56 protein-coding genes, 1 tRNA gene and 1 pseudogene (1 of these 58 running past the window's edge) are annotated in these 55590 nt (G+C 63.5%); 36 read left to right on the top strand and 22 right to left on the bottom strand.

What is annotated here, in order from left to right:
* A protein-coding gene (locus C4S73_RS23240) for an aspartate aminotransferase family protein (protein WP_103874972.1) crosses the window boundary here: on the top strand, positions 1 to 605 show its final stretch. Its footprint begins 850 nt before the window's first position; only the last 605 of its 1455 coding nucleotides appear in the window; its start codon lies off the left edge, out of view; it ends in the stop codon at positions 603 to 605.
* A gap of 119 nt (positions 606 to 724) precedes the next feature.
* Positions 725 to 1102 (top strand): VOC family protein, encoded by a 378-nt coding sequence (locus tag C4S73_RS23245; protein ID WP_103874973.1) that lies wholly within the window; start codon positions 725 to 727, stop codon positions 1100 to 1102.
* 90 nt (positions 1103 to 1192) lie between these two features.
* Here the strand turns inward: C4S73_RS23245 and C4S73_RS23250 are convergent, their stop codons facing one another.
* From C4S73_RS23250 to C4S73_RS23270, 5 genes are all read right to left on the bottom strand, one after another.
* Positions 1193 to 1489, bottom strand: a complete 297-nt coding sequence (locus C4S73_RS23250; RefSeq protein ID WP_103875038.1) for a hypothetical protein — start codon at positions 1487 to 1489, stop codon at positions 1193 to 1195.
* A gap of 287 nt (positions 1490 to 1776) precedes the next feature.
* The gene (locus tag C4S73_RS23255; RefSeq protein WP_160115890.1) at positions 1777 to 3087 is read right to left on the bottom strand and encodes an FAD-binding oxidoreductase; all 1311 of its coding nucleotides are present in this window, start codon (positions 3085 to 3087) and stop codon (positions 1777 to 1779) included.
* Positions 3084 to 4085 (bottom strand): UbiA family prenyltransferase, encoded by a 1002-nt coding sequence (locus C4S73_RS23260; protein WP_103874974.1) that lies wholly within the window; start codon positions 4083 to 4085, stop codon positions 3084 to 3086. Before C4S73_RS23260 ends, C4S73_RS23255 begins: the two co-directional genes overlap by 4 nt.
* Before the next feature lie 315 nt (positions 4086 to 4400).
* The gene (locus C4S73_RS23265) at positions 4401 to 5294 is read right to left on the bottom strand and encodes a tellurite resistance TerB family protein (RefSeq protein ID WP_160115892.1); all 894 of its coding nucleotides are present in this window, start codon (positions 5292 to 5294) and stop codon (positions 4401 to 4403) included.
* Between the two features lie 119 nt (positions 5295 to 5413).
* A complete protein-coding gene (locus C4S73_RS23270) occupies positions 5414 to 5884 on the bottom strand; it encodes an Lrp/AsnC family transcriptional regulator (protein WP_103874976.1) in 471 nt (156 codons plus the stop codon).
* 124 nt (positions 5885 to 6008) lie between these two features.
* Between C4S73_RS23270 and hppD the strand changes: the two genes are divergently transcribed.
* Positions 6009 to 7136 carry a 4-hydroxyphenylpyruvate dioxygenase gene (hppD, locus tag C4S73_RS23275; RefSeq protein ID WP_103874977.1) on the top strand — a complete coding sequence of 376 codons (1128 nt, stop codon included), beginning with the start codon at positions 6009 to 6011 and terminating at the stop codon, positions 7134 to 7136.
* A 103-nt stretch (positions 7137 to 7239) separates the two neighbouring features.
* On the opposite strand, the gene C4S73_RS23280 is transcribed toward hppD, so the two are convergent.
* The 3 genes from C4S73_RS23280 to C4S73_RS23290 form a co-directional block, all read right to left on the bottom strand.
* Entirely contained in the window at positions 7240 to 8052 is an 813-nt protein-coding gene (locus tag C4S73_RS23280) for an AprI/Inh family metalloprotease inhibitor (protein WP_160115893.1), read from the bottom strand.
* An 8-nt stretch (positions 8053 to 8060) separates the two neighbouring features.
* On the bottom strand, positions 8061 to 9035 hold the full coding sequence (locus C4S73_RS23285; RefSeq protein ID WP_103874979.1) for a 2-hydroxyacid dehydrogenase: 975 nt from the start codon (positions 9033 to 9035) through the stop codon (positions 8061 to 8063).
* Between the two features lie 159 nt (positions 9036 to 9194).
* On the bottom strand, positions 9195 to 9974 hold the full coding sequence (locus C4S73_RS23290; protein WP_160115894.1) for a FadR/GntR family transcriptional regulator: 780 nt from the start codon (positions 9972 to 9974) through the stop codon (positions 9195 to 9197).
* 255 nt (positions 9975 to 10229) lie between these two features.
* Here C4S73_RS23290 and C4S73_RS23295 point away from each other — a divergent pair, with 255 nt between their 5' ends.
* The 5 genes from C4S73_RS23295 to C4S73_RS23315 all read left to right on the top strand — a co-directional run bounded on the left by C4S73_RS23295 (position 10230) and on the right by C4S73_RS23315 (position 15816).
* Positions 10230 to 11285, top strand: a complete 1056-nt coding sequence (locus C4S73_RS23295; RefSeq protein ID WP_103874981.1) for an ABC transporter ATP-binding protein — start codon at positions 10230 to 10232, stop codon at positions 11283 to 11285.
* 170 nt (positions 11286 to 11455) lie between these two features.
* Positions 11456 to 12757, top strand: a complete 1302-nt coding sequence (locus tag C4S73_RS23300) for an ABC transporter substrate-binding protein (RefSeq protein ID WP_103874982.1) — start codon at positions 11456 to 11458, stop codon at positions 12755 to 12757.
* A gap of 115 nt (positions 12758 to 12872) precedes the next feature.
* A complete protein-coding gene (locus tag C4S73_RS23305) occupies positions 12873 to 13835 on the top strand; it encodes a carbohydrate ABC transporter permease (protein WP_103874983.1) in 963 nt (320 codons plus the stop codon).
* Positions 13828 to 14739 carry a carbohydrate ABC transporter permease gene (locus tag C4S73_RS23310; protein ID WP_103874984.1) on the top strand — a complete coding sequence of 304 codons (912 nt, stop codon included), beginning with the start codon at positions 13828 to 13830 and terminating at the stop codon, positions 14737 to 14739. Before C4S73_RS23305 ends, C4S73_RS23310 begins: the two co-directional genes overlap by 8 nt.
* Before the next feature lie 168 nt (positions 14740 to 14907).
* Positions 14908 to 15816, top strand: coding sequence for an NAD(P)-dependent oxidoreductase (locus C4S73_RS23315; RefSeq protein WP_103874985.1), 909 nt, complete (start codon positions 14908 to 14910; stop codon positions 15814 to 15816).
* 95 nt (positions 15817 to 15911) lie between these two features.
* On the opposite strand, the gene C4S73_RS23320 is transcribed toward C4S73_RS23315, so the two are convergent.
* Positions 15912 to 16988 (bottom strand): LacI family DNA-binding transcriptional regulator, encoded by a 1077-nt coding sequence (locus C4S73_RS23320; RefSeq protein ID WP_103875040.1) that lies wholly within the window; start codon positions 16986 to 16988, stop codon positions 15912 to 15914.
* On the opposite strand from C4S73_RS23320, the gene C4S73_RS23325 reads away from it, so the two are divergent.
* Positions 16987 to 18003 carry an NAD(P)-dependent oxidoreductase gene (locus C4S73_RS23325; RefSeq protein WP_483189220.1) on the top strand — a complete coding sequence of 339 codons (1017 nt, stop codon included), beginning with the start codon at positions 16987 to 16989 and terminating at the stop codon, positions 18001 to 18003. The two genes, C4S73_RS23320 and C4S73_RS23325, sit on opposite strands and share 2 nt — an antisense overlap.
* A 10-nt stretch (positions 18004 to 18013) precedes the next feature.
* On the opposite strand, the gene C4S73_RS23330 is transcribed toward C4S73_RS23325, so the two are convergent.
* Both C4S73_RS23330 and C4S73_RS23335 read right to left on the bottom strand, forming a co-directional pair.
* Positions 18014 to 18757 carry an aspartate/glutamate racemase family protein gene (locus tag C4S73_RS23330; RefSeq protein WP_103874987.1) on the bottom strand — a complete coding sequence of 248 codons (744 nt, stop codon included), beginning with the start codon at positions 18755 to 18757 and terminating at the stop codon, positions 18014 to 18016.
* An 84-nt stretch (positions 18758 to 18841) separates the two neighbouring features.
* Positions 18842 to 20098 carry an NAD(P)/FAD-dependent oxidoreductase gene (locus C4S73_RS23335; RefSeq protein WP_103874988.1) on the bottom strand — a complete coding sequence of 419 codons (1257 nt, stop codon included), beginning with the start codon at positions 20096 to 20098 and terminating at the stop codon, positions 18842 to 18844.
* A 152-nt stretch (positions 20099 to 20250) separates the two neighbouring features.
* Between C4S73_RS23335 and C4S73_RS23340 the strand changes: the two genes are divergently transcribed.
* Genes C4S73_RS23340 through C4S73_RS23360 form a run of 5 tightly spaced genes read left to right on the top strand, consistent with a single transcriptional unit; the run spans position 20251 to position 26082 of the window.
* Entirely contained in the window at positions 20251 to 21129 is an 879-nt protein-coding gene (locus C4S73_RS23340; RefSeq protein WP_103874989.1) for a MurR/RpiR family transcriptional regulator, read from the top strand.
* A 45-nt stretch (positions 21130 to 21174) separates the two neighbouring features.
* Positions 21175 to 22743 (top strand): ABC transporter substrate-binding protein, encoded by a 1569-nt coding sequence (locus C4S73_RS23345; protein WP_103874990.1) that lies wholly within the window; start codon positions 21175 to 21177, stop codon positions 22741 to 22743.
* Positions 22744 to 22778: 35 nt separating this feature from the next.
* Positions 22779 to 23711: an ABC transporter permease gene (locus C4S73_RS23350; protein WP_103874991.1), complete on the top strand. Its 933-nt coding sequence runs from the start codon at positions 22779 to 22781 to the stop codon at positions 23709 to 23711.
* Complete coding sequence (locus tag C4S73_RS23355; RefSeq protein ID WP_103874992.1) at positions 23708 to 24553, top strand: ABC transporter permease; 846 nt, start codon at positions 23708 to 23710, stop codon at positions 24551 to 24553. Before C4S73_RS23350 ends, C4S73_RS23355 begins: the two co-directional genes overlap by 4 nt.
* Positions 24554 to 24591: 38 nt before the next feature.
* Positions 24592 to 26082, top strand: coding sequence for a M81 family metallopeptidase (locus C4S73_RS23360; protein ID WP_103874993.1), 1491 nt, complete (start codon positions 24592 to 24594; stop codon positions 26080 to 26082).
* A 53-nt stretch (positions 26083 to 26135) separates the two neighbouring features.
* Here C4S73_RS23360 and C4S73_RS23365 read toward each other — a convergent pair whose 3' ends face one another.
* Positions 26136 to 27134, bottom strand: a complete 999-nt coding sequence (locus C4S73_RS23365; RefSeq protein ID WP_103874994.1) for a L,D-transpeptidase family protein — start codon at positions 27132 to 27134, stop codon at positions 26136 to 26138.
* A gap of 230 nt (positions 27135 to 27364) precedes the next feature.
* On the opposite strand from C4S73_RS23365, the gene C4S73_RS23370 reads away from it, so the two are divergent.
* The 3 genes from C4S73_RS23370 (at position 27365) to C4S73_RS23380 (ending at position 29037) form a co-directional block, all read left to right on the top strand.
* Entirely contained in the window at positions 27365 to 27859 is a 495-nt protein-coding gene (locus C4S73_RS23370) for a cupin domain-containing protein (RefSeq protein WP_103874995.1), read from the top strand.
* Between the two features lie 23 nt (positions 27860 to 27882).
* Positions 27883 to 28521 carry an alpha/beta hydrolase family protein gene (locus C4S73_RS23375; RefSeq protein ID WP_103875041.1) on the top strand — a complete coding sequence of 213 codons (639 nt, stop codon included), beginning with the start codon at positions 27883 to 27885 and terminating at the stop codon, positions 28519 to 28521.
* A gap of 81 nt (positions 28522 to 28602) precedes the next feature.
* On the top strand, positions 28603 to 29037 hold the full coding sequence (locus tag C4S73_RS23380; RefSeq protein ID WP_103874996.1) for a DUF1810 domain-containing protein: 435 nt from the start codon (positions 28603 to 28605) through the stop codon (positions 29035 to 29037).
* A 41-nt stretch (positions 29038 to 29078) separates the two neighbouring features.
* Here C4S73_RS23380 and C4S73_RS23385 read toward each other — a convergent pair whose 3' ends face one another.
* On the bottom strand, positions 29079 to 29354 hold the full coding sequence (locus C4S73_RS23385; protein ID WP_103874997.1) for a hypothetical protein: 276 nt from the start codon (positions 29352 to 29354) through the stop codon (positions 29079 to 29081).
* Between the two features lie 350 nt (positions 29355 to 29704).
* Between C4S73_RS23385 and C4S73_RS23390 the strand changes: the two genes are divergently transcribed.
* The 8 genes from C4S73_RS23390 to C4S73_RS23420 all read left to right on the top strand — a co-directional run bounded on the left by C4S73_RS23390 (position 29705) and on the right by C4S73_RS23420 (position 37431).
* Complete coding sequence (locus C4S73_RS23390) at positions 29705 to 31129, top strand: tyrosine-type recombinase/integrase (RefSeq protein WP_103874998.1); 1425 nt, start codon at positions 29705 to 29707, stop codon at positions 31127 to 31129.
* The gene (locus C4S73_RS23395) at positions 31122 to 31424 is read left to right on the top strand and encodes a helix-turn-helix domain-containing protein (protein ID WP_103874999.1); all 303 of its coding nucleotides are present in this window, start codon (positions 31122 to 31124) and stop codon (positions 31422 to 31424) included. Before C4S73_RS23390 ends, C4S73_RS23395 begins: the two co-directional genes overlap by 8 nt.
* A 12-nt stretch (positions 31425 to 31436) precedes the next feature.
* On the top strand, positions 31437 to 31805 hold the full coding sequence (locus C4S73_RS23400; RefSeq protein WP_103875000.1) for a type II toxin-antitoxin system RelE/ParE family toxin: 369 nt from the start codon (positions 31437 to 31439) through the stop codon (positions 31803 to 31805).
* Between the two features lies 1 nt (position 31806).
* The gene (locus tag C4S73_RS23405) at positions 31807 to 32190 is read left to right on the top strand and encodes an XRE family transcriptional regulator (RefSeq protein WP_103875001.1); all 384 of its coding nucleotides are present in this window, start codon (positions 31807 to 31809) and stop codon (positions 32188 to 32190) included.
* An 85-nt stretch (positions 32191 to 32275) separates the two neighbouring features.
* Positions 32276 to 33121 carry a restriction endonuclease gene (locus tag C4S73_RS23410; protein ID WP_244595744.1) on the top strand — a complete coding sequence of 282 codons (846 nt, stop codon included), beginning with the start codon at positions 32276 to 32278 and terminating at the stop codon, positions 33119 to 33121.
* Between the two features lie 15 nt (positions 33122 to 33136).
* Entirely contained in the window at positions 33137 to 33907 is a 771-nt protein-coding gene (locus C4S73_RS23415) for a Hachiman antiphage defense system protein HamA (protein ID WP_103875002.1), read from the top strand.
* Positions 33897 to 34520, top strand: a complete 624-nt coding sequence (locus C4S73_RS28805) for a hypothetical protein (RefSeq protein WP_244595745.1) — start codon at positions 33897 to 33899, stop codon at positions 34518 to 34520. Before C4S73_RS23415 ends, C4S73_RS28805 begins: the two co-directional genes overlap by 11 nt.
* On the top strand, positions 34438 to 37431 hold the full coding sequence (locus C4S73_RS23420; protein ID WP_244595746.1) for a DEAD/DEAH box helicase: 2994 nt from the start codon (positions 34438 to 34440) through the stop codon (positions 37429 to 37431). The genes C4S73_RS28805 and C4S73_RS23420 overlap by 83 nt, the downstream gene beginning before the upstream one ends.
* Before the next feature lie 11 nt (positions 37432 to 37442).
* On the opposite strand, the gene C4S73_RS23425 is transcribed toward C4S73_RS23420, so the two are convergent.
* Both C4S73_RS23425 and C4S73_RS23430 read right to left on the bottom strand, forming a co-directional pair.
* Positions 37443 to 37982, bottom strand: coding sequence for a hypothetical protein (locus C4S73_RS23425; RefSeq protein WP_103875003.1), 540 nt, complete (start codon positions 37980 to 37982; stop codon positions 37443 to 37445).
* Positions 37979 to 38833: a TIR domain-containing protein gene (locus C4S73_RS23430; protein WP_103875004.1), complete on the bottom strand. Its 855-nt coding sequence runs from the start codon at positions 38831 to 38833 to the stop codon at positions 37979 to 37981. The genes C4S73_RS23425 and C4S73_RS23430 overlap by 4 nt, the downstream gene beginning before the upstream one ends.
* Before the next feature lie 233 nt (positions 38834 to 39066).
* On the opposite strand from C4S73_RS23430, the gene C4S73_RS23435 reads away from it, so the two are divergent.
* From C4S73_RS23435 to C4S73_RS23465, 6 genes and pseudogenes are all read left to right on the top strand, one after another.
* The gene (locus C4S73_RS23435; protein ID WP_103875005.1) at positions 39067 to 39819 is read left to right on the top strand and encodes an ImuA family protein; all 753 of its coding nucleotides are present in this window, start codon (positions 39067 to 39069) and stop codon (positions 39817 to 39819) included.
* A 93-nt stretch (positions 39820 to 39912) separates the two neighbouring features.
* Positions 39913 to 40116, top strand: a pseudogene (locus C4S73_RS23445) (DUF2958 domain-containing protein); the annotation flags it as partial.
* A gap of 59 nt (positions 40117 to 40175) precedes the next feature.
* Positions 40176 to 40460, top strand: coding sequence for a hypothetical protein (locus C4S73_RS23450; RefSeq protein ID WP_342210590.1), 285 nt, complete (start codon positions 40176 to 40178; stop codon positions 40458 to 40460).
* A gap of 991 nt (positions 40461 to 41451) precedes the next feature.
* Positions 41452 to 41763, top strand: coding sequence for a DUF736 domain-containing protein (locus C4S73_RS23460; protein ID WP_103875043.1), 312 nt, complete (start codon positions 41452 to 41454; stop codon positions 41761 to 41763).
* A gap of 376 nt (positions 41764 to 42139) precedes the next feature.
* Positions 42140 to 42268 carry a hypothetical protein gene (locus tag C4S73_RS28965; protein ID WP_280177618.1) on the top strand — a complete coding sequence of 43 codons (129 nt, stop codon included), beginning with the start codon at positions 42140 to 42142 and terminating at the stop codon, positions 42266 to 42268.
* Between the two features lie 30 nt (positions 42269 to 42298).
* On the top strand, positions 42299 to 42844 hold the full coding sequence (locus C4S73_RS23465; protein ID WP_103875007.1) for a S26 family signal peptidase: 546 nt from the start codon (positions 42299 to 42301) through the stop codon (positions 42842 to 42844).
* 73 nt (positions 42845 to 42917) lie between these two features.
* On the opposite strand, the gene C4S73_RS23470 is transcribed toward C4S73_RS23465, so the two are convergent.
* Positions 42918 to 43892, bottom strand: coding sequence for an NtaA/DmoA family FMN-dependent monooxygenase (locus C4S73_RS23470; protein WP_103875008.1), 975 nt, complete (start codon positions 43890 to 43892; stop codon positions 42918 to 42920).
* A gap of 249 nt (positions 43893 to 44141) precedes the next feature.
* A complete protein-coding gene (locus tag C4S73_RS23475; RefSeq protein WP_103875009.1) occupies positions 44142 to 44636 on the bottom strand; it encodes a flavin reductase family protein in 495 nt (164 codons plus the stop codon).
* A 522-nt stretch (positions 44637 to 45158) separates the two neighbouring features.
* On the opposite strand from C4S73_RS23475, the gene C4S73_RS23480 reads away from it, so the two are divergent.
* Positions 45159 to 46067 carry a LysR substrate-binding domain-containing protein gene (locus C4S73_RS23480; protein WP_103875010.1) on the top strand — a complete coding sequence of 303 codons (909 nt, stop codon included), beginning with the start codon at positions 45159 to 45161 and terminating at the stop codon, positions 46065 to 46067.
* A gap of 324 nt (positions 46068 to 46391) precedes the next feature.
* Here C4S73_RS23480 and C4S73_RS23485 read toward each other — a convergent pair.
* The 3 genes from C4S73_RS23485 to C4S73_RS23495 form a co-directional block, all read right to left on the bottom strand.
* Positions 46392 to 46476: transfer RNA gene (locus C4S73_RS23485), tRNA-Leu, on the bottom strand.
* A gap of 470 nt (positions 46477 to 46946) precedes the next feature.
* Positions 46947 to 47132, bottom strand: coding sequence for a hypothetical protein (locus tag C4S73_RS23490; protein ID WP_103875011.1), 186 nt, complete (start codon positions 47130 to 47132; stop codon positions 46947 to 46949).
* 497 nt (positions 47133 to 47629) lie between these two features.
* On the bottom strand, positions 47630 to 47890 hold the full coding sequence (locus tag C4S73_RS23495; RefSeq protein WP_103875012.1) for a DUF6455 family protein: 261 nt from the start codon (positions 47888 to 47890) through the stop codon (positions 47630 to 47632).
* Between the two features lie 344 nt (positions 47891 to 48234).
* Here C4S73_RS23495 and C4S73_RS23500 point away from each other — a divergent pair, with 344 nt between their 5' ends.
* From C4S73_RS23500 to C4S73_RS23515, 4 genes are all read left to right on the top strand, one after another.
* Complete coding sequence (locus tag C4S73_RS23500) at positions 48235 to 49200, top strand: GAF domain-containing protein (protein WP_103875013.1); 966 nt, start codon at positions 48235 to 48237, stop codon at positions 49198 to 49200.
* Positions 49201 to 49351: 151 nt separating this feature from the next.
* A complete protein-coding gene (gene adh, locus C4S73_RS23505) occupies positions 49352 to 50869 on the top strand; it encodes an aldehyde dehydrogenase (RefSeq protein WP_103875014.1) in 1518 nt (505 codons plus the stop codon).
* A gap of 160 nt (positions 50870 to 51029) precedes the next feature.
* The gene (adhP, locus tag C4S73_RS23510) at positions 51030 to 52061 is read left to right on the top strand and encodes an alcohol dehydrogenase AdhP (RefSeq protein ID WP_103875015.1); all 1032 of its coding nucleotides are present in this window, start codon (positions 51030 to 51032) and stop codon (positions 52059 to 52061) included.
* Between the two features lie 2 nt (positions 52062 to 52063).
* Entirely contained in the window at positions 52064 to 52453 is a 390-nt protein-coding gene (locus C4S73_RS23515; protein WP_103875016.1) for a DUF779 domain-containing protein, read from the top strand.
* Between the two features lie 44 nt (positions 52454 to 52497).
* Here the strand turns inward: C4S73_RS23515 and C4S73_RS23520 are convergent, their stop codons facing one another.
* Together C4S73_RS23520 and C4S73_RS23525 are read right to left on the bottom strand one after the other, a co-directional pair.
* Positions 52498 to 55230, bottom strand: coding sequence for a bifunctional acetate--CoA ligase family protein/GNAT family N-acetyltransferase (locus C4S73_RS23520; protein ID WP_103875017.1), 2733 nt, complete (start codon positions 55228 to 55230; stop codon positions 52498 to 52500).
* An 86-nt stretch (positions 55231 to 55316) separates the two neighbouring features.
* Entirely contained in the window at positions 55317 to 55535 is a 219-nt protein-coding gene (locus C4S73_RS23525; protein WP_103875018.1) for a hypothetical protein, read from the bottom strand.
* Between the last annotated feature and the right edge of the window lie 55 nt (positions 55536 to 55590).

Consider the following 55590-nt stretch of genomic DNA (forward strand, 5'->3'; position numbering starts at 1 on the left):
TCACGGCGCTGGCCAAGGCGCTCGGTGGTTCAAAGGCTGCGATGGGCGCGATGATCGCCCGCCGCGAGCTCTATATGAAGGCCTATGGCAAGCCGAAGACCGCGCTGATCCACGCGCAGGCGACGTTCGGCGGCATGGGCGAGGCCTGCATCTCGGCCATCGAGGGGCTGAACGTGCTCTATGAGGAAGACCTCATGGGCAACGCCCAGCGCCAGGGCGACTACCTGATCGAGCGACTGAACGGCCTGCGTGCCAAATATCCGAGCCTGCTCAAGGAAATCCGCGGGCGCGGCCTGATGATCGGCGTCGAGTTCAACGATATCAGCGAGACCTTGCCGTTCGGGCTGAAGCACATGGTCGCGCTGCTCGACGACAAGCTGAAGGGTTCGCTCTGCGGCTTCATCGGCGCGCTCCTGCTGAAGGATTACGACGTGCTCGTCGCCTTCACCGAGTATAATCGCAACGTCATCCGCCTCGAGCCGCCGCTGATCGCGACGCGCGAGGATTGCGACACCTTCATCGATGCGCTCGACGACCTGCTTGGGCGCGGCATCACGAAGATCGTGACGGACTATCTGCGCAAGGTTGCAGTGGCCAAGGGCTGAGCCCCCGCTGCCTGTGCCGTTGTCGGGAAGGGCCGGTTCGCCGGCCCTTTTCTTTTGCGCGCGCCCTGACATCGTCTGACAAGATCACGGGAGATGATCTCCCAAACGGGAAGCGCTTCATGCTCGGTCACCTCTCTTTCGGCGTCCGCGATCTCGCTGCGGCGATCGCGTTCTACGACGCTGCGCTTGCCCCGCTCGGATTGGTCCGCGTCTGGAGCGACGCTGATGCAGCGGGCTACGGCAAGCCCGGCGGCGGTGATGTGCTCGCGTTGAAGCGCAGGCCCGACGCCGCGCCTGCTGGACCCGGTTTCCATCTCGCCTTCGACGCGCCATCGAGAGAGGCGGTCGATGCCTTTCACGCAGCCGCTCTCAATGTTGGCGGCAGCGACAACGGCGCGCCCGGGCTCAGGCTGCATTATGGGTCGAACTACTATGCCGCTTTCATCGTCGATCCCGAGGGCTGGCGGCTGGAGGCCGTGCATCAGGCGCGGGTGTGAGGCCGTCGGCCGGCCCCTGAACGCCGCCCGGCCCGTTGCTTGCGCAACGGGCCGGCTCGGAACGAGGCAGGTTCTTGCGGTGAGGGTCACTCAGTAGAGCGAGCAGACCTTGCGGTAGCCGACGACTTCGCCGAAGCGGTTGACACGCTCGACCATGTCGCAGCGGCGCACGGGCTCATCGTCATCATAGGCCGGCGCCGCATAGGCATTGCCTGCGGATGCGGCGAGCAGGCCACCGACGGCGAGGGCTCCGACGATGCCGGCGCCGACGCCCCAGCCATGACGATAACGCGGGCGGGCTTCGGCACCGCCAGCCGTCGCCAGAACGGCGGTGGCGAGGGTGAGCGCGGCGAGCGTGGCGGCGGCGGTCTTCCTGAAGCTGGTCATCGTCCTGTCTCCCGAGGTTCGTTCGGGGGCGAACCATTCGCCCTCCATGACCATTGGTCGCGGCCGGCGGCGGGTAGGTTCAAAGCGAGGCGAAGATTTTTTTGGCGCCCCATCTTTAAATACGCGTCGTCATCCCGGACGCAGCGAAGCGGAGATCCGGGATCCATCGGAGGAAACTGCGCTCTACGATCGATCCCGGATCGGCGCCGCTTACGCGGCTTGTCCGGGATGACGGTGCGGGTGATGGTACCGGCCGCGGATGAGCGGCTGCCTACCGCCAAAGGCCCTCAGCCAGCTGTCACGCGCCGCCAGAAGCCCGACGAGAATCCCGGGTCGATATGGCCAGCGAAGTCGCGCCAATGCGGAAACGAGGCCTCGAAGGTTGCCGGCGACATGCGGGCGTCCTTGTAGGGGTTCACACGTCCGCCCGCCGTGATCGCAATGCGGTCGAGTTCGTCGAGCAGGGCTGCCGTGCGCGCGCCGCGATTGGGAAAATCGAGCGTCAGGGTCGCCCCGGCAATCGGGAACGACATCATGCCGGGCGAGGGAACGTCGCCGAAGATCTTCAGGACGGTCAGGAAGGAGGCTTCGCCGGCCGCCAGCGTGCGCCTCAGCATCTCCTCCACTGCGGTGCGGGCGTGGATCATGGGGATGGCACATTGGAATTGGCGCAGGCCGCCCGGCCCGTAGGCGCGGTTCCAGTCGTTGACGCGGTCCAGCGGGTAGAAAAACGGGCGATAGGGGATGCGTCGCGGCTCCGGCGACCGTGGCTGTGCGTTCCGGTAAAGCAGGTTGAAGACGCGCAGGGTCAGCCCGTTGATCAGCGGGATCGGCGGCTTGAGCGGGAAGGGCAGGCTGCGCCTGGCGCGTGGCTGCGGCGCATCCGAAGCCGGCGCATGATTTGCCCGGAAAAACACGCCGCGGCCGAAATTCGCGCCGCTGGCGAGCGAGTCGATCCAGGCGACGGTGTAGTCATGCGTCGCATCCGATTCTTCGGCGATCGCGAAGAAGCAGTCCAGCCCGTCGAAATGCAGCGTCTCCTGCCGCATCTCGGCCGAGGCGACCGGCATCAATTGCAGCGTCACCTGCGTGATCAGCCCGGTCAGGCCAAAGCCCCCGATGGTGGCTGCGAACAGCTCGCCGTTCATGTCGGGCGCGCAGGTCAGGCGGCTGCCATCCGAGCGTACGAGCTCGAAAGCCCGGACATGGCGGCCGAAGGTGCCGGCGCGATGGTGGTTCTTGCCATGGACGTCATTGGCAAGAGCCCCGCCGATGGTCACGAAGCAGGTGCCGGGCGTCACGGGGGGAAACCAGCCGGCGGGAACGACGAGCTTCAGCAGCGTGTCGAGAAGGACGCCGGCCTCGCAAGTGATGAGCCCGCTTTCGCGGTCGAACGCCAGAATGCGGTGGAGCTCGCGCCCCATGATCAGGGTGCCGCCATCGTTCAGGCAGGAATCGCCATAGGAGCGCCCATTGCCGAAGGGCAGTGCCGGGCGGCGATGTCGGGATGGGGCCGCGATCCAGTCCTCGGGTTCGACGAACTCGCTGTCCCGCGCCGACAGCCCACCCCAGGAGCGGATATCGGGCGGGGTGCTCACGGCAGGACGGTCGCCGCGACCATGATCGCCAGCACGGTTGCGCCGGTGACCTGGCTGCGCCAGTCGCGGATCATGAAGACGAGCGGATCGTCGGGCAACTGTCCGCGCCGGGCCAGGAACCAGATTCGCGCCATCTGGTAGAGGATGATAGGGCAGACCAGCCAGATCAGCTCCGGATGTCGATAAAGCTGCTTCACTGCGGCGCTGTCGACATAGAGCGCCATGATCAGCGCGCAGGTGCAGCCGGAGGCCATGCCGAGCTGGGACAGGGCCTCGATATCTTCGGCATGGTAGCCGCGCCCGGCCTTCTTCAGGCCCGACTGGTCCTGGGTGATGCGCAATTCGGCATAACGCTTCACCAGGGCAAGGCTGAGGAACAGGAACATCGAGAAAGCGAGCAGCCAGGACGACAGGGGGATTGCGGCGGCCGCGTTGCCGGCGAGAATTCGCAGGGTATGCAGGGCGGCCAGAGCGAGCACGTCGACAAGCAGCTTGCGCTTGAGGACGAAGAGATAGGCCAGGGCCAAAGCGAGATAGGCCGTGAGCGCCAGCAGGAAGAGCCTGGGCTCGGGCACGAGGAAGGCGAGGGCGAAGGCGGTGAGCAGCAGCAGCGGCATGGCCATATAGGCCTGCCTTTCGGTGATCTCGCCCGCTGCCAGCGGCCGCTTGCATTTCGTCGGATGGCGCCTGTCCGCCTCGACATCGAGGATGTCGTTGAGGAGGTAGATGGAGGATGCGATCAGGCTGAACGAGATGAAGGCGACGATGCCGTGCTGGATCGCGGCGATATCGAAGACATCGTGGTTGAGCAGGATGGGGATGAAGACGAGGCCGTTCTTGAGCCAATGATGCGGCCGCATCGCTCTGATCATCGCGGTCAAAGACATAGCGGCTCTCGTTTTCCCTACGAAGTTCCGTTTCCCGGGCAGAGCTCGCTTCACCCATGCGCGCGGCAACAGACAGCAGATCGCTCTTGCGGCTGCGTTTCTGGCCGACAAATCCTAAGCACGGGTGGATAAGGGGCTTTTTCGGGCGCCCAATCGGCTGCCATGATTAACAGCAGCCTGCCGCAATCCTGGGCGCGGCGCGGCAAATCCGGCCGCTAGGCAGGGCATTTGGCCCGGTTTCACGCTCATCGCGATGAGGCGGGATCGTTCTGGGTGCGGCATGCGGCAGTTTGCCGGCAGGCGTGCGGAAGCGCGAGAGATCAGATCGCGATCCCATCGGCCGCGATGCTTTCGCAGAGACAGGAGCCTGGTCGTCACGGCCTGCAGCACATGGCTGCAGGCCGTCATAGAAGGCTTCAGGCCCGATCAGGCCTTGGCGGAGCTTGCGGCGGCGTCGATATTGGCGACGAGTTCGGCATCGAGGCCAAGCGCGCCTGCGAGCCCTGCAAGGAAGTCCTTCTCCGCCGGCTTGTCGGGATTGATGGCGATCCGGGCGGCCGTATAGATCTGCGCGGCCAGCTCCGGCGATTCAGCCGCTTCGACCAGCGTGTCGACCGAGGCCGGGTTGGCCATCTCGTTGGCCAGCCACTCATTCGCCTCGGGATCGAAGCCCGCTTCGCGAAGCCCGCCGAGAATCGTGTTGCGCTCGTCGGGGTCGATGGTGCCATCGGCGGCGGCCGCTGCGATCATCGCGCGAATGAAGACCAGCGCAGTGGCTTCCGTCGCGGCTGCCGGCTCGAAGCCGGTGCCGGCGGGGGCAGGCAGGATGGCCTGCTGCTGGCTGTCGAGCAGGGGCTTGCCGGCCTGATGGTTCTGGTAGGCCTTGTAGGCGAGGCCGCCGATCAGCGCGAGACCACCGAGCTTGGCCGCCGAACCGGCGACGGAGCGGCCGGCCGAGGTGCCGAAAACCAGAGCCCCGAGGCCGCCCAGCACTGCGGTGGCCATGGCGGGATTGCTGTTGAACATGCCCTTGGCCTGTTCGAGAATGTCCTGCGGCGAACGGCCACCCGCGACCTTGCCGAAGGCGTCGGTCGCCGTCTGCTGCACGCCGGTCTGGCGCGCGGCGTCGCCGACGCCCTGCGTGGCCTGACCGAAAATCTGGCCGGCCATCCCGGCCAGACCGCCTGCGCCGCCGGCCTTCTGGACCTGCTCGGCGAGCCCGCCCAGCATGCCGCCGAGACCGCCCGGCTGCCCTGCCTGCGATCCGGCCTGGCTACCTGCACTGATCAGGGCATCGAGCAGCGATTTGGCGTTGAACATAGGTTTTCCTTTCAGTCGCGGCATAGCCACCCTGCGGCGGAGTTAGGTACCGCAATGCACAATCGCCAGAGGGATCATGCAAAACAGCACGGCAGGGCTGCGGTTTTATAACACCGGACCTAGGCCATTGGCAGCGGCAGCAGGCCCGGTTCCTTCAGCGTCTCCAGCGCAATCTCCGAGCGCACGCGCGCCACGCTCTCATGCGGCATCAAGATTTCGTTGACGAGGCGAGACAGCTCCTTGAGGTCTCCGACAGCCACCTTGAGCAGGTAATCTGCCTCGCCGGTCAGCGCATGCGCCTCCAGGATCGCGGGCGTCAACCGCACGAGATCGCGAAAGCGCCGCGCATTGTCGCGGGAGTGCGTGTCGAGCGCGACATGGATGAAGACGATGACGCCGAGCCCGACGGCCGAGGGTTCGATCACGGCACGATAGCCGCGGATCGCGCCGTCCTGCTCCAGACGTTGCCGCCGCCGTGAGACCTGGCTCGCGGATAGCCCGACCTTGTCGGCGAGAGCTCCGTTCGTCAGCGAGGCGTCCTGCTGGAGAGCATCGAGCAGGCGCCAGTCGAAGGCGTCGAGATTGGTCATACCGTGCATCATTTAAGCCGAAGTGCTCAGTCTGTGCAAAATTGACCGTCATTCTCACAATTTTGCAAGCTCTTTGCCTCGTCGGCGCGCGAACATGACACGAGCGAACAAGAGGAGAGCTCTTATGGGTCCGTTTCCGCACGATGCCGCTCCGCCGGCCATTTCGGACGCCAATCCGATGGGCACCGATGGCTTCGAATTCGTCGAATACGCTCATCCGGAGCCGGAAAAGCTTGGCGCTCTGTTCGAGACGATGGGGTTCACGCCGGTCGCCCGGCACCGCTCGAAGCAGGTCACGCTATATCGACAGGGCGACATCAACTTCGTCGTGAACGCCGAGCCGAACTCTTTCGCGCAAGGTTTCGCGTCAGAGCACGGCCCCTGCGCCTGCGCCATGGCCTTTCGCGTTGTCGATGCGAAGCAGGCCTTCGCGCGCGCCGTGTCGGTCGGTGCGGAGCCTTATGAAAGCAAGGTCGGTCCCGGCGAGCTCACCATCCCCGCTGTGAAGGGCATTGGCGGTTCGATCCTTTATTTCGTCGATCGCTATGGCGAGAAGGGCTCGATCTGGGACGTCGATTTCGAGTGGATCGCCGAGGCGGACCCGCATCCCGAGCAGGCAGGACTCTACTATCTCGATCACCTCACGCATAACGTCCAGCGCGGTCGGATGAACCATTGGGCCGACTGGTATGGCAAGCTGTTCAATTTCCGCGAGATCCGCTTCTTCAATATCGAGGGCAAGCTGACCGGGCTGATCTCGCGCGCTTTGACCTCGCCCTGCGGCAAGATCCGCATTCCGATCAACGAGTCGCTCGACGACAAGAGCCAGATCGAGGAGTACCTGCGCCAGTATAAGGGCGAGGGCATCCAGCATGTCGCGATGGGCGCGCACGACATCTACGCCACTGTCGAGCAATTGCGTCGCAACCAGTTGCCCTTCATGCCGGCGCCGCCCGCGACCTATTACGAGAAGATCGATGCCCGCGTGCCAGGGCATGGCGAGCCGGTCGACCGGCTGAAGGCCAATGGCATCCTGATCGATGGCGAAGGGGCGGTGGCGCTCGGGTCCAAGGAAGGCCGGATGAGCAAGGTCCTGCTGCAGATATTCTCCGGGACCGTGGTCGGGCCGATCTTCTTCGAGTTCATCCAGCGCAAGGGCGATGATGGCTTCGGCGAAGGCAATTTCCGGGCGCTGTTCGAATCGATCGAAGAGGACCAGATCCGGCGTGGCGTGTTGACCGCGGCGGAGTAGCGCGCCACCCCGTCATTGCGAGGAGCGCAAGCGACGAAGCAATCCAGGGGACGTGGAGCGCTGCCGCCCTGGATTGCTTCGCTTGTGCTCGCAATGCCGAGTTCTACGGTGCGAGCTTGCGCAGCAATAGCGGCGCGCCGACGGCAGGGTCCCTGCGCCATTGGCTGTTCTCGAAGACGAGATCGACGCCGTGGCCCTTGCGGGCGACCAGCGTCAGCCTGCCGCCGGAATAGCGCCAGCCCACGGGATCGAAGATCGTCAGCCCGGTATCCTGGCAGGTTCCTTCGAAAGCCGCCGGTGCGCGGCCGTCGGCCGAGACCGGGGTGGCGCTGAGCGTGATGCGGCAGGCTTCGCGGTTCTGCTGCCGCATCACGGCGTAGCGGCCGGGCAGCGTGTCCGGTGCCGGAGCGCTGGCTGGATCTACGGTCGTGGGGCGCTGCGCGGCCGTGGCGGTCCGCTCGGCCGTGTTCTGGGTTGGGCGCCTGGCGCTGCGGGGGTGGTCTTTCGAGGCGAGCGCGTATTGCTTGCCATCCGTTCCCTTGCCCTGAAAGCCGGCGTCGGGCGTCCGCTCGTCGAAGGCGATCACCACCTTGCCGGCGGCATCGCGCAATTGCGGCCTGCCATTGGGGGAGATGTTCCAGGTCTGGACGTCCGACAGAACAGGCAATGCGCGCCGGCAGGTCGCGGGAAAGCGGACCTGGCGACCCTGCGGCGTTTCCTCGACGCCAAGGGTGACGGTGCAGCTGCGCGATGCACCGACCTGTTCGAGCTCCCAGGCGCCGAGCAGCGGGCGGATCGCATCGGGAGCCTTGTCGGCCCCGCGCGGTGGCGGAGCCGTCTGCGCCCCGGCGGGGGCGAACCACAATCCACAGCCTGCCGCGACCAGCGGCAGGAGGAGACCTAAGTGGCGGAGCATGCTGCGGCTCAGGCTTTCGTCCATGGTGTCTCGGGCACAGGGGTCAGCGGGCCCTTGCCATCGAACCACGAAAACAGGTTGTCGACCAGAAGCTGACCCATCTGTTCGCGGGTGTGGACCGAGGCAGAGCCGACATGGGGCAACAGCACGACATGATCCAGCGCGATCAGTTCGGCGGGCACGCGCGGTTCGTCCTCGAAGACGTCGAGACCGGCCGAGAGAATGGTCTTGCTCTTGAGCGCCTCGATCAGCGCCTGTTCGTCGATGACCGTGCCGCGGCCGACATTGACGACAATGCCGTTGGGGCCGAGCGCCTTGAACACCTCGGCATTGATCATGTGATGGGTCGAGGCGCCGCCGGGCGCGACGGAGACCAGCGTATCGACGTCGGCAGCCATCTCGACGAGCGAGGGATAGTAGCGATAGGGCACGTCCGCCTGGCGCGAGCGGCCGTGATAGGCGATCGGGACGCCGAAGGCCTCCAGCCGGTGCGCGACGGCTTTGCCGATGCGGCCCAGACCGACGATGCCGACCTTGCGCTTGCGCAGCGATGTCGTCAGCGGATAGGCGCCCTTCAGCCACTTGCCTTCGCGCAGATAGCGATCGACCTGCGGCAATTGCCTGATCGTCGCGAGCAGCAGGCCGATCGTCAGGTCGGCGACCTCGTCGGAGAGTACATCGGGGGTGTTGGACACCACGATGCCGCGCTTGCCGGCCTCCGCCGCGTCGACATTGTCGTAGCCGACACCGAAATTGGCGATCATCTCGAGCTTAGGCAGCGCGTCGAACAGCGCGCCATCGGTCCTCATGTGGCCGCCGCCGCCGGCAATGCCGCGCACGCGGTCGGCGACCTCGCGTAGCAGCGCTGCGCGGTCATCGGCCTTCCAGAGCTCGTGGACGGTGAAACGCGCCTTCAGCTGGTCGGCCGCATAGGGCATCAGCGGGCCGGTCATGATGATCTCGGTGGCGTTGGGCCGTGTCATGAAGATGCTTCCGTAAGCTGGATGTGGGCTGCTTGATTCGGTCTTTATGAATCGATTAAATAACGAGTATGAAGGCCAAGCCGAGGGTCGCACACTCCCTTGCGCAGCATGGCCGGCATCTCAACACGCTTCGCGCTGCTCGAAAAGCACCTGCGGCGTTTATTTAGTATGCTTTATTTTCGCTATTTTCAGGTTGGCCAGCGTGACCGCGTCGCCCAGGAAGGTGAGCGTGGCGTTCAGGCTGTCGATGACGAGTCCGGCCATCCGCGCTGCCGCGAGATCTCCGTCGCGCTGGATGATGGCATTCAGGATGTGTTCGTGGTCGACCAGCGACGCGACGAAGAAGTCGCGGTCGTCGACCGATTTCAGCAGCAGGGTCCACTGGATCGTCGCCGTCACCACGCTGGCGAGGCATTGCAGCGTCGAGTTCTGCGCGGCCGCGAAGATGGCCTCGTGGAAGGCGAGGTCGGCCCGGATCGTCGTGTCGGCATAGGGCGGGTTTTCGGTCATGCCGCGAAAGGCGGCCTCGATCCGGGCGATGTCGGCGGGGGTACGGCGCAGGGCCGCCAGCCGGGCTGCGCTCGGCTCGACGAAATGACGCAACTCAAAGAGATCGCGGATGAATTTCTCGTTCGGGTCGGCCTCGAAATGCCAGGAGAGCACATCGGGGTCGAGCAGGTTCCAGCTGTCGCGAGGGGCGGCGCGGGTTCCGCTCTTGGGCCGAGCCTCGACCAGGCCCTTGGCGGTCAGGATCTTTACGGCCTCGCGATAGGCTGTGCGGGAGACGGAAATCTCCGACCGCAGATCGTCCTCGTTGGGCAGAAGTTCTCCGGCCTTCACGGCGCCGGTGATGATGGCGACAGCGAGTTTCTGCGCGACCTGACCGAACAAACGGTCGGGATTCAAGGTCGTCGGCCGCGAATAGTCGCGCACCCGCATTGTTTGCCGCCCCCCTGGATTTCGCGAAGCGTGCGGCGGAAAAATGCGCCATGTTCGCCATCGCCGCGGCGCTTGACACGCCTGCTCGTATCGTATGACTTTATCGCAGATGATACCGGACGCAACAGGCCAAGCCTGATCTGCGGCCGTTTGCATCGATCGGTCACAAGAAGCCGATAATGCTGATGTGGAATCACTCCCCAAGGGAGGGCTACCGCGTCCTCGGGGAAACAGAAGTCCAAGGGAAGGCTCCAGATGGCCTCAGTCCAGATTGCCGACGTGCGCAAGGCCTATGGCTCGACGCAGGTCATCCACGGCGTCGACATCGATATCAACGACGGTGAATTCGTCATCCTGGTCGGTCCGTCCGGCTGCGGGAAGTCGACGCTTCTGCGGATGATCGCGGGGCTGGAGAACATCTCCGGTGGCGAGATCCGGATCGGCCCGCGCGTCGTCAACGACGTGCCGCCCAAAGAGCGCGACATCGCGATGGTGTTCCAGAACTATGCGCTCTATCCGCACATGACCGTGGCCGACAACATGGCCTTCTCGATGAAGCTGCGGAAGGCGCCCAAGGCCGAGATCGACGAGCGCGTCAACAAAGCGGCCGGCATCCTTGGCCTCGACAAGCTGCTCGACCGCTTTCCGCGCCAGCTTTCGGGCGGCCAGCGCCAGCGCGTCGCGATGGGCCGCGCCATCGTGCGCGATCCGCAGGTCTTCCTGTTCGACGAGCCGCTCTCCAACCTCGACGCCAAGCTGCGCGTGCAGATGCGCACCGAGATCAAGGAGCTGCACCAGCGTCTGAAGACGACGACGGTTTACGTGACCCACGACCAGATCGAGGCCATGACCATGGCCGACAAGATCGTGGTGATGCATGACGGCATCGTCGAGCAGATGGGCGCGCCGCTCGACCTCTACGATCGCCCCAACAACCTGTTCGTGGCGGCTTTCATCGGCTCGCCCTCGATGAACCTGCTCAAGGGCACGATCACGGCTGCAGGGTTCGAGACCGAAGGTGGCGTGGTCTGGCCAATCGGCCAGCATCCGGCCGATTCCAACGGCAAGGCGGCGGTGTTCGGCATCCGGCCCGAGCATATCCAGCTCAATCCCAACGGCCTGAAGGCCGAGGTCGTGGTCATCGAGCCGATGGGCTCGGAGACCCAGGTCATCGTCCGCTGCGGCGGCCAGAGCCTGACCTGCGTCTTTCGCGAGCGCATCACCGCCAAGCCCGGCGAGACGATCACCATCACGCCCGATATCCATGTGACGCATCTCTTCGACGCGGCCACGGGCAAGCGGATCGACTGAGCGGTCCGCAGGCCTGCGCAACGCGCCGAAGCCTGATCGGGAGAGACGAGACACGAGATCAAGCCGGCTCCCATCCATGTCCGATGGGGGCGGGTCCACACCAAAACCGGACAATCCGGTTCAAGGCTGCCGAAAAGAGCGGCCGAACCAACATCCCAGGGAGGACACACATGAACTTCGATCGCAGATCGCTGATCAAGGGCGGCGCGGCGCTGGGCCTCGGCGCCGGCACGAACCTGCTCGACTACGCCAAGGCCTGGGCGCAGGCCTCGCCTTTCAAGGTGGAGCCGAATGCCAAGCTCAACCTGATGCGCTGGAAGCGCTTCGTCGAGGCCGAGGACGTCGAGTTCATGAAGCTCGTCGCCGCTTTCGAGGCTGCGACCGGCGCCAAGATCACCGTCACCAACGAATCCTACGATGATCTGCAGCCCAAGGCTTCGGTGGTCGCCAATACCGGGCAGGGACTCGATCTGGTCTGGGGCCTCTACTCGCTGCCGCATCTGTTTCCGCAGAAGTGCCTCGACCTCTCCGATGTCTCGAAATATCTCGGCGAGAAGCATGGCGGCTGGTTCCCGTCAGCGGACGCTTACGGCAAGCTCGGCAACAAGTGGATCGGCATCCCGATCGCCGCGAGCGGCGGCCTCGTGAACTATCGGATATCCTCGATCAACAAGGCCGGCTTCAAGGAATTCCCGAAGGACACTGCCGGTTTCCTCGAGCTCTGCAAGGCGCTGAAGGCGAACAATACCCCGGCGGGCATGGCCTTCGGCCACGCCTCTGGCGACGCCAACACCTGGCTGCACTGGCTGCTCTGGAGCCATGGCGGCAACCTCGTCGACAAGAACGACAAGGTCATCATCAACTCGCCCGAGACCGCCAAGGCGCTGGAATACGGCAAGGCGCTCTACGAGACCTTCATTCCCGGCACGGCCTCGTGGAACGATTCCTCGAACAACAAGGCCTTCCTCGCCGGCGAGCTGCATACGACCGTCAACGGCATCTCAGTCTATGTCGCGGCCAAGAAGGAAAAGCCCGATATGGCGGCCGATATGGACCACGCCTACATGCCGATCGGGCCGGCGGGCAAGCCGACCGAACTGCATCTGCCCTTCACGATGCTGGCCTTCCAGTTCACCAAGGTGCCCAACACCTGCAAGGCGTTCATCGCCTTCATGCTGGACGCTCCGCAGTTCAACCCATGGATCGGCGCGGCGCAGGGCTACCTGTCGCACTTCCTGGCCGAATACGACAAGAATCCGGTCTGGACTGCCGATCCCAAGACAACCCCGTTCCGCGACGTCGCCAAGCGCACGCTGACGCCTGCGGGCCTGGGTACGCTGGGCGAGAAGGCGGCTTCGGCAATCGCCGACTTCATCGTGGTCGACATGTTCGCGAACTACGCCACGGGCCGCGAAGACATCAAGGGTGCGATCGCGGGCGCCGAACGGCAGGCCAAGCGCATCTACCGTTGATGCAACGAATGCGGGGGCGGCCCGTTTCGACGGGCCGCCCCTCGCTTCCAAGCGCGCTTCAAACCGCAATCCGGCGTAAGGCCGGATATGTCTCACGACTGAAACCGGAACCGCGATGGCCAATTCAGCAATCGAGATGCCGGCGAGCCTGACGAAAACCAGGAGCGAACGCTCGGCCTGGCAGAAGCTCCGCGGCAACCGCAACTGGCTCGGATTCTGGTACATGATGCCGGCTGCCGGCATCCTGCTCCTGTTCCTCGCCTATCCGCTGTTCCTCGGCGTCTGGCTCTCCTTCACCGACACCAAGATCGGCCGCGCCGGTGAGTTCATCGGGCTCGAGAACTATGAATGGCTGGGAGGCGACAGCGTCTTCTGGATGTCGGTCTTCAACACCCTGCTCTATACGGTGGTGGCCAGCATCGCGAAGTTCGTCATCGGGCTTTACCTCGCCTTGCTGCTGAACAAGCACTTGCCATGCAAGGCGCTGATCCGGGCTGCGGTGCTGATCCCCTTCATCGTGCCGACCGTGCTCTCGGCCATCGCCTTCTGGTGGATCTACGATTCGCAGTTCTCGATCATCTCCTGGTCGCTGCGCCGGCTCGGCTGGATCGACCACAACATCAATTTCCTCGGCGATCCCTGGAATGCGCGCTGGTCGACGATCTTCGCCAATGTCTGGCGCGGCGTGCCTTTCATCGCGATCACGCTGCTTGCCGGGCTGCAAACCGTCTCGCCATCGCTCTACGAGGCGGCGACGCTCGACGGCGCCACGCCCTGGCAGCGCTTCCGGCACATCACCTATCCGCTGCTGACGCCGATCATCGCGGTGGTGATGACCTTCTCGGTGCTGTTCACCTTCACCGACTTCCAGCTGATCTGGGCGCTGACGCGGGGTGGCCCGGTCAACGCGACCCATCTGATGGCGACGCTGTCCTATCAGCGCGCGATCATCGCGGGGCAGCTCGGCGAAGGCGCGGCGATCTCGACGGCGATGATTCCCTTCCTGCTCGCGGCCATCGGCATCGCCTGGTACGGGCTCCAGACGCGTAAATGGCAGCAGGGTGGCAGCAATGAGTAGCATCGACGCCGGACAGATCGATCGCGGCCGCGTTGCCACGCAGGACCACAGCGAGGGCATGGCCTATCTCGAGACGCTGCCAAGGCGTGTCGTCACGACCTATATTCCGCTGCTCCTGATCCTGATCGTGCTGCTGTTTCCATTCTACTGGATGGCTTTGACCGCGGTTAAGCCCGACGAGCAGCTGATCGACATGGAGCGGGTCAATCCGTTCTGGACGTGGACGCCGACCTTCAAGCACATCCACAAGCTGCTGTTCGAGAGCGACTACCCACGCTGGCTCTGGAACACGATGTTCATCGCGAGCTGCGCCACCTTCATCTCGCTCGTGGCCAGCGTGCTCGCCGCCTATGCGATCGTGCGCCTGCGCTTCAAGGGGGCGGTTACGGTCGGCGCGCTGATCTTCCTGGCCTATCTGGTGCCGCCTTCGATCCTGTTCATTCCGCTGGCGACGGTGATCTACAAGGTCGGCCTGTTCGATACCCCGCTGGCGCTGATCCTGGTCTATCCGACGATCCTGATCCCGTTCTCGACCTGGCTGCTGATGGGCTACTTCAAGACCATTCCCTACGAGCTCGAGGAATGCGCCCTGATCGACGGCGCCAGCCGCTGGCAGATCCTGACCAAGATCATCCTGCCACTGGCGGTTCCCGGCCTGATCTCGGCATTCATCTTCTCGTTCACGCTGTGCTGGAACGAGTTCATCTACGCGCTGACCTTCCTGTCATCGACGCAAAACAAGACGGTGCCGGTCGCGATCGTCAACGAGTTCGTCGACGGCGACATCTATCGCTGGGGCTCGCTGATGGCCGGCGCGCTGGCGGGATCGCTGCCGCTGGTGATCCTCTACGCCTTCTTCGTCGAGCACTATGTGTCGGCAATGACCGGGGCGGTGAAGGAGTAACTGTTTCGGGCTAACCTTGCCTTTCGTTCCACCCGCGCCGTCATCCCGGACGCAGCGAAGCGAAGCTCCGGGATCCATCATGGGGCGCTGAACTCTACGATGGATTCCGGATCGGCGCCGCTACGCGGCTTGTCCGGGATGACGGTGGAGTCAAAAGAGCTTCACTGAATGACCTCCACCTCCACCTCCACCTCCATCGCCTTCGTCGGACTCGGTGCCATGGGGGCGCCGATGGCCGAGAACCTCGTCAAGCGGCAGTTCCGCGTCACCGGGTTCGACATGCGCGAATCCGCGCGCGACGCGCTTGTCGCTGCGGGCGGCCATGCGGCGGCAAGCGCCGGCGCTGCCGCAGAAGGCGCGGATGCGCTCGTCCTGATGGTGGTCAATGCGGCCCAGGCGCGCGCAGTGCTGTTCGAGGCCGGCGCACTGGCGGCGCTCGCGCCGGGCGCCAGCGTCATCCTGATGGCGACGTGCCCACCCGGCGAGGTCGAGGCCATGGCCGCCGAGGTCACGGCGTCCGGCCGCCATTTCGTCGATGCGCCCGTCTCGGGTGGCGTCACCGGAGCGCGCGGGGCGACGCTGTCGATCATGGTCGGCACGCCGGCCGATAGCTTTGCCCTCGTTCGCCCGGTGCTGGAGGCTCTGGGCGACAAGGTCTTCCATGTCGGCGAGAAACCGGGGCAGGGCGCCACGGTGAAGACGGTGAACCAGCTGCTCTGCGGCGTTCACATCGCAGTCGCCGCCGAAGCCTTGTCTCTGGCCGAGAAGGCCGGCATCGATGGCCGCCTGCTGTTCGAGATCATGGGCGGCTCGGCTGCGTCGAGCTGGATGCTGAGGGATCGCGGGCCGCGCATGCACGAGCCCGACCCGATGGTGGCGAGCGCGGTCGATATCTTCGTCAAGGATCTCAGCATCGTGCTCGATGCCGGGCGCGCGGCCAAGACCGCGCTGCCCCTGGCCGCGGCCGCCCACCAGATGTTCCTGGCGGCATCGGGACTGGGCCATGGCGCGCGCGACGATTCACAGGTGGTACGGGCCTATCGCGCACTCAACGCCAAGCCCGCCAATGATCCGTGAGCATTTGCGCCCTTCATGATCGCAGGAGCATAGCGGCTGCGCCCGTTTTGTTCGACAACCGGCCGAGCGTGACGTTGAGAGCGGCGCGAAGGTCGTCAGCGCTTGGGTGGCGCCGTCGTTCCGCGCACCACCAGTTCGGGGGTCAGCAGCAGACGCCGCGTCGGCGCATGCGGCTCAGTGATGCGCCTGATCAGGAATTCCGCCGATTTGCGACCCATCTCCTCCTGGAAGTTCTTGATCGTCGTCAGCGCGGGATACCATTGCGCCGCCTCCTGGACGTCGTCGCAGCCGACCAGCGAGAAATCGACGCCAGCTTCCAGCCCGCGATGGCGCAGGCCCAGCATCGCGCCGAAGGCAGTGAGGTCGTTGAAGCAGATGGCGGCAGTCGGGGGATCGTCGACATCGAGCACGGCGTGGATGCCCTTGAGGCCGTTCTCGCGCGTGCCGGACGCCGAGTAGACGAGCGCGGGATCGAGCGGCATGTCGTGGCGATCCAGCGACTGGCAATAGCCGGAATAGCGGTTGCGGCCGGTCGAGATGTTCTGGTTCTCGCCGAGAAAGGCGATGCGGCGATGGCCGAGCGCGATGAGATGCTCCATCGCCAGCAAGGTGCCCTGGCGGTCGTCCGAGCCGACGAAATCGAGGTCGAGCTCGGGGATCTCGCGCGAAAGCTGGACGAGCGGAACGCCGGCCGCGATCAGATGCCCGAAGGTTTCGGCGGTGCTGGCGCTGGCGGCGCAAATGATCATGCCGTCGGGCCGGTATTCCTTCAGCGTGTTGAGCACGCGGTCCTGCCGTTCCAGATTCTCTGCATAGGTGCCAAGCAGGATCGAGCGGCCATGGGCGGCGGCGGTTTCCTCGATCGCCGCCAGCAATTCGGCGAAATACGGGTTGGTGATGTCGTGGAAGCCGACGCCGAGGATGTTGGTGCGGTCTGTCCTGAGCGAGGCGGCGCTGCGGTTGTAGCTGTAGCCCATCTCGCGCGCGCTTTGCTGAACGCGCAGCCGCGTGGTTTCTGCCACCAGCGGCGAGCCGCGCAGCGCCAGCGAAACCGTGGCGGTCGAGACCGAGAGATGATCGGCGAGGATCTGCAGGGTGACGCGGCCGCGCGCGGCAGGCCCGGAGGCCTGTTGCGTGGAAGAGCTGGGTTCGGGCGGGCCATTGGCCGTCATGACGCGCGTCTCCGGAGGCGGAAGCAAGACCTTGCGACCTGCCCCGGGTCCGGCCGTTCCGCTACGTTCCACGTCATTCTCATATAAACCGGAGGAATTGAAGATGAGCACAGCCAAAGAGTCGATCGGCTTCATCGGTGTCGGTCTGATGGGCCAGGGCATGGCCCGAAATCTCGTCGACAAGGGTTTCCCGCTGACCGTGATGGGCCACCGCAACCGCAAGCCGGTGGAGGAGCTGGTCGCCGCCGGGGCCAAGGAAGCGAAGACTCCGAAGGAGCTCGCGGCGAACGCCACGATCATCTTCCTCTGTGTCACCGGCTCGGCCCAGGTCGAGGCGGTCGTGAATGGGCCAGACGGCATTGTCGCCGGCGCAAAACCCGGCACCGTGATCGTCGACTGCTCGACCTCCGATCCCGGCTCGACGATCAGGATCGCCGCCGAACTGGAGGCGAAGGGCCTGCATCTTGCGGATGCGCCGTTGGGCGGGACGCCGGCGCAGGCGGCGCTGGGCCAGCTTTCGGCGATGATCGGCGCGGCGCCCGAGATCTTCGCCCGCATCAGGCCGGCCTGCGAGGCTTGGGCCCAGAAGGTCGTGCATCTCGGCCCGGTCGGCGACGGGCATAAGATGAAGCTGCTCAACAACTTCCTGTCGATGGGTTATGCGGCGATCTATGCGGAGGCGCTGACGCTGGCGCAGAAGATCGGCATCACCCCGCAGACCTTCGACAGCGTGTTGCGCGGCAGCCGGATGGATTGCGGCTTCTATCAGACCTTCATGCAATATGTGCTGGAGCGGGACCGCGACGCGCACAAGTTCACGCTGGTCAATGCGCTGAAGGATGTGCGCTATCTGGAGAGCGTCGCCAACGCGGCGGGCGTGCCGAACCCGGTCGGCAATGCCGTGAAGAACGTCTTCGCCTCGGCGGTGGCGGCCGGCAAGGGTGACGACTACGTGCCGATGCTTTCCGACTGGGTCGCGTCGCAGAACGGCGTTTCGCTGGCGAAAAAGGGCTGAGGGAAGCCTCTCACAGTCGGGCGAGAAGGCGCGCGAGCGGGGCGGAGAGGCCGGTGCTGTCCACCGCCGCCGGCAAAGCGAAATCCCCGCTTTCCGGCTTGGCGGGGGCGTGTTTCAGGGCCGCGAGAACTGCGGCGGTTCCGGTTTCCACCGAGCAGAGCACGGGGATGTCGACATGGGGCTGGACGCGTGCGGCAAGGCCGGCGAGGCCGGCGCCGCCGAGGATGACCGCGCCCGCGCCGTCGCGGTCGGCGGTTCTGCGACAGGCCTCGGCGAGCAGGGCGATCGAGCCATCGGGATCGCGCGCGATATCGGCGCCGGTCGGCGCGACGGTCTCCACTGCGGCCAGGCGGTCGCCCAATCCCAGCATCGCGACGAATTCGTTGAGGATCGGACCCCAGCGCTCGCCGCCGGTGACGATCGAGAACCGGGCGGCCTTCGCGGCTGCCGCGTGGCAGCTTGCTTCGGCCATGCCGATGACGGGTACGCGTGCGAGTTCCCTCAAGGCAAATAGTCCGGGATCGCCGAAGCAGGCGAGATAGATCGCGTCGCAACCCTCGCCATGCTCCGCATAGGCATCGAGCGCGGCGTGCGCCGCGACAACGCCGGCGCTACGGCTTGCGATGTATTGCGCCCCGAAGCGCCCGGTGGCGGGCACCAGCGTGGCGCCGGCCGGGAGATGCGGCGTGACGACCTGCACGAGCAGGTCGGTCATCTCCGGCATGGTGTTGGGATTGATCAGCAGGATGCGCAAAGTGGCCCCAGCGTTAGGGTCTAGGCCGATGGTCTCCCGGCCGTAAGCCGTCAACTGAACGAAGACAACCGCTTAATGCGGGTATCAACGCGGGCTGACGAAGCGCGCGGGGCTGTAAGGCTGCGCGCTTGCAAAGCTCTTCGTCCCCGTCATGAGGTCCGCGACGAGCCGCCCTGTCACGGGGCCGAGCGTGAAGCCGTGATGAGCATGGCCGAATGCGAACCAGAGCCCGTCATGGCGAGGCGCCTTGCCGATCACCGGCAGCATATCAGGCAGGCAGGGTCGCGCGCCTCGCCAGGGCTGCGCATCCAGCCGGCGACCGAGCGGCATCAACCGGCGCGCGACCTGTTCGGCGCGATCGAGCTGCCGGGGATCGGACGGTGCATCGCGCTCCGCCAGTTCGATGCCGGTGGTGAGGCGAATGCCGCGCTCCATCGACGACAGCACGAATCCGGCTTGCGCATCGCAAATGGGGTGGAGCGGGAGGGCTCCATCAACCGCCTCATAATGCATGTGGTAGCCGCGCTTGTAGGCGAGCGGAAAGTTGTAGCCCAGCCGCCGACAGAGATCGGCCGACCACGGCCCCAGCGCCACGACCACCTCATTTGCGCGCTGCCCGGCGCCGGATGAGGAGAGGTGCCAACCGCCTCCATCCTGCTGAAGGGTCTGGGCGTCGCCGGTTTCGATCCGGCCGCCCCTCGCTGCAAACAGCGCCGCATAGGCACGCGTGACGGCGCCGGGATCGCTGACGGTCATGGGATCGCGCCAATGCACGCCACCAGCAATGTCGCCGATCAGGCTCGGTTCGCGTCGCTTCAGTGTCGGCCCATCAAGCACATCGTAGAGGAGCTTGTGGGCTTTCAGCGCTTCGGCGGCCTTTGCAGCATCTTGCAGACCCTTGTCCGAGCGATAGAGTTCGATCCAGCCGCCGTCACGCATCAGGTTTTGCGTGCCCGCAGGCCCGGTGAAACGGGCGTGCTCGCTCATGCAGAGTTCGATCAGGGGAAGCATGGCGCGAGCGGCCTCGTCCAGCCGTTCGGGTGCAGAATGCCACCAGTAACGCGCGAGCCAGGGCAACAGGCGCAGCAGCGTCGCGGGGTTGTAGCGCACGGCGATCGAGCGGTTCGTCGCATAAGCCAGCAGCGTCGGCAGATCGCGCGGGAAGGCATAGGGGACGACGGAGGACCGCTCGATCAGGCCGGCATTGCCATGGCTGGTTTCGCCGCCCGGCTCGCCACGGTCGACCAGCAATACGGTGCGGCCGCGCTCCTGCAGGTGCAGGGCGATGCTGACCCCGACGATGCCGGCGCCCAGCACGATCACATCGCTGTCTTGCTTCATCTCGTGATCACGCGCCGACGGGCTCCCCTTGCGTCCATGGTGGCGGACGCAGCCAAGCAGGGCCCCACAAATCGACGTAATGCAAGAAAAATAAAATGCATTGACTGGATGACAGAAAAGTTTCTTGAATGGGCATCCGCTTGGGAGTGCCGATGCCCCAGACCCTTCGCCAGAGACTGCAGGCCTGTCTCACCGTCGGCTCCAAAGCCGACAAGGCGCTGGCGAGCTATATGCTGGCGCAGATGCCGAGCCTGCCATTCGAGACGGCGGCAAGCCTTGCTGAGAAGGTCTCGGTCAGCGAACCGACTGTCGGGCGTTTCTGCCGGACGCTGGGCTATAAGAGCTTCAAGGACCTCAAGCGGGGGCTGGGCCAGGACATCGGCGACAAGCCCTGGCTGATCAGCGACCGCCTCCGCGACTTTCAGCAGCGCAGCCTTGCCGGCAACGACCAGCTCGGGCGGAGTCTCCAACTCGAAATCGCCGGTCTGGTCGCGGTCTACGAACTGGCGCAGACGGAGGAATGGAAGCGCGTCGCCAAGCGTCTGGCGACAGCGTCGGCCGTCTATGTCACCGGCTTTCAGACCGAGCGCGGGCTTGCGCAATATCTCGCCAACCAGCTGCAATATCTGCGCGACGGGGTTCATCACGTCGATCTCGCCGCCGGCAATTTCTCCGAAATCCTGCTTTCGGGCGGTGCCTCGCCCTGCCTCGTGATCTTCGAAGCGCGGCGTTACTCGCGCATGGCCAAGCTCCTGGCGCGCGAGGCGAAGCAGGCCGGCATCGGCACGACCTTGGTGACCGATTCCTTCTGCGACTGGGGCCGCGAGCTGGTCGACGAAATGTTCGTGGTCTCGACCGAGGTCAACCAGTTCTGGGATTCGACCGCGCAGATGGCGAGCCTTTCCAGCCTGCTGGTGAACAGCGTCTTCGTCGAGCTCGGCCCGCAGGTCGAGGAGCGGATGAACCGGATGGCGTCTCTGTATGGCCGCTTCACGGGCCATGTCGGCGACGGCTCGGGGCCGGCGAGCTAGGCGGCCGTTTCAGCACTTCAAAAAACAAAAAGGGGATATCTGGACATGAAGACAAGTTTGAAGACGGTAATACTGGCCACGGGTCTAAGTGCTCTGGCTGCCGGCGCTGCGGTTGCGCAGGAAGCGACTTTCGTCATGACGGCCCGGCTGGTCGGTGCTCCCACCTACAACCCGATCAAGGCGACCAAGCTCAATACGGCGACGACGCTGATTTACGATCGGCTGGTCGTGCAGGATGCCGACCAGAGCTTCCATGGCCAGCTCGCGGCCTCCTGGGAGGCGTCGCCCGACGGCCTGCAATGGACCTTCAAGCTCAAGCCCGGCGTGAAATTCCACAATGGCGAGCCCTTCAACGCCAGGACGATCGAATGGTGGGTGCCCCAGTTCAAGGGAACCGAGAACGCCTTCACCGTCGATGCGATCGAGCGTGTCGAGGTCGTCGACGATTTGACCGTGCGCTTCCACATGAAGCACCCCGACCCGAACCTGCTGTTCAATCTCGCAAGCTCGTTCATGTGCGTTCCCGAGCCGAAATCCTATCAGGCGCTCGGCGACAAATTCGGCGTGACCGAAGCCGTCGGCACGGGCCCCTACAAGATGCAGCAGTTCAGCGTCGGCCAGCAGACCGTGCTCGTGCGCAATGACGACTATGCCTGGGCGTCCGACCTTTCGAAGAACCAGGGTCCGGCCAAGTTCAAGAAGCTGACATTCCGCGAGATCGCGGAGGAATCGACCGCCTATCTCGAACTCAAGACTGGCGGCGCGGATCTGCTCGTCAACGTTCCCGTCGATTTCCTGCCGCGTATCCAGGCGGACAAGGCGGCCAAGCTGATCACGATTCCGGGCACGGAGGTGGTCTACATGCCGATCAACACCAGTGTCGAACCCTTCACCGACATCAAGGTCCGCGAGGCCACCGCCTTCGCGATCAATCAAAAGGAGATCATGGCGAGCCTCTACGGCGGCGTTGGCGCCGTTGCCGACACCTTCCTGATCTCGTCGCTGAAGGAGGCGCAGGTCGATCCCAAATACAAGATCGGCTTCGACATCGAACGCTCGAAGCGGGTATTCGAGCAGGCCGGCTGGAAGCTCGGCTCGGATGGGATCCGCGCCAAGGACGGCAAGCGTCTCGAGGTCAAGCTCTGGGCCCAGAACGGCACCGAGTTCAAGCGCCTGACCGAGATCGTCCAGGCCCAGCTCAAGGCCGTGGGCATGCGAGCGGAGATCACCATTCTCGACTCCGGCACGATCAACTCGCAGTACCGCAAGAAGACCGAGCATCAGCTCGCCGTCCGCTCCTATCTCTGGACCAATGCCGATATCGTCGACTGGTTCTTCAGCGCCAAGCGGCTGGGCTATCCAAACGTCTCTATGTTCAACGACCCGGAAGCCGAGCGGCTGAACGACATCGCGATGAACAAGTCGAAGACCTGGGATGAGCGCGTGGCGAATTTCACCGCCTACCACGCCTATGTGCTCTCGCAATATCCGGTCGCACCGATCTATCAGCCGGTCCAGAGCTTCGCCCATGGCCGCAAGATCGTGATGCCCGAGACAATCCGCGGCACGGGGCTTTACGGCCCGTCCATGCTCGACATCGCACCCGCCAACTGACGCTGCTGGACACCGGCACCTGAGGGGAGTGGACCGTGCTGCCATTTGCAATCCGCCGCCTCGTCCTGCTCGTGCCGGTGTTCCTCGCCGTTTCGCTGGTGATCTTCATGATCATCCATCTCGTGCCGGGCGATCCGCTCGAGCATGTCATCCAGGTCGGGTCGTCACCCGAGCAGCAGGCGCAGATGATCGCGCGCTACGGGCTCGACCAGCCTCTGATCGCGCAGTACTGGCGCTGGCTCGGCAAGGTCATGAGCGGCGATCTCGGTGATGCCATCGTCATGCGCCAGCAGGTCTCCCGGCTGATCGCCGAGAACATGCCCCATAGCCTGGCGCTCGGCGGCAGCGCCCTGCTGTTTTCGACGATCGTCGGCATCGTGGTCGGCGTGCTCGCGGCGTCCTTTCGCGAAAGCTGGTTCGACCGGGCTGCGATGGGGGCGATCCTGCTTGGCTCGACCCTGCCGAGCTTCTGGCTGGCCTTGCTGATGATCCTGATGTTTGCCGTGCAGTTCGAGTGGTTCCCGGTCTCGGGCGCACGCAGCTGGGATGCGCTTGTCCTGCCGGTGCTGACCATCGGCATCGGCGGCACGGCGCTGATCGCACGGGTCACCCGCGCCGCCATGGTCGAGACGATGAGCCGCGATTTCGTCAGGGTGTTGCATGCCAAGGGGGTGCCGTTCTGGCGCATTCAGTTCCGGCATGTGCTGCAGCACGCGATGATGCCGGTGATGGCGATCCTGGGCTTGCGGATCGGCTGGATTCTGGGCGGCGCGGTCACGGTCGAATACGTGTTCGCACGGCCGGGCCTGGGCTCCCTCCTGATCACCGCGCTGGGCCAGCGCGACTATCCGCTGGTGCAGGGATGCCTGCTGATGCTCGCCATCGCGGTGATGCTGGGCACGCTCATCGGCGACCTCGCCCAGGCGGCCCTCGATCCGCGGCTGCGCGAAGCGATGGCCACGCGATGAACCGGCCCTCGCTTCCCCAGAGACTGGCGCGCTCGCCGAAGGGAGCGCTGTGCGGTCTCTTCCTTGCCGGGCTGGTCCTCTGCGCGATCCTGGCGCCCTGGATCGCGCCCTATGACTATGCCGCGCAAAAGCTCTCGCTGGCGAATTCCGAGCCTTCCGCCGCGCATTGGCTTGGAACCGACGAGTTCGGCCGCGACCTCCTGTCCCGCATCATTCATGGCGCGCGTACATCGCTCAGCGTCAGCCTGCTGTCGATTTCGCTTTCGGTGCTGCTGGGGGCGACGCTTGGCGCAGCGGCAGGCTATTTCGGCGGCATCTTCGATCGCGTCGTCACCATGGTCGTGGACCTGACCTGGTCCTTTCCCGAGATCCTGCTGGCGTTGATTTTGATCGCGATCCTCGGTCCGGGCCTGCACTCGACGGCGATCGCGATCGGCATCGCCTATCTCGCCCAGTTCACTCGGCTGACCCGATCGCAGGTCATGGCGCTAAAGGGCGAAATCTTCGTCGATGCGGCCGTTGCTGCCGGCGCGAGCCCCGCGCGCATCCTGTTCGCGCATCTCCTGCCCAATGCGATGACGCCGGTCATCGTCGCCGGCATGCTGGCGACGGGCGATGCGATCGTGCTGGAGGCGACCCTCGGCTTCTTCGGACTTGGCGCCCAGCCGCCAGTGCCGAGCTGGGGGGCGATGATGAGCTCGGGCACGGCGCAGATCTTCATTGCGCCATGGATCATCATCTTTCCCGGCCTCGCAATCGCGGCAACCGTCATCGCCATCAACCTGTTTGGTGATGCGCTGATCGAAGCGCTCGATATCCGCCGCCCGCTGCGGGATGGCTGACCTTCCGCCACCAATCAAGAAACCGCCGAGGACACGTCATGGCCTTCACCGTGCTGACCGCCGAATTCTCGCATGAGAGCAACACTTTCAGCCGCTGTCCGGCTGACTATGCGGCGTTCGAGGACCGGGGCGTCAGTCTTGGCGAAGCCGCGATCGCGGCGCGCGGCGACGCCAATACGCCAATCGCCGGTTTCCTCGACATAGCCCGTCCAAACAACTGGCGCGTGATCCACACGATCAGCGCCGCCGCGCAACCCTCGGGGCCGGTCACAAGGGACGCCTATGAGCGCGTCGCCGGCGTCATCCTCGATGCCGCGAAGGCCCATGCCGGCGCAATCGACGGCGTTCTGCTCGGTCTGCACGGGGCGATGGTCACCGAGTTTTCCGAGGATGGCGAGGGCGAGCTGTTGGAGCGCCTGCGCGCGGTGCTCGGGCGCGAGATCCCCATCGGCATAACGCTTGATCCGCATGCCAACGTCACACGCAGAATGGCCGAGCTTGCCGACATCGTCGTCGCCTACAAGACCTACCCGCATGTCGATGTCCGCGAATGCGGCAAACTCGCAGCGGATATCCTCCAGCGCACCATGGCCGGCGAAATCAGTCCCGTGACGGTTAGGGCGCAGCGGCCGATGCTGGAGGAGGTCAATGGCGGACGCACCGATATCGGCCCGATGGTCGAGCGCATCGCCAAGGCCAGGGCCTATGAGCGCGAGGTCGATGTATTTGCCGTCAGCGTCAACGGCGCCTTCGGCAATGCCGATATCGAGGAGGTGGGTCCCACTGTGCTCGTCACCTGCCAGGGCGACCTCGACCGGCATCGCGCCTTCGCCGAGGCGCTCGTCGACGACATGTGGCAGCGCCGCTTCGACAAGGTGACCGATTTCCTGAGCGTCGAGGCGGCGGTGGCCGAAGCCATGTCGTACAGAGCGACAAAGGGTCCGCTCATCATCGCCGACTATGCCGACAATCCAGGCGGCGGTGGCTATGGCGATTCCACCGAGCTGCTGCGGGCGATGATCGCAGGAGGTCTTCAGGACGCCTGCTTCGGCCCGATAGTCGACCCCGAGGCAGCGGCCGAGCTTCACCGCGCCAAGGCGGGCGACATTGTCTCGATCGAGCTCGGCGGCAAGATCGACCCACGGGTCGGCGGTGCGCCTTTGGCCCTGACAGGCACGATCGTCAGCCTGAGCGACGGGGCCTATGTCGGCGACGGACCGATGTTGGGCGGCCTTAAGGGCAGTTGGGGACCCTGCGCCACGCTGCGGGTTGGCGGCATCGACATCCTCGTCACGACCGCGCGCGCGCAGATGCTCGACCTGCAGCAGTTTCGCGCCTTCGGCATCGATCCTGCCGCAAGGCGCATCGTCGCACTGAAATCGATGCAGCATTTTCGCGCTGCCTTCGAGCCGATCGCCGGCAAAGTCATCGTCTGTGACAGCGGCGCGCTTTGCACGCCCGATCTCAGCAAGCTGCCCTACAAGCGGGTCCGCCGGCCCATCTTCCCGCTGGATCGCGACATGGTTTGAGATCGCGCTCCCGCGGGAAGATGGGCCGGCGTCGTCGATCCGGGGCTTGCGGATCAGTCCACGAAGCGCACCGGTACGCCCGGCTTCACGAGGTCGGCCAGTTCCTCGGCGTCCCAATTGGTCAATCTCACGCAGCCATGCGACGTGGTCTTGCTGACCTTCGAGGGTTCCGGCGTACCGTGAATCCCAAAGGTTGGCTTCGATAGTGCAATCCAGACGGTGCCGACCGGGCCATTGGGGCCTGGTGGGAGAACCAGCGTTTCCGTGTTCTTGCCCTGCTGAAAGTTCTTCTCGGGGTCGTATGTATAGTTCGGGTTCCTTGCCACCCGTTCTACGGTGTATTCGCCAGTGGGGGACGGGTTGTCCTCGCTCCCGATGGTCGCCGGATAGCTTGCAAGGATCTTGTCCTCGGCACCGAAGACCACGACCATACCGGTACTCTTGACTGCGTCGATCCGCCGGGCGCTGCCTTTTTCGAGCGAACGTCTCGACGATACCACGAAGATGCCGGTGCCGGCCTCTGAGAAACGTTCGCCGGGATTGAGCGTGTTCAGGAGCTTCTCGCTCATATGGAAGCGCTCTCCCAACATCTCCTGAGGGCTGGTGTAGGACAAGCGCTTCATCTTCGCCTGCTTGGCGTAGTCGCGCGGGATGGTGTCGGCGAAATCATACGAGACGTCCTTGTCCGACAGCCTGTACTCGACGATCACGTCATTGACGGTCTCGCCCCCGAGACCGAGCCATGTCGCTTCGTCGATCTCGTCGCCTTCGCCAAGCCTCTCCTGGCGTCGGAACTGCGCGACGGCCTTGCGAAAGTTCTCGCCGTCGACGCCATCGATCACGCCTGGCGAAATGCTGCGGCGGCTGAGCAGGACCTGAGCCTTGACGATGAAAGGATCGGGACCCGCCTTCGACTGGGTGTCCCTGTCGACGACCTGCCTGTCGACGAACCCCACCGCATTGACCTGATCTGCCGTAAGGGCGAGTGCCGCGCTTGCGCCAAGCCCGAAGACCAATCCAAGAATCGTCATGCGCAGATAAGTGGTTTTCATCGATGCCCATGGCTCCCGCGATATATGAAGCTATACGGCTGGAAGCTCATCATGTTCCCCAGCGGAATGTCGCGCAGCCGACTTTCAGGACGTGGCGGGAACCCGGCCTTTCACCTGCAAGCTGCGCATCTGCTCGAACTGGCCTTCCCGGGCTGAAAGTCGTAGCGGGTCTGCGCCTCCGTCAGCGGAACGGTGGCCGCTGTCGGACGTTCGGAAGCCGGAGGCCGATCATGCTCAAAGCTCTGTATTTCAAGTCCAGCGGTGCCGTTCCCAACAATCCGACATTGCCGGTGCTGGTCTATTCCGGCGCTTTCCCCGAGGGTGAATCGGCGATGGCGTCGGGGATGGAAGAGAGGTTTGCCGAGAACGGCTGGCCGCCCCAATGGCGAAACGGAATTTACCCCTTCCATCACTACCATTGCGAAGGCCACGAGGTGCTCGGGATCGCGGCGGGCGAAGCTCGGCTGGTCCTCGGTGGAGATGGCGGGGAGGAGCTGACTGTTCGCAAAGGCGATGTGCTGCTGCTGCCGGCCGGGACCGGACATTGCCTGATGTCCGCAACCCCGGATCTCATCGTTGTCGGCGCTTACCCGCCAGACCAGCAAGGTGATATCCAGCGCGACATTGCGACGACTGCGATGAAGCGTGCGATCGCCGAGCTGCCATATCCGAAGCGCGATCCTGTGCTTGGGGCTGGCGGTCCTTTGGTCGATCATTGGCGGTGATGATCTCCGGGGGAATGGCTGAGATGGCAGATTTTCTGATCGATGGGCCGGAGCAGGCGAGGACAACGATCCTTCTGGCGCATGGCGCCGGAGCCGGCATGGATTCCGCGTCCATGACGGCCAATGCGCTGGCCCTGGCAGGGGCGGGCTTGCGTGTCGTTCGCTTCGAGTTCGGTTACATGGCAGACCGCCGAACATCATCCAGCCGAAAGCCGCCGCCACGCGCCGAGACCCTGATTTCGGAATATGCCGCCGCGATAGACGCACTCGCATGGAAAGGCGCCCTCATCATTGGCGGCAAGTCGATGGGCGGCCGTGTCGCGAGCATGATGGCCGACGAACTTCTTGCGGCCGGCCGGATCGCCGGTCTGCTGTGCTTGGGTTATCCGTTCCATCCGATCGGCAAGCCGCAGCAGCTGCGAACCGCCCATCTCCTGGGCATGAAGACGCCGACCCTGATCGCACAAGGGACGCGGGATCTCTTTGGCACTCGCGAGGAGGTGTCGGCCTATAGCCTGTCCAGCGCGATAGAAATCCTCTGGCTGGAAGACGGCGATCACGACCTCAAACCACGCAAAGCGATCTCCGGCTTTTCCGTCGCCGACCATCTGAAAACCTTGTCCGACAGGGTCTCCGCCTGGGCCGGCCGTTTGACGGCGTGAAAACCGGCCTGACCCGCAACGATCAGCGGTTGGAGAGGCTAACCAAACGTAGATGGACGATGGCGAGTAAGGCGAAATGCCATGGCGAGCATTGAAGCTTACGATCTCGACCGTTTCGTAACCGCGCAGGCGGCCATCTTCGACACAGCGCTTGCTGAGCTGCGGGCCGGGCAAAAGCGCAGCCACTGGATGTGGTTCGTGTTTCCGCAGCTTCGCGGGCTCGGCCTATCCTCGACTGCGCAGTTCTATGGCCTGTCTTCGCTGGCCGAGGCGAAGGCTTACCTTGCCTACCCCGTCCTGGGCCCCAGATTGCACGCGTGCACGAAAGCGATCCTGGCTGTGGAGGGCAGGTCGGCCCATCAGATTCTCGGCTCGCCGGACGATCTGAAATTTCGGTCCTGCATGACACTTTTCGATACGGCGACCGACGATTCGGACAATCTGTTTCGGCAGGCGCTGGATCGCTACTGCGAGGGTGCGGGTGATGAGCGCACCTTGCGAGCGTTGAACGGCTGACCAGCGCTATGCGCGCCGAAAGGGTCCGCGCGGTCCCGAGCCTAGCCCTTCCTGCCGGTGTTATCGATGATGGTGAAATTCTCCCCCGCCAAGCCCTTCTTGGGTAGCGGGGCGGTCGCTTCCGGCTCAGGCTGTGAACCGTGTTTGGTTGCCGCCGTGCCGTCCTGGTCGTCCGACTCATAGGGTGCGTGCGGGCCGGTCGGGTGCCCGGACAGGGGGCTTGGCCCGGCGCGACGCTGGTTTTGTTCGCCGGATTGGCCAGGCCGCTGAGCGGTACGATAGGTCGTGGGAACGTCGGTGGGGTTTTTGTCGGTCATCGGCTCTGCCTCCCTCTATGTTCAAGGGAACGATGGGGGGCAGGATCGGTTCCGGTTGACCCCAGACTCTGGTTGGATCAGGCGGAATCGCAAATAAACTGGACGATCAAGAACGCGAATGGTGCCCCTGGCCGGAATCGAACCAGCACTCCTTGCGGAACTCGATTTTGAGAGACCGGATATGCCCTATCCTTTGTGTATCCGGCAGTATCCGTTTTCCCGATAACCGATTGTCAGCACTAGCTTTTTTCGGTTCTCAGATCACACATGCCTAGCCGGACGTACGCCATGGTTGGCTTTCTAGGTGCACCTATGTTGCACCTGAAATCCGACCTCAACGGAGGTTAGGAATGCCCAAAATCAAACTCACCAAGACCGCTGTAGACGCCGCAACCCCGCAGGAGCGCGATTACGAACTCCGGGATACGACGATACCGGGGTTCCTTGTCAAGGTCACCCCGACCGGCCGCAAGATTTTCATGGTCGCCTATGTCGCCCACAACGGGCAGCGCCGGAAGCCCGCTATCGGCCGCTACGGCGAGATCACCGTCGAGCAAGCCCGAGGGATCGCCCAGGACTGGTTCGCTGAGGTCCGCCGTGGCGTCGATCCAAGCGCCGAGCGGGCAACGGCTAGGCAGGCGCCCACGGTCAAAGAACTCTTCGACCGATTCATCACCGACTACTCGGAGACCCGCAACAAGCCGTCCACTGTCGAATCGAACCGCGGCTACGGCAAGCGCTACATCATCCCGGTGCTCGGCCAACTGAAGGTGCCCGACGTCACCCGCGCCGACATCTCGAACCTGATGAAGAAGATGTCGAAGAAGCCCACGAACGCCAACCGCGTCCTGGCGGCCGTGCGGAAGATGTTCAACATGGCCGAGGTCTGGGGCATGCGCCCCGACGGGTCGAACCCGTGCCGCCACGTCCCGAAATTCCCGGAACGGGGGAAGACCCGGCTGATTACCGACAGCGAGATGAAGAAGCTGTTCGCGTACCTCGCGCGCGCAGAGGGGGAGGGTCTTGAGCATCCCTTCATCCTCCTCGCGATCCGGCTCCAGTTCGAATTCGCCGCGCGCATGTCGGAGATCCTCCAGCTCGAATGGTCGTGGATCGATTACGACAATCGGCGCGTCGTCTGGCCCGACAGCAAGACCGGCGGCATGTCCAAGCCCATGAGCGCCGAAGCGCAGCGTCTCTTCGAGACCGCGCCGCTCCTTGAGGAATCGCCGTTCGTCTGCCCGTCTGTCTTCGACCCCAATCTGCCGATGTCGAAGCACACCTATTATCAGGGGTGGCGACGCATCCTTGAACGCGCGGGGCTCCCCCATATCGGGACCCATGGTATCCGGCATCGCTCGGCGACCGACATCGCCAACTCCGGCATTCCGGTAAAGGTCGGCATGGCGCTCACCGCCCACAAAACGGTGACGATGTTCATGAAGTACGTCCACACCGAGGACGACCCGGTGCGCGCTGCGGCGGAAGCCGTGAACCAGCGACGCCAGGCTTTGCTTGGCGGTCACCCAACGAGCCCGCCTCCCATCCCGACGCCGGCGCTGGTTGTTGTGGACGTGCCTTCGGTGGCGCCTGAAGGAGAGGTTATCGATCCGGTCGTGACGGCGGCCGGCAAGCCCCTCGGCTACGAGGACGGCCAGTACAGCTCCCGCACCAAGCTCGGGAATTATCGGCCCTTCCGCCATCGCTCCGGCGAGAACCGCACCGTCCCTCCAGGCACCAAGCGCGACGAGCCGAAGGAGGCGAGCCATGCATAAAGACGCCAACCAGCAACGCCGCTGGCCAACCCCGGACATCCTGCGTCGCGCCAAGTTCGTCGATGACGCTGGTCCGATCCGATTCGTCGATACCGAGGCGGCCGCCCGCTACTTGGCCCTCGAGGCGCATACGCTGGAATGTTACCGCTCGCTTGGTGGCGGACCCGCTTTCCATAAGTTCGGAAAATGGGTCCGCTACGCGGTCGACGATCTTGATGCCTGGGCCGAAAGCTGCCGTCGCGCAACCATGGCCTCGCCGGTCGCTCCGCGCATCCTTCCCATTGACCGAACATAGGTTAGAACCTATATGGAATGGGAGGTTGAATTCCACTCCTCCTTCGAGGTTGAGGTCCTGACCTTTGAGCGTGACGTGCGGGTCGCGTTGATCGCCGCCGCGAAGCTGCTGTCCGACTACGGGCCGCAGCTTGGCCGGCCTCACGCCGACACACTCAAGGGATCGAGATTCGCCAACATGAAGGAGCTGCGGTTCGAGGGCGGGGATGGCGAATGGCGCGCAGCCTTTGCCTTCGATCCCGAGCGGAGGGCCATCGTACTTGTGGCGGGCGACAAGTCTGGTGGCAGCCAGAAGCGCTTCTACAAGAAGCTAATCGCAAAAGCGGATCTACGCTTTTCCGAGCATCTGGAAAACCTGAAATCAGTAAAGAAAGGCAAGTGAGATGGGCCGGGCCCTGACCGACATCATTGCTGCGCTGCCCGCCGATGAGCAGGAGGCGATCGAAGCGCGTTATCAGGAGCTAAAGCAGAACGTTGAGGGCCTGCGCGAACTGCGTCAGATCGCCGGCAAAGCACAAGCTGAGATAGCGTCTGCCCTGAATATCAGACAGCCGTCCGTCTCTCAGATTGAGCGGCAGACTGACATGTATCTTTCAACGCTGCGCAGCTATGTCGAAGCAATTGGAGGCAAGCTTGAACTTAGCGTCAAGCTGCCTGCACGCCCTGTCCTCAAGCTCGAGCATCTCGGCGAGGTGCCAACGTCGATCAGGGGGCAGCACCCGGGACGACCAACTGCCGCCGGAAAAATGCGCCGAGGACAACGATAAAGATTAGGCGTCGTGCACGGAGAGGCACACGTGAGGACTGGGGGGAATTTCCATCAGCTCTGTACGTTCAATTGACTTGCGACTTGTGGACGATCTCGTCGATTTTGTGCGGGGTCCCGGTTTCGTGCTGGACTTCTCCGACACCAGCTTCGCGGAGTTTTTCGCTTCCGAGCTGAAGGTAAACATCGATGAACCCCGGTTCGCCGTAAACGGCGGCTCAAAGGGAAAGCGTCTGCGTTTTTTCCTCCAGTCTTGCGGCGACGCTACCGCGGGCCGGGCGCTCGCTGCTCTTTGGGAGCATCGCACTGAATACCTCGCGCGCGCCGGCGTTAGTGACCCCGTCGTCAACTCCGAGGCGCGCTACCAGGCACTAGTCGACCGGCTTTCTGGCGGCGCAGCTTCCCAGACAAAATCCGCTAAACCGACGCTGAGCCGGCTTGATCGAGACACGTTGGCCGCGATCAAGGCGGACTTGCTTCGAGTTTCCGCGCTCGCGCCGCAGACCCGAGGCTATGCGTTCGAACGCTTCCTTAAAACGGTCTTCGACGCGAATGGTCTTGCTGCGGAAGAACCATTTCGCCTTCGCGGCGAACAGATCGATGGCAGCTTTCTGCTTGGCAGCGAAACTTATTTGGTCGAAGCAAAATGGCACGGACACGCGATCGGTGTGGCAGACCTCCATACTTTCCACGGGAAGATTGAACAGAAGGCGGCTTGGACAAGAGGCCTGTTCGTCAGCAACAGCGGCTTCACCGAAGACGGCTTGGTGGCATTCGGGCGTGGGAAGCGAGTGATCTGCATGGACGGCCTCGACATCTACGACATGCTGGATCGGGAAATTCCATTGACCCAAGTCCTGGAACGAAAGGTGCGGCGCGCTGGTGAAACCGGGGCGCCGTTCGTGCGCGTCCGCGACCTCTTCCCTCAATAGGCCGGGAGGGAACGCATGGTCCAATTCAACGACTGGTGTGACTCGGCCGATACGCCAGTCGGCAACCATCATGTTCGGGTTATGAGGGGGCGAGTGGCCGACGCCGCCACTGGAGTTCAGCTTTCTGCGGCGGCTGTGCCCGTCCACTATGCGGCCGAAGAACGCATCGCTCATGCCCTAGCGCGACTGGGGAAAGCTGGCGCCGCTCAGTTGATTACCGGGCTCTTGCCCCAGACGCCCCAGATCCGGTCGGGCGACCTAGGCGAGATCTACGCTACCGAGTGGATCAACGCGCACAGCGGATACCAAGCCCCGATCAAGCGCCTGCGGTGGAAAGATCACCGTAACATGGCAATGCGCGGCGACGACGTGATCGGCATGATCCTCGACCCGGCGTCACAGCGACTACGCTTCCTGAAAACCGAGGCGAAAAGCCGGATCGACCTTCGGGCACAGACGCTCACAGAGGCGCGTGCGGGGCTCGACAAAGATGAAGGCAGGCCATCTGCGCATGCACTGTCCTTCATCGCTGCACGACTGCTTGGTTTGGCCGACCTGCCATTGGTTGACGCAATCGACGACGCCCTCGTGCGCCACGGCATCCCCCTCGATAGCGTGCAGCATCTGCTCTTTACGTTCTCCGGCAACGCACCGCAGGCGTTGCTGACCAAGTCGCTCCAAGCCTATCCCGGACCGATCAGCCAATGGGGCGTCGGCCTCCACGTCGACGGCCACGCCGCCTTCATCGGTGCCGTCTACGACCGCGTGATCGCAGATGCCAACTAACCCTGACACCATCACCGCAGCTATCGCAGATGCGGCCGCAGCCGGGTTCCGAGGCCGCCTGATCGCCCAGGGCCAGGCGCGCGCGATCATCTGGCGGAATGGCGTCCTTCCACCCGGCGCGCCGGCGTTTGCGCCTCAGCTCAGCTTCGATCTGCACAGCTACGCGTACGGCCTCCTCGGCCTCGGCCTGCGCTTACTCGAAATGGATGGTGATCCGGCCCAAGCCCGGTTGGCGTTCGTCCAGGCGGCAACCGCCCTTGAGGCGGTCATGGCCAAAGGCAATCGCGGCGAGTCGGACCGAGACTTCCATTTTATCATGGCTGCCGCGAGCTACCATCTCGCCCATCTTTCGGCGCGCGCGTATTCCCTGCTCGCCGTCGTCGCCAGCGAGGAGAATTTCTCGCCGCTCGAACGAGCGCTGGCTTTCCTGATGCGGCGCGACATCACCGCGCTACGCGCCGAAGTCTACGCGTTTCGCATGGAAGGGCGTGGATCGGACGCACGGATCCACCGGGCTCTTTCAAGAACGGATGGCACAGGCCAGTCCCGACGCGCAGCCCGACCGAGACGGCCACGACTACCTTCTCGAGGGGTTGGACCTGGCCCTAACTGACAACTTTTTCGGCGCCGTTGCCACCTTCCTGCTGGCTCTCGACAGAGGCGAGAGGCCGCTGGTCGATCTCGCAATTTCGCGCCTGCGTGAGAACCTCAGCATCTGTGCGGACCTTAATCTGCTTCCGCAATGGTGGGCGCATCGCGTAGCGATTCACCTGCTTTCCGACCTGTGGTCGAACACCTTCCACGAGAAGCTCCCTTTCCTGCCAACGGGCGGCGGCGCGGCAGAGTGGCCCGCACTGCGCGAGCTATTCATCGCTTCGCTCGGGCGTCGGCCGAAGGCGGAGATCGACCTGTGGCCATCGCAGATCGACGCTGCCGCCCGCGCCGTTGACCAATCCGACAACCTGGTAGTTTCGCTTCCAACGAGCGCCGGCAAGACTCGCATCGCCGAGATCTGCATCCTCCGATGTCTGGCTGCAGGAAGACGCGTAGTCTTCGTCACACCGTTGAGGGCTCTCTCGGCCCAGACCGAGACGACCCTGCAGCGAACCTTTGGTCCGCTCGGCAAGACGATCTCCGCGCTCTACGGCAGCATCGGAGTTTCCGACTTCGATGAGGATGCGATCCGCGAGCGAAACATCGTCGTCGCAACCCCCGAGAAAATTGACTTCGCGCTGCGAAACGATCCCACGCTGCTCGATGATGTTGGTCTGCTGGTGTTCGATGAAGGACACATGATCGGACCAGGAGAGCGGGAGGTCCGATACGAGGTGCAGATTCAGCGGCTGCTTCGCCGTCCCGATGCGGACCAGCGCCGAATCGTATGTCTCTCAGCGATTCTGCCCGATGGCGATCAACTGGAGGATTTCACCGCGTGGCTGCGACGCGACCAGCCGGGCGGCCCGATCAAGAACGATTGGCGCCCCACCCGACTGCGTTTCGGGGAGGTGGTTTGGAACAGTCCTACCGCACGCCTGAACCTTCGCGTCGGCGACGAACGTCCTTTCGTGCCGCGCTTCCTTACCGGATCTGTCCCGCAGCTCTTCATAAGACCCAAGCGGCAGCGCACGCGAATCTTTCCGGACAACCAGCAGGAGCTGAGCCTCGCTACTGCCTGGCGGCTCGTCGATGACGGCCAGACCGTGCTCATCTACTGCCCGCAGCGTCGCAGCGTGGAACCGTTCGCCAAGGTGATCGTCGACCTGCACGAGCGCGGCGCGTTGCGATCATTGCTCGCGATCGACCCTGCGGCCCTTCAAACGGCAGTCGCGCTGGGAGAAGAATGGCTGGGCAACAATAGCGACATTCTCAAATGCCTCCGCCTCGGCGTGGCCCTCCATCACGGAGCTTTACCCACGGCCTTTCGGAAGGAGGTGGAACGCTTGCTCCGTGACGGAATACTGAAGGTTACCATCTCGTCGCCCACCCTCGCGCAAGGCCTGAACCTGTCCGCGACGGTCATCGTCATGCACTCGCTTTATCGTCATGGCGAAAAGATCAAGGTATCGGAATTCAAGAACGTCATCGGCCGCGCTGGCCGCGCCTATGTAGATGTCGAGGGCCTCGTCCTGTTCCCGATCTTCGAGGATCGGCGAAACAGAAAGCATAATGAGTGGGTCGAACTGATTGAGAACCCAGGCGCGCGCGAAATGGAAAGCGGCCTAGTCCAGCTCCTCAGCTTGCTGCTCGTGCGCATGCATAAGCGCATAGGGGGCGACCTCAATCAGCTAACCGAATACGTGGTCAACAACGCCGCGGCCTGGACCTTTCCGGAAGTTGCCGGAGAGGAGCCCGACGACAGCGCACGCGCGCGAAAGGACTGGGAACGGCATCTCGCGACGCTCGACACTGCGATCCTGAGCCTGATCGGTGAAGCCGACGTCCCTGACGCTGAAATTGAACCCACCCTCGACGCGATCCTGCAATCTTCGCTTTGGCAACGCAGGCTCCAGCGGCTCAATGACCCGTCGCGCCTTGCCCTGAAGTCAGCGCTTCTCGTCCGAAGCCGTCATATCTGGGCCAACTCCACCACCGCGACCCGCCGGGGATACTTCCTCGCTGGCCTCGGCCTGGAAGCCGGCCAATCGCTCGATGCGGTCGCTGCGGAAGCCAACATATTGCTGGTTCAGGCGAACGCCGCCCTTCTCATGGGCGACGGCGAGGCGGCGATCCAAGCGATCACGGGCATCGCCGAGCGTGTGTTTGCCTTCTATCCATTCGCTCCCGATCCGTTTCCGAACGACTGGCGCGCCATCCTGCGTTGTTGGCTCCTGGGGCAGCCCTTGGCCGCCCTGGTCGCCGCGCATGAGGGCGACGCGCTGCAATTCATCGAAGGCAGCCTCGTCTATCGTCTGCCTTGGGCGATGGAGGCGTTGCGTGTCCGGGCGGCCGCGAACGGCGACGTAGTAGGTGCGATGGGCCTGGCTCTGGACGACCATGAACTTGGTCTGGCATTGCCGGCCGTCGAGACTGGCACGATGAACCGCTCTGCGTCGATCCTGATGCAGGCCGGGTTCAATTCGCGCTTGGCCGCGATCAAGGCCGTAAACGACACTGGCGCCACATTCACGACCGGGCAGGAATTAAGGGCGTGGCTCCGATCGCCCGAAGTCGCGGTCCTCGCGGCTCAGCCGGACTGGCCGACACCTGAGACGAGGGCCCTGTGGATCGAGTTTGCCGAGGAGTTCGCGCCGCGGGACAACCGGACCTGGTCGGAGCGGCGCTACAGGGCCACCGTTCTTTGGCATGGGGCGCCGGCTCCACCGGGCTCGCCGATAGCGCTCCATCACCGGAATGATCAACCGCATGTCCTCTCCGCCGACGGTCTTGTCCTGGGGGTATTAAACCATCCACTCAATCCGAGACGGCGCGGCCTAGTTCGCGCGACAACCGCTCCTGAGATTGGGCAGATCGACATCAGCTATCTGGGACCTGACGATCTCTGGCTCGGTCAGGCGAACGGATGAAGACCGACCGCTCACTCGTGCTGGACGTAGAAGAGTTCGACTAGGTCGAGGATCAAGTCGGATGGATCTTCACCCCTCTCCTTGATCGCGATCATCTCAATTAGATCGGTCGGCGTAACGAAAAGTATGACCTTCTTATCCTCGCTATAGATCGTATTGCGTTTGATGTGCGCCTGCCGCTCGGGACCCTTGTTGGTGCATAGCACCGCTAGCCGTCCCATTGGTTTAGTGAGATAATTTCGGGTTTGGTTGACCTCGTCCTTACCGACCTCGCTGGTGTCGTAGTTTTTGAACTCGAATAGGATCATACGTGCATCAAGTTCTTTGTAGAGGTGAGCCCAATTTCCTACCCCTTCATGATTGCGGTTCGGGAAGATCGCATCCCGGCGATCGATGCCCGAATAGCTTCTCGGCTGAGTGAGCGGCCTCGCGAGCGGCGGAACGAATAAGTAAGTCAGCGCCTCGACGCAGGCGTCCTCAAACTCCTTCCAACCACCGTGCCCGGCCTTGCAAGCGCGAAGTCGCGCGCGAATGTCGTTCGGCGTGCTCATTTGATGCGCTGGCCGCCGAAATGCTTTCGGACCAATTCTGGTCGCGTGAGTAGGATTCGCTTCAGCTCAACACCTTCGACTAAGCGAAGCGGTGCTTGCCGAAGAATCTCTCTGGCAGCCGACGTGACCTGGCTGCTAGTCACAAGTGCAATTTGCGTCTTCTGATCACGCATCAGTGTCGCCAAATTGGCGAATTCCGTGATTACCGCGACGCTCAGGCGGCCCGAACTGTAGTGCTTGACCTCGATGAGCCAGTCTTCCGCGATGCTTCCACCAAATGGGTCAGACCGCGTGAATGTGAGGTGGAAATCGAAATTCCGACCTTGGACGACGACTTCACGCTCGGCTTCGTAGCCAAGACTGGCGAGCAGATCTGCAACGAGTTCCTCAAACTGATATGGCGAGAGAACTGAGAAATCGATGTCGATCGCTGGTGCAAGCGTTGCAACCAGCCTTTCCATCGCCGCCCTCGGGTCGGCGCGGAAATCTAGGTAGAGGATGTCGCGCATTGAAGGCGGCACCTCCACATCGTCGAGCAGGATGGGGATGATCGGGATCGACCTGTCACTTAATCCGCGGATGAAATCGCGCCGCAGCACCTCCTCGTGGAAGTGCTTCGAGTTCACTGAGGCGGACGAAATCAGGGCAATGAAATAGTCGCTCATGCCGAGCTTGCGATCGACAACGTCCCGCCAGACCTCGCCGGGCTGAACGCTCGTGTCCAGCCAAACGTCCATGCCCACGTCCTGCAGCCTCATGGCCAGTAACTGAGCAGTAGCCCTGTCCTGCTGCGCATAGCTGACGAAGACTGATTTGCGGCCATCTGTGCCGGCGATTGGCTCCTCCGTCATCGATCCATTCCGAGAGGCAGTTGCATCGGCCAAACCCCTAATATTTCGCGCTAGCGTAGCGGTATCTATCCACGACCCTCAACGGCTACACCAGATTGACTATCCCTGCATCCTAGCCGCCCGTGGGCAGAGCATTTCACTGCCGCTCGGAATCCGCCTTGACTCTGGCGCCTAGAAATTAGAACAAATACAGAACATGATGCCGAACCCGTTCCCGGAGGTCAACAAGCAGCTTGCGGCCCGAGCCCGCCATAGAGTCTTTGCGCGCGCAGATCGAGAAGATCGAAGGCAGAAGCCGGCGTGTGAAATCGGTGCTTCCGTTTGGAATCGCCGAGGTGGATTCCCGACTCCCCGGCGAGGGCCTGGCGCTGGGTGCGCTGCACGAAATCGCGGGCGGCGGTAACGGCGCGATCGACGGTGCCGCCGCCGCGCTCTTCGCCGCCGGCATCGCCGCGCGCACCAAGGGCAAGGTGCTGTGGTGCCTCACACGTCCCGATCTCTTTGCTCCGGCATTGGCGCAGGCCGGCCTTCCGCCAGACCGTGTGATCTATGTCGAGGCCGGGGACGACAAGACCGTCCTGGCCTGTGTCGAGGAAGGCCTGCGCCATGGCGGCCTGGGAGCCATCGTTGCGGAGATCGGCCGCCTTTCCATGACCGCCTCGCGCCGCCTGCAGCTCGCCGCAGAAGGCACAGGCGCCATCGGCCTGGCGCTCCGACGCTGGCGCCGACAGACCGAGGCGACCGACTTCGGCCAGCCGACCGCCGCCATGACCCGCTGGCGGGTCTCGGCCCTGCCTTCACCCGCTTTGCCCGTTCCGGGCGTCGGCCGGCATCGCTGGCTTGTTGAGTTGATCCGCGCCCGCGCGGGCGAGAGTGCTGATTTCGAACTGGAGGCGTGCGATGACACGGGTTGTCTCGCTCTTCCTGCCCACATGGTCGACAGATCGCGTGCGCAGGAAGGCTGGCGACACGGCGCCTCCGGCTGAGGCGCCTCTCGTCCTGATAGGCCATGACGGGAGAAGGCGGGTCGTGGTCGCGGCGGACGTCGCGGCCCAGGCCGCCGGCCTGCGCGTCGGCATCCCGAAGGCTCTGACGTCAGACTGTTCGGCTTGTGTGATCTCGGCCTTGGCAGTCCTGAGTTGGGTTATCTGATGCTGAGCGAGATCGAGGATGTACGCGGCATGCTCGGCCTACCTGTCGAGCGTGACATGCCTTTCAGGGCCGAACACCGCCTCAGGACCTACGCCAAGATCGCTCGCCATGCCGGGAGGATCGTCACTTGAAGCACGATCCGGCGTGTCGTCGGCCCAACCCGCCGGATCGCTAGCGCTGGAGGCCCACGATGATCGCCGCCATTCTTCTGATCGTTCCGCTGATCATCATGCTCTGCGTTCTCGCCTACCGTCTTGCGACCTTCGCGCTCCCGTTCATGCTGGCGCTCGAGGCCGCGCGCTTCGCCTACGACACGGGAGCCGGATGGATCGGCGCGGGCATCGTCGGCTTCGTCGCTGGCATCGGATCGTTCGGGTTTCTTGCATGGCTGTTCGACACGCTGCGCGCGCCGGCCCTGCGTCTCGCCGTGGCTTTGATCTTCGCCGCCCCGCCGCCGTGGCGGGCTATGCGCTGATCCATGGCGTCACGCGCGAAGCCGTTCCCTCCGACACCTGGCGGCAAATATTCTGCGTCGCGGGCGGGTTTTCTGTCGGCTGTTCGGCGCTGGCGCGGCTCGCCGATTGATCCATCTTCCGCAAGGATCATTGATGCGCACCGCGTGCCGGTAGCGTCCGAACGGAAAGGGTCAGTGCAAGGGCTGTAGTCTTGGGCGTCTCCCTGCGGGCCGGGCTTTCGGCTGCGCTGAAGCCGCGCTGCGCGGGTCTTCACCCTTCGGGCATCAATCCCTGACGAAGAAAGAGCGGCGACGGCCATCTCGCCGAAAAAAGCCGGCGCTTTCACGAAGCGCGAGCAATGGCCTGTCCAAGGTGGCGACAGGTCGCAGGAGACAGAGGGCCAGCACAAGATCCACGCCTTCCGTCTCGATCAGGCTCGCTCCCCAGCCAATCGAGGCGAGGAAGCCGGAATCGTCCAGCTTGCCAACGCAGAGCGGCAGGGTTGCCGTTGTCAGACGGGCCTTTGCCTTCCACGCGACGGCGGACACAATGGTGCATGGAGGGAACCATGAGAAAGGTAGGTCCCTTCTCATTGTCGTCCTGAAGACTGTTGGCACCGAATGCCACCGCCATGACGTTGAGGGTCGGAGACTGGACTGCGAGGGGAACCAGCGAAACCATCATCGGTGCGGGCGAGAGAAGCGCTGTTCGGTGGTCGCCATGACGTGAGCTCCATCTCATCGACTGAGTAAACCACCCCATTGCGGTCTCGATTGATCAGGTCTGACCGAAGACCGGCGACGCAAGCGCCGCCTCGCTCTTAAACCCGCAACGTCCGCCGCCAGCTTTTTTCCGCCGCCTTCGGCTTTGCATCGCGAAGCAAAAAAGCTGTCGCCGGCCGTCCTCCACATTGTTGCGGCCCCGATGGGGTGCGGGCCGATCGTCCCCGGTCTGTCGACCATCATCGAGATCGCGATGGGCGCGGTCCGATCAGCAGAAGGAACTCACATCATGGCGACCATCGGCACTTTCATCCGCACCGACGACGGCTTCACCGGCTCGGTCAAGACCCTCACCCTCAACGTCAAGGCGGTGAAGTTCACCCCCGCCGAGGCCGACAACGAGAAGGGACCGGCCTTCCGCATCTTCGCCGGCGCCACCGAGTTCGGAGCAGCCTGGAAGGATCGCTCCGCCAAGGGCAACGACTACCTCTCTGTCAAGCTGGACGATCCGAGCTTCCCCGCTCCGATCTATGCGAGCCTGGTCGAGACGGAAGGCGAGGGACTGGCGCTGATCTGGTCGCGCCGCCGCGCCGCCAACTAGGACAGGTCACCGGCCGAGCCCCGCGAAAGCGGGGCTTTGCCATGCTCATGTCCGCCGCCGTCCTCAGAGATATGGAGCGCTGCGCGCGCTCTGTCCTGATCGGCTGCGGCTGACGCCTTGCCGATCCCGAAGGGGAAGCCAAGGGGGACTTTTCCCTTTCTCCCCCTCAAACGCCGCCTACGCACTGGCAGGCCCGCCGGCTCGCAGAACGGGCGCTGATCTTCATCTCACCGACACCCGCCAATCCGTCCCGCTCACGCTGGCAGGCCGGCCATGCTCGCCGGCATTTGTCCCCTCCCATCCCTGCGCGCTCACGCGCCCCCGGGAGGCATGTCGGGGGACATGCCTCCGGCAGCAACGGGAAAGGATCAGGACAATGAACTTCATCAGCAGCAGCCAGAGCAGCCAGCCGGTCAACACGGGTTTTCGCGTCGACATCTCGCGCGGCGAGCGCGTCGGTCGGGTTTCGTCGGAATGGTTCTGCCTACACGCCCTCGCGCCATGAGGCCTGGCTGAAGCGTCGAGGGATCGCGCCATGAAGCGCACCGGGTTCCTCTTCGCAGCCGTGCTCGGAGCGCTTGGCGTCTGCGTTCCCGCCATCACACCGATGCCGATCAAGCTGATCTGGAACGCCTCCGCCAGCGCACCGGTCGGCTTCTACACCACCACACCGGCGGACGCGCTCGAGATGCACGAGCTCGTTGCCGTCATGCCACCGGCGCCGCTCGCCCATTTCATGGTTGGGCGCGGTTATGTCGGCCCTGGCGTACCGCTTCTGAAACGCGTCCTCGGACTGCCGGGCCAGCGCGTCTGTCGCACTGGGCGCACCGTCACGGTCGATGGCGTGGAGATGGGCGACGCGCTGGAACGCGACCGGATGGGCCGCGAACTGCTCGTCTGGCGAGGCTGCCGCACCATCGCTCAGGGCGAACTCTTCCTCATGAACCGCGGCGTCAGCGACAGCTTCGACGGACGTTATTTCGGCCCGTTGCCCGCTGCGGCCGTGATCGGCCGAGCCCTTCCGCTCTTCACCGACGAGGACGGCGACGGCCGCTTCGTCTGGCGTGCGCGGACCCGCTGATCCCTCTCACCGCACTGCCACCGAAGGAGAACATCATGGCCAATATCGGCGCATTCCAGAAGACCAAGACCGGCTACACCGGGCACATCCGCAGCCTGGTCATCGACGCTGCAGTGGTGCTCAACCCAAGCGCAGAGACGTCATCTACAAGAGCCTGAAGTGCGTCGAATTTGTCTTGAGCTTCCTGGCGGGTGGTGCCGGTAAAAATCGCAATTCCGGGAAGAACCTTCACGTGATCAGGTTCGCGCCCGTAGTTGGCTACCTGGGTCTTAAGTGAGCGGTAGCCGCTCACTGCGTCCTCGATCGTCGGGTAGTTCGCATAGATCACGTCCGCGTGCTTTCCGCCGATTGCCATCCCCTTCGGCGAGCCGCCCGCTTGAACGACAATGGGTCGACCCTGCGGTGAGTAGGGGCACGTAAGCGGACCCCTCACACTGAAGTGCTTGCCCTTGTGGTTGAGAATATGAAGCTTGCGTTCATCGTAGAAGATGCCGGTTTCTTTGTCGTGAAGGAAGGCATCCCGCTCCCAACTGTTCCACAAACCCAAAACGACCTCGACGAACTCCTCGGCGCGTTCATAGCGTTCGTCCTTGCCTAGATGCTCCTCCCGCCCGAAATTCCACGCTTCCTGTTGAGACCAAGAGGTGACGACGTTCCAGCCGGCGCGGCCGTTGCTAATGTGATCGAGCGTGCTGACTCGTCGCGCGAGATGATAGGGCTCGTTGTAGGTCGTCGAGGCAGTGGCAATCAGGCCAATCCTTTCGGTCCGAGCCGCTAGCGCAGGAAGAAGAGTGAAGGGATCCAGGTCCACATTCTTCATGTCTCGCACAAGAAATCCCGGGGGGGTGTCTTTCGCGCGAATAGCGAGCCCATCCGCGTAAAAGATCATGTGGAGCTTGGCAGCCTCAGCGCGTTGCGCGCTTTGCAGATGGTAGGAGAAACTCGTTGAACCATTCGACGGCGTAGTCGGATGACGCCACGCTTTATTATGGTATCCGAGGTACCGCAAAGACAGTCCGAGAATCATTTTTCTCGTTGCTTCCGCCATATCTTTCTCCAATTCGAACGCATTTTGCTACATGTGAAGTATTTTATGCGCCTGTCCTCCAGACGCTCAGAATTAGTGGTCGCCCGAGATCTTCATCTGGGTTGCCAGAATGAGCCTGAATGCGTGTTGTGTGGTCTTAATCGTCGCGTGTGGCGGGACTTGTCAGGCGCTCATCAAGCATCCACGGCTTTCTGCAAGCTTCACCGTTCCCGATAGCCTCGATATTCGACGCCGCCATCCTCGGGTGCACTATGGATGCAAGGACCGATATTTGCCGCTCACGTAGAGCAGCGGAGCGACATCGGGTGAAACAAGCGCTTCGAGGACTTCTCCCACAATGATCGAATGGCTGCCGAATTCGAGGGATGGACCGACCCGGCATTTCACTGAAGCCTGGCTTCGCGACAGAATCGGAATGCCGTTCTCGTCGTCCACCCAAGACCCAATAGAGAAACGGTCCGCGGAAGGCAGTTTCGAAAACCGCTCACAGAACTCGGCGTCTCCGGCTCGCAGGATGTTGACTCCAAATAACCCGCGCGCCAGCAGCGGCCGATGTATGGACGCGTCGTGGTTGACACAGATTGTCAGCGCCGGAGGCCGCATTGTTAAGGAGGTTACAGCTGTCGCGGTCATACCAAAACGCTGTCCATCTATCGATGTTGTAATGATCGTAACGCTTGCTGCATGTGCACGCATTGCGTTTCGGAATTGACCCGCAACTTCGATTTTTGTGTACAAAGACATCGAAACCCCTTGCTGTATACGGTCCAGTTGCTGAACCCCGATAGATCCTCATATTATCTACGAACGCCGACATGATACGTACGGCTCTGCAGTATCTCGTTCCATTGCGCTTCGCACAGGTTTTCCGTCATCAACGACGTCTTTCGCTTGACGGAGAAAAAGCTGAACTATTCAGCTGTAATAGGCAAAAGGTACAATGGTGATTTTGCAGGGTCTAATCGAATTATGACGGGTGGCCATTCCAAAACCTGATGATCGGAATTGACGCGTTGACGGCCGGAGTGAACCTTCTCCAATTTGTAAAAACGGTGCTTCTCCGGGGCGTTTCGCTACCAATTCTGATCCGACAACCATTGTGTCGCTCGGCGTGGCCCTGCATATATTTCGCGTGCTGGCCGCCTGAAAATTGACTGCGTCCCAGCGCGAATCCGGGTGGACGTATGCGCGGAGCAATCTCAGCAGCCAACTTCCGTTCGAGAGCGCTGATGGCGCCGTGAATAATTTTGATCGAAAAGGGGCAAAATGCCGACAATCAGCCCAAGGCAAGTCTCGGCCTTCCGAGCAGTCATGTTAACTGGCGGTATCACCCGCGCCGCGTCTATGATCCATTTAACGCAGCCCGCTGTCAGTCGCCTGATCAAAGAATTTGAGCTCACCACAGGTCTGAAATTATTCGAGCGGACAGGATCCGGCATTACACCTACTCGCGAAGCCAATGTGATCTTCGCCGAGGTGGAGCGGCTGTTCACCGGGCTTGACCGGATCATGGAATTGGCGATCGAACTGCGGCAAGAGCCCGTGCAGTCTATTCGTATCGCCGCGTTTCCGGGCATTGCGAATGGCTTCTTACCCAGGATGGTCGCTAAACTAATTGCGCGTGCTCCAGGTTGCACGCCTTCCATAAACAGCGTCCACTCGGAAGAAGTGGTTGAGTGGGTCGCTAGCGATAAGTGCGATTTGGGGTTAGCCGGAACCATTCCCGAACACCCACTAGTCTCTGTTGTGGCGCTTGAATCCATACCGTTCGTTGTTGCATTGCCCCGCAATCACCCTTTGGCAGCCAAACATTTCTTGGAGCCAAGGGACTTCGCGCGCCAAGCGTACATTTCCATCTCGCAGACGGTAATGAACCTTCGCCTCAGCGCAATGTTTGCCGCCCATGAAGTAAGCCCCCACATCGTCGCCCAATCAGCGCAAGCCACCGTTGGTTGCGCGATGGTCAGCGCGGGATTGGGGATGGCGATTGTCGATCCTTTTGCCGCAGAAGACGCGAAGGCACACGGTGTCGAAATAAGACCTCTGCGGCCCTCAATTCCGTTTGAATTCGCCTATGTACTACCGGCTAACAGAGTGCAGTTTTCGATTGTTGCGGAAACAATGAAACTGCTGCAGGAGGAGGTTGCCACCCTAAGAAGCTCGCAAGAACCGTAGGACACCTGAAAGGAGGATTCCGTGGGGGCCGCCCATTTCGCTGGGCAGCAGGCTACCGGATTTGAGCGCGAGTTAACTCCCTCGGGAGCGTATCCTGAGCACTGAATGAGGATGAATTCTAATCGTCGATCGAGGCGAGCGACAACATCGGCTCGCCTAGCTCGAAGCGACACTCATTGATCCGCAGTTCGTTTCCGTACTGAAGCGACGCCGCGCCTCCCTCGTAAATCACCTCGATCTGCTGATCGTCATCCCACCTGAATTGCAAGGCAAGGAAAGCTGCGGGTCCTCGCAACCAAGGGGGCCGATCGGCAAAATTGAAGGTGGTGCGGGTGGTCGGAATCGAACCGACACTCCTTTCGGAACCGGATTTTGAATCCGGCGCGTCTACCAGTTCCACCACACCCGCACGGTGCGAACCCGTCGTGCAATGCGCCTCGAGGGTAAGTCCTCGCTCCTATATGGCACTTGGACTGAGAACGCTAGGGTGGCGAGGTTCTCTGTGGTCCTTAGACGGCATCGCGACAACGACCATGAATTCCCAAGGATTGGAGACTGCTCGCCGCTCCTATGCTGCACCCGCTCTCTCACGCCGCAGCTGTTCCGTGGCGGGAAGTGACCGAGAGCGGATCTGCAGGTTTCAACCGCCGATGTGTGAAGCGGATGCCCAAATCGGCGAGTGTATCGTCTCGATCTGGCGCGATCCGGACTCTGGCATGCCCGCTTTGCGCAGCGCAGCCAGAAGGCGCTCGAGCAACTCCATCTTATGCAGCGGGCGCCGACGTCGCAATGATTATGGCGGCCGGCCTGTCCAGCACGGTTGGAGTGAAACGCAACGGTCGCGACGGTCAAGGATGGGGTCGGATGGACTCGCGGCGGTCAGCAGTCCGGATCGTTCGGTCGATCGGCGCGATTGGCCCTATCCTGCTCGAACAATGCCACCGCCTCGAGCAGCGCCCGATGCTCGGCCGCCTCAGGCGAACCGGCCGGAAACCCGGCCAGGAGCACAAGCCGCTCCAGCGCTGCCTGCCTCTCGTCCTCGCTCGTCACGATAAACGGCGTCACTATGCTCCTCCCCGCCAAGCGCAGTCGCTTGCGCTTAACGGCTTGCCATCCAGGATGTTGATCTGGATCAAGGAAGCTTCGGCTGCAGGAATCGCAGCCGCGACATCAGATCTCAAGGCACATCGCCATCCAGCCGACGGCATGGCGCGGTGCCCGCCGATCAAGAACGAGGCTGCTCGTTGCGCTCTGCTTGCGGGCGCGGCCGGCAGGCTGCGGCACGCCCGCCGCTCCCCGAGCTTGGTACGAACAGGCCTGTGCCGACGCCGTCCGATCAGACGACGGTTCCCCTTCAGATTCGTGGGGCGCTGGGCCCATATGTTTGCTCCTTCTCGGCCGCTCTCGTCGGATCTGCGCAAACTTGGTCGCGCGAGCCGTCTCCTACAGTGTCGGGCGCGATCCTGGCATTCAGGAATTGTCCTGAGTTGCGAAGGTCGCACCGGCGGTGCTTACGAGTTCGTCTGCCCAGGGCATTCCGCGGCAGCGCCGCCTACCACGGCTCAGCGTACCGCGCCGCCCCGCCCGATGTCTGCGAAGAACCGCGCATTGGGACAGAATCCCGGGCCGCCCTCGGCGGAGCGGTTCTGCTCGATCCATTTTCCACAACTGCGGTGGGCATCGCACCAGAGGCAGCGCCGGTTGGCAGCGTCGTAGAGGCGACCGCGACTGGCCGCGGCCTCCGGCGTCACCCCGAGGCGCTCCATCATTGCGCCCATCAACCGCGCCTGCCGCGCGAAACGCCCTGTAATCCAGCGATACATGGCAGCTCCCCTGGCTTGGATGCCTTTCGTTCGATCGCTCGAACGAAAGGCTGACTCTGACGGCGCGATGAATAATAGCCAGCGGGCCCGATGCTGCTTTGATCTGGAACAAGCTTCCGGCAGCCCGAACCTGGATTCCACCCTAGGACGGCTCCTGCCCAAAGTTCATTCCGGCGCATCGCGAGCCAGCGATGTCGAGCGGCCGCTTGCCGCCTCAGTGATTTGCCGTAATTGACTTTATCGTGAGTGCGGTCGGAAATGCCTCTACCGCATCGCGACCGGTGGCCCGCTTGGCACATCCGGTTCCAGAGAGTGCGGAAGCGAGGCGCAAACGGGTATCTGCGATGGGCGGGACGCACCACGCCGACCGGATTTATTCGACCTTGAGTGATGGAGCTTCGGCAGCCCAATCCGCCGTCGCTGCGTCGTGGTCGCGTTCCTTGATGAAATACGGGCTCGATCCCGAGCATGCCCGGCCTCCGCGCAGGCTGGATCAGGGCGAGTTCAAGCTCGCCTTCCAGCGCGTCGAAGCGCTGATGCGCCTCGCTCAGGCGACCCTGGACCGTCTCTTCCAATCAGTCGGAGAGGCCGGCTGTTGCGTTCTGCTCACGGATCGCGACGGTGTCCCGCTCGACCGGCGCGGCGTCGCCGGCGACGATGCCGATTTCCTCGATCGCGGCCTATGGACTGGGATGGTCTGGAACGAGGCGAGCGAAGGCACCAACGGCGTCGGCACCTGCCTCGCCGAAGGCCGCGCCCTAACCATCCATCGCGATCAGCATTTCCTGACGCGCAATATCGGGCTCAGTTGCACGGTCGCCCCGGTTTGGGACGCGCAGGGCAAGCTCGCTGCGGCGCTCGACGTCTCGACTTGTCGATCCGACCTGACCCCCGCTCTGCTGAAGTTGATCGCAGCAGCCACCGCCGAGGCAGCGCATCGCATCGAGGCCAGCCATTTCCGCGACACGTTTCGCCACGCCCGCATCGTCTGCGGACAGGATACCGAACGCGGCAGCGGCGGCCTCCTCGCCGTCGACCGCGAGGACCTCGTCATCGGCGCCAGCCGCGCGGCGCGCCTCGCCTACGGATTGACCGACGAACAGCTCGCGCATCCCTTCCCGGCCGAGGACCTGCTGATCGGTGTTGCGGCCCGGCCGAGTGAGGAGTTGAGCGTGGCCGAGCGCGGCGCGGTGCAGCGGGCCCTCTCCCGGGCACGCGGCAATGTGTCCGCCGCAGCTCGCCTGCTCGGTGTTAGTCGGGCGACGATGCACCGCAAGCTCGTCCGCCTCGGGCTCGAACGCGGACGCTGACGGCCTCCATTTGCAATTCTTGTGGGCCGACCTGTCGCAATCCTGCGACAGGTCGGTTCTGCAAACGGCGCAGCCCATCCTGACAACCGCCATGTCTGCGCCGATCCTCCTCCCTCGCTTGCCAAGACAGGCGCAATCAGGAGGAAACAACATGAACAAGCCCGAATTCATTCGCGCATCTGCCACCCCATTCAAGACGCGTTACGGCAACTTCATCAACGGCCGCTGGGCCCAGCCGGCGAGCGGGCGCTATTTCGAGAACCATTCGCCCGTCAACGGGCGGCTGCTTTGCGAGGTCGCCCGCTCGGACGCCGCGGATGTCGAGGCGGCATTGGACGCCGCCCATGCCGCCAAGGATACCTGGGGGCGCACCAGTCCCGCCGAGCGCGCGGTGCTGCTCAACCGGATCGCCCAGGTGATGGAGGATAATCTCGCGCTGCTCGCCATGGCCGAGACCTGGGACAACGGCAAGCCGATCCGCGAGACCACCGCCGCCGACCTGCCACTCGCCGTCGACCACTTCCGCTATTTCGCCGGCGCGATCCGGGCGCAGGAAGGCAGCATCTCCGAGATCGACCACGACACGGTCGCCTATCATTTCCACGAGCCGCTCGGCGTCGTCGGCCAGATCATCCCCTGGAATTTCCCGCTGCTGATGGCGGTGTGGAAGCTCGCGCCCGCGCTCGCCGCCGGTAATTGCGTGGTGATCAAGCCGGCCGAGCAGACCCCGGCCTCGATCCTCGTCCTCGCCGAGCTGATCGGCGACATCCTGCCGCCCGGCGTCCTCAACATCGTCAACGGCTTCGGACTGGAGGCGGGCAAGCCGCTGGCCTCAAGCAACCGTATCGCCAAAATCGCCTTCACCGGCGAGACCACCACCGGCCGGCTGATCATGCAATATGCCAGCCAGAACCTCATCCCGGTGACGCTGGAGCTGGGCGGCAAGTCCCCCAACATCTTCTTCAAGGACATCGCGGCCGAGGATGACGACTTTCTCGACAAGGCGATCGAGGGCTTCGTCATGTTCGCGCTCAACCAGGGCGAGGTCTGCACCTGCCCGAGCCGCGCCCTGATCCACGAGAGCATCTATGACCGCTTCATCGAGAAGGCGTTGAAGCGCGTGGCGGCAATCAAGCAGGGCGATCCGCTCGATCCGGCAACCATGATCGGGGCGCAGGCCTCCTCCGAACAGCTTGAGAAGATCCTGAGTTATTTCGATATCGGTCGCCAGGAGGGCGCCGAAATCCTGGCCGGCGGCGAGCGCAGCGAGCTGCCGGGCGATCTTGCCGGCGGCTATTACGTCAAGCCAACTGTGCTCAAGGGCCACAACAAGATGCGGGTGTTCCAGGAGGAGATCTTCGGCCCGGTCGTCGCCGTGACGACGTTCAAGGATGACGAGGAGGCGCTTTCGATCGCAAACGACACGCTCTACGGTCTCGGCGCCGGCGTCTGGACGCGCGACGGCAATCGCGCCTACCGCTTCGGCCGGGCGATCCAGGCCGGGCGCGTCTGGACGAATTGCTACCATGCATATCCGGCCCATGCCGCCTTCGGCGGCTACAAGCAGTCCGGCATCGGTCGCGAGAACCACAAGATGATGCTCGACCACTACCAGCAGACCAAGAACATGCTGGTGAGCTACTCGCCGAAGAAGCTCGGCTTCTTCTGACGGTCTCCTCTGGGAGGGGAAGCGCATCGCAAAGCAGCATGCGCTGCATCAAGGCTCGCTCCCAGGAAGCGGTCAACCTGACATGCATCTATGACGGCCGCGGGCCCGGACGCGTTTTCCGGGCCGCTCCGGCCCAACTTGTCGAGTGGAGGCTCAAGCCATGGCAAAGACGATGAAGGCCGCAGTGGTGCGGATGTTCGGGAAGCCGCTGACCATCGACGAAGTGCCGATCCCCGAGCCCGGTCCGGGCATGATCCAGGTGGCGATCAAGGCCTCGGGTGTCTGCCATACCGATCTGCATGCGGCTGAGGGCGATTGGCCGGTGAAGCCGAACCCGCCCTTTATCCCGGGGCATGAGGGTGTCGGCTATGTCTCGGCGGTCGGTGCCGGCGTCAAGCACGTGAAGGAAGGCGACCGCGTCGGCGTGCCGTGGCTCTACACCGCCTGCGGCCATTGCCGGCACTGCCTCGGCGGCTGGGAGACGCTGTGTGAGAGCCAGCAGAACACCGGCTATTCGGTCAATGGCGGCTTCGCCGACTATGTCGTCGCCGATCCGAACTATGTCGGCCATCTCCCAAAGAATATTGAATTCACCGAGATCGCGCCCGTGCTCTGCGCTGGCGTCACCGTCTACAAGGGCCTCAAGGTCACCGACACCAAGCCGGGCGACTGGGTCGCGATTTCCGGCATCGGCGGGCTCGGCCACATGGCCGTGCAATATGCCAAGGCGATGGGGCTCAACGTCGCGGCGGTCGATATCGACGACGCCAAGCTCGATCTCGCCCGCCGCCTCGGTGCCACGGTGACCGTCAATGCTCGCAACGAGGATCCCGGCACCGCGATCCGTCGCGAAACGGGTGGCGGTGCTCAGGGCGTGCTGGTCACCGCGGTCAGCCCCAAGGCTTTCGAGCAAGCGATCGGCATGGTCAGCCGCGGCGGCACTATCGCGCTCAATGGGCTACCACCCGGCGGCTTCCCGCTCGACATCTTCGGGATGGTTCTGAACGGCATCACCGTGCGCGGCTCCATCGTCGGCACCCGCCTTGACCTGCAGGAATCGCTCGACTTCGCCGCGGACGGCAAGGTGAAGGCGACGATCACGACCGCGAAGCTCGAGGACATCAACGATATCTTCGAACGCATGCACAAGGGCCAGATCGAGGGCCGCATCGTGCTCGATATGGCTGCCTGACCGTGACAGCGCCGAGGTCTCCAGCGGCGGAAGCCGCGCCCAAGGTGTCGGCGACGCCTGCCTCGCTCTCGCTTATTGCGGAACTCACGGAGAGATACGGCCCTGTCCTGTTCCACCAGTCGGGTGGCTGCTGTGACGGCTCGTCCCCAATGTGCTACCCCCGAAGCGGCTTCATCGTTGGCGATCACGACGTCCTGCTCGGCGAGATCGGCGGTGCGCCGGTTTATATCGGCGCCGAGCAATACGAGGTTTGGCGACATACTCAGCTCGTCATCGACGTCGTGCCGGGCCGCGGCGGAATGTTCTCCCTAGACAACGGAACGGAGCGGCGCTTCCTGACACGCTCGCGCGTTGTCGCGACCGCCGGGCTTTGCGGCATCGGCGCGCGATAGCTCAATCCTGGCCGCGCCTACTCGGAGGCGATCGGCTACGGCGATCAATGCACCGCCTGATCGTGTCCGGCCCGAGAAGCGAGTGGGTCTGGATCGTCGACCCGCAGCGCCAGGGTGGCGCGTACGATTGCCATATCCTGCGGATCGGACGTCATGTCGAAGCCGAGCTCGCCCGCCATGCGTAGCATGCCGCGATTCTCGCGCAGGATGTGGCCGAACACGGTCCGGTAGCCTTTCTCGCGGGCATGGCCGATGATTTCGCTCATCAGGCGAGAGCCCAGCCCGCGGCCCTTAATGTCGGTCCGGACCAGGATCGCGAATTCGGCCGTCTCACGCTCCGGATCGCCGACGATCCTGACCACGCCGAAGATCGGGCCGGTGCCGAACTCGGCTCCGGGCTCGACCGCGATGAAGGCCATCTCGCGATCGTAGTCGATCTGCGAGAGCCGCGCCGCCAGTTCGTGCGGAAAGCCCTTTAGTGGCCCAAAGAAGCGCATCCGGATGTCTTCCGGCGCGCAGCGCGCGACTAAGCCGGCGAGCGCCGTCTCGTCCTCAGGCCGGATCGGACGCAGGTGTAGGAGCGTGCCGTCGTCGAGACTGATCGCGTGCTCCAAATCCCGCGGATAGGGGCTAACGGACAGGCCCGCCCCATCCGATTTTCGCTCGGCGATCACCACTCGCGCATCAAGCGCAATGACGCCCTCGGCATTGGCCAGCAGCGGGTTGATGTCGAGCTCGCGGATCTCGGGCAGCAGCACTGCCAGCTCCGACAATCGCAGCAGCACCTCGATTACCGGTTCGAGCGGTGTCGCTGGTGCATCGCGAAACCCGGCGAGCAGCCTGGCGATCCGCGTTCCTCCGATCATGTCGCGAGCCAGCACCGAGTTCAGCGGCGGCAGGCCGATGGTGCGGTCGCCGACGATTTCTGTCGCCTTGCCGCCGCTGCCAAATAGGATCACCGGCCCAAAGGTAGGATCCTGGGCAATGCCGGTAATGAGCTCCTGCGCGTGCCGGCGCACGATCATCGGCTGAAGCGTGAAACCGGCTATCCGCGCCTCGGGCCGGGCTGCAGCAACCGCTGCGAGCATGGCACGCCCGGCAGCCTCGATCTCTTCAGCAGAGCTCAGATCGAGGGCCACTCCGCTGACATCCGATTTATGCGTGATGTCGGGAGAGAGGATCTTGAGAACGGCGCGGCCTTTCATGGCCGGAAAGGCTCGCGCCGCCTCTTCGGGGCTGGAAGCCGTTACCGTCCTTACGGTCGGGATGCCGAACCAAGTCAGGAGCTGCTTGGATTCCGCTTCTGTCAGGGCCGAGCGCTTGTCTCGGCGTACGCTGGCGAACAGCTTCCGCGCGTCCTTGATCCGATCCTGAGCGATCATGACGCCGGCTGCCGGGGTTTCAAGCAGCAGCGCCTGGTTGCGGCGGAAGTCAGCGAGGTAGCCGAAGGCTCGCACCGCTTCTTCTGGGCTCTCAAACGTCGGCAGATTGTTCTGTGACAGGATCGCGCGCGAACGCTGCGCAACACGCCCTCCGAGCCAACTGGTCAGCACCGGCACGCCTTGATGGTTCTGTGCAATGGACGCAACCGCTCGCGCAGCATCGACACCGTCCGCGACGGCCGTCGGACAGTTGATGACGAGGACGGCGTCGCTCTCATGCCCCTCCAGCAGGGCTTCAAGCGCACTCGCATACCGCTCGCCAGTGGCGTCGCCAAGGATATCGATCGGGTTCGCGCGCGACCAGGCGGCCGGCAGACGCTTGTCGAGCCGCGCGATCGTCGCGGGATCGAGTGTTGCGACTGTGCCGCTGCCTGCGGTGATCGCATCGACAGCGAGGACACCCGCCCCGCCGCCATTGGTCAAGATAGCCATCCGCTCGCCGGAAACTCGGACTCCGCTCGCGAGAATTGCCGCTGCGGCGAAGAGTTCGTCGAGCTCGGACACACGCAGCAGCCCGGCACGGCGGAATGCAGCGTCATAGACGATATCCGCGCCGGCGAGCGCGCCCGTATGCGAAAGCGCGGCCTTGGCTCCGGCGGCGCTGCGCCCGGCCTTCACCACGATGACGGGCTTGGTTCGCCCTGCCGCCCGCGCTGCGGACATGAATTTACGCGCATGGGTGACATTCTCGACATAGAGCAGGATCGAGCGTGTCGTGGCGTCGCCGCAGAGATAGTCGAGCATGTCGCCAACATCGACATCGTTCATGTCGCCGAGCGAGACAACATGGGAAAAGCCGATGCCGCGCTGATCGGCCCAATCGAGCAGCGCGGCAATGATGGCGCCGGATTGGCTGACCAGTGCGATATTGCCTGGATGCGGGGTCAGATGGGCGAAGCTGGCGTTGATCCGACGTCGCGCCGAGATGAAGCCCAGGCAATTTGGCCCGATGATCCGCAAGAGGTGAGGCTTGGCCGCGTCGAGCAATTGCTGGCGCAAACCCGCCGGCTGATCGGCCTCGCCGAAACCTGCGCTAATGACAACGGCGGCCCTGCATCCGCGGCGGCCGAGATCCGCGATCAGGCCCGGCACGGACCGGGCCGGCGTGGCGAGGACCGCCAGATCCGGCGTGACCGGAAGTTCGGCGACCGACTGATAGCTCAGTGCTGAGCGGATCGCCGATGCATGTGGGTTGACGGCCATGATCGGTCCCGCAAACCCCGCGCCATAAAGGTTTTGGGCGAGGACTGATCCGACGGAGCCGGGCGTATTGCTCGCACCGATTACCGCGATCGCGCCAGGATCGAAGAGGGCGTCAAAGTTCCGTATGCTCATCAGCGGCTACCGGTTTGAGAGCGCCAGATCACGCGGGCCGCGCTCACCGCGAGCACCGTTCGCGTAGAGGCCGCGGACGGCGCCATTCATGCCGAGCGTTCAGGCCCGGTCGCACCAGCATGCTCGGTTTCCCAGATGCGGATCGCGTCCTTGAGCGCTACCGACTCGCGGTAACTGCTTCCGTCCTGCACGGAGAGCGCCTTGATGCGCCGAATTGCGAGCTCGTAGTCTTCAACAGTCTCGATCGTGAACGCCGGGGGATCCGACCTGCAGGATTCCGGTCCGCGCTCGATTGTCGTTTTCATAGCCGCCTCCGGTTACAAATGTCGACGATGGGAGAGGTGCCGCTGATCTTACTAC

It is taken from the genome of Allobosea lathyri, assembly GCF_900108245.1.
GTDB classification, from domain to species: domain Bacteria; phylum Pseudomonadota; class Alphaproteobacteria; order Rhizobiales; family Beijerinckiaceae; genus Allobosea; species Allobosea lathyri.

Bases quoted from the DNA above. Each gene is read 5' to 3' on its own strand.
- C4S73_RS23245 (WP_103874973.1), top strand. From the start codon at position 725: ATGCTCGGTCACCTCTCTTTCGGCGTCCGCGATCTCGCTGCGGCGATC.
- C4S73_RS23250 (WP_103875038.1), bottom strand. From the start codon at position 1,489: ATGACCAGCTTCAGGAAGACCGCCGCCGCCACGCTCGCCGCGCTCACC.
- C4S73_RS23265 (WP_160115892.1), bottom strand. From the start codon at position 5,294: ATGTTCAACGCCAAATCGCTGCTCGATGCCCTGATCAGTGCAGGTAGC.
- C4S73_RS23270 (WP_103874976.1), bottom strand. From the start codon at position 5,884: ATGACCAATCTCGACGCCTTCGACTGGCGCCTGCTCGATGCTCTCCAG.
- hppD (WP_103874977.1), top strand. From the start codon at position 6,009: ATGGGTCCGTTTCCGCACGATGCCGCTCCGCCGGCCATTTCGGACGCC.
- C4S73_RS23280 (WP_160115893.1), bottom strand. From the start codon at position 8,052: ATGCTCCGCCACTTAGGTCTCCTCCTGCCGCTGGTCGCGGCAGGCTGT.
- C4S73_RS23285 (WP_103874979.1), bottom strand. From the start codon at position 9,035: ATGACACGGCCCAACGCCACCGAGATCATCATGACCGGCCCGCTGATG.
- C4S73_RS23290 (WP_160115894.1), bottom strand. From the start codon at position 9,974: ATGCGGGTGCGCGACTATTCGCGGCCGACGACCTTGAATCCCGACCGT.
- C4S73_RS23295 (WP_103874981.1), top strand. From the start codon at position 10,230: ATGGCCTCAGTCCAGATTGCCGACGTGCGCAAGGCCTATGGCTCGACG.
- C4S73_RS23300 (WP_103874982.1), top strand. From the start codon at position 11,456: ATGAACTTCGATCGCAGATCGCTGATCAAGGGCGGCGCGGCGCTGGGC.
- C4S73_RS23305 (WP_103874983.1), top strand. From the start codon at position 12,873: ATGGCCAATTCAGCAATCGAGATGCCGGCGAGCCTGACGAAAACCAGG.
- C4S73_RS23310 (WP_103874984.1), top strand. From the start codon at position 13,828: ATGAGTAGCATCGACGCCGGACAGATCGATCGCGGCCGCGTTGCCACG.
- C4S73_RS23315 (WP_103874985.1), top strand. From the start codon at position 14,908: ATGACCTCCACCTCCACCTCCACCTCCATCGCCTTCGTCGGACTCGGT.
- C4S73_RS23325 (WP_483189220.1), top strand. From the start codon at position 16,987: ATGACGCGCGTCTCCGGAGGCGGAAGCAAGACCTTGCGACCTGCCCCG.
- C4S73_RS23320 (WP_103875040.1), bottom strand. From the start codon at position 16,988: ATGACGGCCAATGGCCCGCCCGAACCCAGCTCTTCCACGCAACAGGCC.
- C4S73_RS23335 (WP_103874988.1), bottom strand. From the start codon at position 20,098: ATGAAGCAAGACAGCGATGTGATCGTGCTGGGCGCCGGCATCGTCGGG.
- C4S73_RS23340 (WP_103874989.1), top strand. From the start codon at position 20,251: ATGCCCCAGACCCTTCGCCAGAGACTGCAGGCCTGTCTCACCGTCGGC.
- C4S73_RS23345 (WP_103874990.1), top strand. From the start codon at position 21,175: ATGAAGACAAGTTTGAAGACGGTAATACTGGCCACGGGTCTAAGTGCT.
- C4S73_RS23355 (WP_103874992.1), top strand. From the start codon at position 23,708: ATGAACCGGCCCTCGCTTCCCCAGAGACTGGCGCGCTCGCCGAAGGGA.
- C4S73_RS23360 (WP_103874993.1), top strand. From the start codon at position 24,592: ATGGCCTTCACCGTGCTGACCGCCGAATTCTCGCATGAGAGCAACACT.
- C4S73_RS23365 (WP_103874994.1), bottom strand. From the start codon at position 27,134: ATGAAAACCACTTATCTGCGCATGACGATTCTTGGATTGGTCTTCGGG.
- C4S73_RS23370 (WP_103874995.1), top strand. From the start codon at position 27,365: ATGCTCAAAGCTCTGTATTTCAAGTCCAGCGGTGCCGTTCCCAACAAT.
- C4S73_RS23375 (WP_103875041.1), top strand. From the start codon at position 27,883: ATGGCAGATTTTCTGATCGATGGGCCGGAGCAGGCGAGGACAACGATC.
- C4S73_RS23380 (WP_103874996.1), top strand. From the start codon at position 28,603: ATGGCGAGCATTGAAGCTTACGATCTCGACCGTTTCGTAACCGCGCAG.
- C4S73_RS23385 (WP_103874997.1), bottom strand. From the start codon at position 29,354: ATGACCGACAAAAACCCCACCGACGTTCCCACGACCTATCGTACCGCT.
- C4S73_RS23390 (WP_103874998.1), top strand. From the start codon at position 29,705: ATGCCCAAAATCAAACTCACCAAGACCGCTGTAGACGCCGCAACCCCG.
- C4S73_RS23395 (WP_103874999.1), top strand. From the start codon at position 31,122: ATGCATAAAGACGCCAACCAGCAACGCCGCTGGCCAACCCCGGACATC.
- C4S73_RS23400 (WP_103875000.1), top strand. From the start codon at position 31,437: ATGGAATGGGAGGTTGAATTCCACTCCTCCTTCGAGGTTGAGGTCCTG.
- C4S73_RS23405 (WP_103875001.1), top strand. From the start codon at position 31,807: ATGGGCCGGGCCCTGACCGACATCATTGCTGCGCTGCCCGCCGATGAG.
- C4S73_RS23415 (WP_103875002.1), top strand. From the start codon at position 33,137: ATGGTCCAATTCAACGACTGGTGTGACTCGGCCGATACGCCAGTCGGC.
- C4S73_RS28805 (WP_244595745.1), top strand. From the start codon at position 33,897: ATGCCAACTAACCCTGACACCATCACCGCAGCTATCGCAGATGCGGCC.
- C4S73_RS23420 (WP_244595746.1), top strand. From the start codon at position 34,438: ATGGCACAGGCCAGTCCCGACGCGCAGCCCGACCGAGACGGCCACGAC.
- C4S73_RS23425 (WP_103875003.1), bottom strand. From the start codon at position 37,982: ATGAGCACGCCGAACGACATTCGCGCGCGACTTCGCGCTTGCAAGGCC.
- C4S73_RS23430 (WP_103875004.1), bottom strand. From the start codon at position 38,833: ATGACGGAGGAGCCAATCGCCGGCACAGATGGCCGCAAATCAGTCTTC.
- C4S73_RS23450 (WP_342210590.1), top strand. From the start codon at position 40,176: ATGATCGCCGCCATTCTTCTGATCGTTCCGCTGATCATCATGCTCTGC.
- C4S73_RS23460 (WP_103875043.1), top strand. From the start codon at position 41,452: ATGGCGACCATCGGCACTTTCATCCGCACCGACGACGGCTTCACCGGC.
- C4S73_RS28965 (WP_280177618.1), top strand. From the start codon at position 42,140: ATGAACTTCATCAGCAGCAGCCAGAGCAGCCAGCCGGTCAACACGGGT.
- C4S73_RS23465 (WP_103875007.1), top strand. From the start codon at position 42,299: ATGAAGCGCACCGGGTTCCTCTTCGCAGCCGTGCTCGGAGCGCTTGGC.
- C4S73_RS23470 (WP_103875008.1), bottom strand. From the start codon at position 43,892: ATGGCGGAAGCAACGAGAAAAATGATTCTCGGACTGTCTTTGCGGTAC.
- C4S73_RS23475 (WP_103875009.1), bottom strand. From the start codon at position 44,636: ATGTCTTTGTACACAAAAATCGAAGTTGCGGGTCAATTCCGAAACGCA.
- C4S73_RS23480 (WP_103875010.1), top strand. From the start codon at position 45,159: ATGCCGACAATCAGCCCAAGGCAAGTCTCGGCCTTCCGAGCAGTCATG.
- C4S73_RS23495 (WP_103875012.1), bottom strand. From the start codon at position 47,890: ATGTATCGCTGGATTACAGGGCGTTTCGCGCGGCAGGCGCGGTTGATG.
- C4S73_RS23500 (WP_103875013.1), top strand. From the start codon at position 48,235: ATGGGCGGGACGCACCACGCCGACCGGATTTATTCGACCTTGAGTGAT.
- adh (WP_103875014.1), top strand. From the start codon at position 49,352: ATGAACAAGCCCGAATTCATTCGCGCATCTGCCACCCCATTCAAGACG.
- adhP (WP_103875015.1), top strand. From the start codon at position 51,030: ATGGCAAAGACGATGAAGGCCGCAGTGGTGCGGATGTTCGGGAAGCCG.
- C4S73_RS23520 (WP_103875017.1), bottom strand. From the start codon at position 55,230: ATGAGCATACGGAACTTTGACGCCCTCTTCGATCCTGGCGCGATCGCG.
- C4S73_RS23525 (WP_103875018.1), bottom strand. From the start codon at position 55,535: ATGAAAACGACAATCGAGCGCGGACCGGAATCCTGCAGGTCGGATCCC.